The sequence below is a fragment of the Mucilaginibacter sp. P2_A5 genome, assembly GCF_056404995.1.
The window spans coordinates 1-57,671 of record NZ_JBFUCY010000016.1 but is presented as its reverse complement, the minus strand read 5'-3'; the positions used below and the strand labels follow the sequence as shown (position 1 = coordinate 57,671).

55 protein-coding genes and 1 other RNA gene (1 of these 56 running past the window's edge) are annotated in these 57,671 nt (G+C 41.9%); 22 read left to right on the top strand and 34 right to left on the bottom strand.

Annotated elements, in window-relative coordinates; translation table 11 throughout:
- Positions 1 to 447, bottom strand: partial view of a 7-carboxy-7-deazaguanine synthase QueE gene (locus AC1DXF_RS15460; protein ID WP_274213311.1) — the 5' portion only. 177 nt of this gene lie to the left of the window's left edge; 447 of the gene's 624 nt are visible here — the first part of the coding sequence; the start codon lies at positions 445 to 447; the stop codon falls past the left edge of the window.
- A 214-nt stretch (positions 448 to 661) separates the two neighbouring features.
- Between AC1DXF_RS15460 and AC1DXF_RS15455 the strand changes: the two genes are divergently transcribed.
- Genes AC1DXF_RS15455 through AC1DXF_RS15445 form a run of 3 tightly spaced genes read left to right on the top strand, consistent with a single transcriptional unit; the run spans position 662 to position 2,488 of the window.
- Positions 662 to 1,426 (top strand): hypothetical protein, encoded by a 765-nt coding sequence (locus AC1DXF_RS15455; protein ID WP_477449622.1) that lies wholly within the window; start codon positions 662 to 664, stop codon positions 1,424 to 1,426.
- 22 nt (positions 1,427 to 1,448) lie between these two features.
- Complete coding sequence (locus tag AC1DXF_RS15450; RefSeq protein WP_477449621.1) at positions 1,449 to 2,147, top strand: hypothetical protein; 699 nt, start codon at positions 1,449 to 1,451, stop codon at positions 2,145 to 2,147.
- 2 nt (positions 2,148 to 2,149) lie between these two features.
- The gene (locus tag AC1DXF_RS15445; RefSeq protein WP_477449620.1) at positions 2,150 to 2,488 is read left to right on the top strand and encodes a Rieske (2Fe-2S) protein; all 339 of its coding nucleotides are present in this window, start codon (positions 2,150 to 2,152) and stop codon (positions 2,486 to 2,488) included.
- Positions 2,489 to 2,609: 121 nt separating this feature from the next.
- On the opposite strand, the gene AC1DXF_RS15440 is transcribed toward AC1DXF_RS15445, so the two are convergent.
- The 5 genes from AC1DXF_RS15440 to AC1DXF_RS15420 all read right to left on the bottom strand — a co-directional run bounded on the left by AC1DXF_RS15440 (position 2,610) and on the right by AC1DXF_RS15420 (position 7,316).
- Positions 2,610 to 3,491: a bifunctional 5,10-methylenetetrahydrofolate dehydrogenase/5,10-methenyltetrahydrofolate cyclohydrolase gene (locus tag AC1DXF_RS15440; RefSeq protein ID WP_477449619.1), complete on the bottom strand. Its 882-nt coding sequence runs from the start codon at positions 3,489 to 3,491 to the stop codon at positions 2,610 to 2,612.
- Positions 3,492 to 3,496: 5 nt separating this feature from the next.
- A complete protein-coding gene (locus tag AC1DXF_RS15435) occupies positions 3,497 to 4,102 on the bottom strand; it encodes a hypothetical protein (RefSeq protein ID WP_477449618.1) in 606 nt (201 codons plus the stop codon).
- A 24-nt stretch (positions 4,103 to 4,126) separates the two neighbouring features.
- Positions 4,127 to 5,914, bottom strand: a complete 1,788-nt coding sequence (lepA, locus tag AC1DXF_RS15430) for a translation elongation factor 4 (protein ID WP_477449617.1) — start codon at positions 5,912 to 5,914, stop codon at positions 4,127 to 4,129.
- 99 nt (positions 5,915 to 6,013) lie between these two features.
- A complete protein-coding gene (locus AC1DXF_RS15425) occupies positions 6,014 to 6,769 on the bottom strand; it encodes a lysostaphin resistance A-like protein (protein ID WP_477449616.1) in 756 nt (251 codons plus the stop codon).
- Between the two features lie 4 nt (positions 6,770 to 6,773).
- Positions 6,774 to 7,316 carry a hypothetical protein gene (locus AC1DXF_RS15420; RefSeq protein WP_477449615.1) on the bottom strand — a complete coding sequence of 181 codons (543 nt, stop codon included), beginning with the start codon at positions 7,314 to 7,316 and terminating at the stop codon, positions 6,774 to 6,776.
- 82 nt (positions 7,317 to 7,398) lie between these two features.
- Here AC1DXF_RS15420 and AC1DXF_RS15415 point away from each other — a divergent pair, with 82 nt between their 5' ends.
- On the top strand, positions 7,399 to 8,265 hold the full coding sequence (locus tag AC1DXF_RS15415; RefSeq protein ID WP_477449614.1) for a fructosamine kinase family protein: 867 nt from the start codon (positions 7,399 to 7,401) through the stop codon (positions 8,263 to 8,265).
- Between the two features lies 1 nt (position 8,266).
- On the opposite strand, the gene AC1DXF_RS15410 is transcribed toward AC1DXF_RS15415, so the two are convergent.
- Together AC1DXF_RS15410 and AC1DXF_RS15405 are read right to left on the bottom strand one after the other, a co-directional pair.
- On the bottom strand, positions 8,267 to 9,916 hold the full coding sequence (locus AC1DXF_RS15410; protein WP_477449613.1) for a hypothetical protein: 1,650 nt from the start codon (positions 9,914 to 9,916) through the stop codon (positions 8,267 to 8,269).
- 212 nt (positions 9,917 to 10,128) lie between these two features.
- A complete protein-coding gene (locus AC1DXF_RS15405) occupies positions 10,129 to 10,590 on the bottom strand; it encodes a hypothetical protein (protein ID WP_477449612.1) in 462 nt (153 codons plus the stop codon).
- Positions 10,591 to 10,931: 341 nt separating this feature from the next.
- Between AC1DXF_RS15405 and AC1DXF_RS15400 the strand changes: the two genes are divergently transcribed.
- The 4 genes from AC1DXF_RS15400 to AC1DXF_RS15385 all read left to right on the top strand — a co-directional run bounded on the left by AC1DXF_RS15400 (position 10,932) and on the right by AC1DXF_RS15385 (position 13,502).
- A complete protein-coding gene (locus AC1DXF_RS15400) occupies positions 10,932 to 11,366 on the top strand; it encodes a Crp/Fnr family transcriptional regulator (RefSeq protein ID WP_477449717.1) in 435 nt (144 codons plus the stop codon).
- A 189-nt stretch (positions 11,367 to 11,555) separates the two neighbouring features.
- Positions 11,556 to 12,209: a hydrolase gene (locus AC1DXF_RS15395; RefSeq protein WP_477449611.1), complete on the top strand. Its 654-nt coding sequence runs from the start codon at positions 11,556 to 11,558 to the stop codon at positions 12,207 to 12,209.
- 103 nt (positions 12,210 to 12,312) lie between these two features.
- Positions 12,313 to 13,185, top strand: a complete 873-nt coding sequence (locus AC1DXF_RS15390) for a pirin family protein (RefSeq protein ID WP_477449610.1) — start codon at positions 12,313 to 12,315, stop codon at positions 13,183 to 13,185.
- A 23-nt stretch (positions 13,186 to 13,208) separates the two neighbouring features.
- Positions 13,209 to 13,502: a DoxX family protein gene (locus tag AC1DXF_RS15385; RefSeq protein ID WP_477449609.1), complete on the top strand. Its 294-nt coding sequence runs from the start codon at positions 13,209 to 13,211 to the stop codon at positions 13,500 to 13,502.
- Between the two features lie 17 nt (positions 13,503 to 13,519).
- Here AC1DXF_RS15385 and AC1DXF_RS15380 read toward each other — a convergent pair whose 3' ends face one another.
- The 6 genes from AC1DXF_RS15380 to AC1DXF_RS15355 form a co-directional block, all read right to left on the bottom strand.
- Positions 13,520 to 14,899, bottom strand: a complete 1,380-nt coding sequence (locus AC1DXF_RS15380) for a sigma-54-dependent transcriptional regulator (RefSeq protein ID WP_477449608.1) — start codon at positions 14,897 to 14,899, stop codon at positions 13,520 to 13,522.
- A 123-nt stretch (positions 14,900 to 15,022) separates the two neighbouring features.
- Positions 15,023 to 15,411: RNase P RNA component class A (rnpB, locus tag AC1DXF_RS15375), an RNA gene on the bottom strand.
- A gap of 388 nt (positions 15,412 to 15,799) precedes the next feature.
- Positions 15,800 to 16,216, bottom strand: a complete 417-nt coding sequence (locus AC1DXF_RS15370; protein ID WP_477449607.1) for a c-type cytochrome — start codon at positions 16,214 to 16,216, stop codon at positions 15,800 to 15,802.
- Entirely contained in the window at positions 16,213 to 16,857 is a 645-nt protein-coding gene (locus tag AC1DXF_RS15365; RefSeq protein ID WP_477449606.1) for an SCO family protein, read from the bottom strand. Before AC1DXF_RS15365 ends, AC1DXF_RS15370 begins: the two co-directional genes overlap by 4 nt.
- Positions 16,857 to 17,255 carry a hypothetical protein gene (locus AC1DXF_RS15360; protein ID WP_477449605.1) on the bottom strand — a complete coding sequence of 133 codons (399 nt, stop codon included), beginning with the start codon at positions 17,253 to 17,255 and terminating at the stop codon, positions 16,857 to 16,859. The genes AC1DXF_RS15365 and AC1DXF_RS15360 overlap by 1 nt, the downstream gene beginning before the upstream one ends.
- A gap of 47 nt (positions 17,256 to 17,302) precedes the next feature.
- Positions 17,303 to 17,779 (bottom strand): DinB family protein, encoded by a 477-nt coding sequence (locus AC1DXF_RS15355; RefSeq protein WP_477449604.1) that lies wholly within the window; start codon positions 17,777 to 17,779, stop codon positions 17,303 to 17,305.
- 365 nt (positions 17,780 to 18,144) lie between these two features.
- Here AC1DXF_RS15355 and AC1DXF_RS15350 point away from each other — a divergent pair, with 365 nt between their 5' ends.
- Complete coding sequence (locus tag AC1DXF_RS15350; RefSeq protein ID WP_477449603.1) at positions 18,145 to 19,548, top strand: GH1 family beta-glucosidase; 1,404 nt, start codon at positions 18,145 to 18,147, stop codon at positions 19,546 to 19,548.
- Here AC1DXF_RS15350 and AC1DXF_RS15345 read toward each other — a convergent pair.
- The 3 genes from AC1DXF_RS15345 to AC1DXF_RS15335 form a co-directional block, all read right to left on the bottom strand.
- Complete coding sequence (locus tag AC1DXF_RS15345; protein ID WP_477449602.1) at positions 19,520 to 21,598, bottom strand: tetratricopeptide repeat-containing sensor histidine kinase; 2,079 nt, start codon at positions 21,596 to 21,598, stop codon at positions 19,520 to 19,522. The genes AC1DXF_RS15350 and AC1DXF_RS15345 overlap by 29 nt on opposite strands.
- A 133-nt stretch (positions 21,599 to 21,731) precedes the next feature.
- Complete coding sequence (locus AC1DXF_RS15340) at positions 21,732 to 23,837, bottom strand: tetratricopeptide repeat-containing sensor histidine kinase (protein ID WP_477449601.1); 2,106 nt, start codon at positions 23,835 to 23,837, stop codon at positions 21,732 to 21,734.
- A gap of 77 nt (positions 23,838 to 23,914) precedes the next feature.
- The gene (locus tag AC1DXF_RS15335) at positions 23,915 to 25,096 is read right to left on the bottom strand and encodes an acyl-CoA dehydrogenase family protein (RefSeq protein ID WP_477449600.1); all 1,182 of its coding nucleotides are present in this window, start codon (positions 25,094 to 25,096) and stop codon (positions 23,915 to 23,917) included.
- Between the two features lie 351 nt (positions 25,097 to 25,447).
- On the opposite strand from AC1DXF_RS15335, the gene folB reads away from it, so the two are divergent.
- Together folB and AC1DXF_RS15325 are read left to right on the top strand one after the other, a co-directional pair.
- Positions 25,448 to 25,810, top strand: coding sequence for a dihydroneopterin aldolase (gene folB / locus AC1DXF_RS15330; protein ID WP_477449599.1), 363 nt, complete (start codon positions 25,448 to 25,450; stop codon positions 25,808 to 25,810).
- The gene (locus AC1DXF_RS15325) at positions 25,807 to 27,204 is read left to right on the top strand and encodes an FAD-binding oxidoreductase (protein WP_477449598.1); all 1,398 of its coding nucleotides are present in this window, start codon (positions 25,807 to 25,809) and stop codon (positions 27,202 to 27,204) included. Before folB ends, AC1DXF_RS15325 begins: the two co-directional genes overlap by 4 nt.
- A gap of 125 nt (positions 27,205 to 27,329) precedes the next feature.
- On the opposite strand, the gene AC1DXF_RS15320 is transcribed toward AC1DXF_RS15325, so the two are convergent.
- The 3 genes from AC1DXF_RS15320 to AC1DXF_RS15310 form a co-directional block, all read right to left on the bottom strand.
- A complete protein-coding gene (locus AC1DXF_RS15320; protein ID WP_477449597.1) occupies positions 27,330 to 28,133 on the bottom strand; it encodes a hypothetical protein in 804 nt (267 codons plus the stop codon).
- Positions 28,134 to 28,349: 216 nt separating this feature from the next.
- Complete coding sequence (locus AC1DXF_RS15315) at positions 28,350 to 29,816, bottom strand: rhomboid family intramembrane serine protease (protein WP_477449596.1); 1,467 nt, start codon at positions 29,814 to 29,816, stop codon at positions 28,350 to 28,352.
- A 77-nt stretch (positions 29,817 to 29,893) separates the two neighbouring features.
- Positions 29,894 to 30,340, bottom strand: a complete 447-nt coding sequence (locus tag AC1DXF_RS15310; protein WP_477449595.1) for an acyl-CoA thioesterase — start codon at positions 30,338 to 30,340, stop codon at positions 29,894 to 29,896.
- Positions 30,341 to 30,472: 132 nt separating this feature from the next.
- On the opposite strand from AC1DXF_RS15310, the gene AC1DXF_RS15305 reads away from it, so the two are divergent.
- On the top strand, positions 30,473 to 30,913 hold the full coding sequence (locus AC1DXF_RS15305) for an Hsp20/alpha crystallin family protein (RefSeq protein WP_477449594.1): 441 nt from the start codon (positions 30,473 to 30,475) through the stop codon (positions 30,911 to 30,913).
- 220 nt (positions 30,914 to 31,133) lie between these two features.
- Positions 31,134 to 32,030: an SAM hydrolase/SAM-dependent halogenase family protein gene (locus AC1DXF_RS15300; RefSeq protein WP_477449593.1), complete on the top strand. Its 897-nt coding sequence runs from the start codon at positions 31,134 to 31,136 to the stop codon at positions 32,028 to 32,030.
- Positions 32,031 to 32,185: 155 nt separating this feature from the next.
- Here AC1DXF_RS15300 and AC1DXF_RS15295 read toward each other — a convergent pair whose 3' ends face one another.
- On the bottom strand, positions 32,186 to 33,412 hold the full coding sequence (locus tag AC1DXF_RS15295; protein WP_477449592.1) for an IS256 family transposase: 1,227 nt from the start codon (positions 33,410 to 33,412) through the stop codon (positions 32,186 to 32,188).
- A gap of 138 nt (positions 33,413 to 33,550) precedes the next feature.
- Positions 33,551 to 34,561, bottom strand: coding sequence for a fatty acid desaturase (locus AC1DXF_RS15290; protein ID WP_477449591.1), 1,011 nt, complete (start codon positions 34,559 to 34,561; stop codon positions 33,551 to 33,553).
- Between the two features lie 320 nt (positions 34,562 to 34,881).
- On the opposite strand from AC1DXF_RS15290, the gene AC1DXF_RS15285 reads away from it, so the two are divergent.
- The 3 genes from AC1DXF_RS15285 (at position 34,882) to AC1DXF_RS15275 (ending at position 38,322) form a co-directional block, all read left to right on the top strand.
- Positions 34,882 to 35,415, top strand: coding sequence for an OmpA family protein (locus AC1DXF_RS15285; RefSeq protein WP_477449590.1), 534 nt, complete (start codon positions 34,882 to 34,884; stop codon positions 35,413 to 35,415).
- Between the two features lie 185 nt (positions 35,416 to 35,600).
- Complete coding sequence (locus AC1DXF_RS15280; RefSeq protein ID WP_477449589.1) at positions 35,601 to 37,280, top strand: ATP-binding cassette domain-containing protein; 1,680 nt, start codon at positions 35,601 to 35,603, stop codon at positions 37,278 to 37,280.
- Positions 37,267 to 38,322 (top strand): glycosyltransferase, encoded by a 1,056-nt coding sequence (locus AC1DXF_RS15275; RefSeq protein ID WP_477449588.1) that lies wholly within the window; start codon positions 37,267 to 37,269, stop codon positions 38,320 to 38,322. The genes AC1DXF_RS15280 and AC1DXF_RS15275 overlap by 14 nt, the downstream gene beginning before the upstream one ends.
- Here AC1DXF_RS15275 and AC1DXF_RS15270 read toward each other — a convergent pair.
- Genes AC1DXF_RS15270 through AC1DXF_RS15260 form a run of 3 tightly spaced genes read right to left on the bottom strand, consistent with a single transcriptional unit; the run spans position 38,308 to position 41,335 of the window.
- On the bottom strand, positions 38,308 to 39,420 hold the full coding sequence (locus AC1DXF_RS15270) for a glycosyltransferase family 4 protein (RefSeq protein WP_477449587.1): 1,113 nt from the start codon (positions 39,418 to 39,420) through the stop codon (positions 38,308 to 38,310). The genes AC1DXF_RS15275 and AC1DXF_RS15270 overlap by 15 nt on opposite strands.
- Before the next feature lie 2 nt (positions 39,421 to 39,422).
- Positions 39,423 to 40,592, bottom strand: a complete 1,170-nt coding sequence (locus tag AC1DXF_RS15265) for an amidohydrolase family protein (RefSeq protein WP_477449586.1) — start codon at positions 40,590 to 40,592, stop codon at positions 39,423 to 39,425.
- Entirely contained in the window at positions 40,589 to 41,335 is a 747-nt protein-coding gene (locus tag AC1DXF_RS15260) for a class I SAM-dependent methyltransferase (RefSeq protein ID WP_477449585.1), read from the bottom strand. The genes AC1DXF_RS15265 and AC1DXF_RS15260 overlap by 4 nt, the downstream gene beginning before the upstream one ends.
- 232 nt (positions 41,336 to 41,567) lie before the next feature.
- On the opposite strand from AC1DXF_RS15260, the gene AC1DXF_RS15255 reads away from it, so the two are divergent.
- From AC1DXF_RS15255 to AC1DXF_RS15240, 4 genes are read left to right on the top strand one after another with little or no spacing between them, the layout of a single operon-like run.
- On the top strand, positions 41,568 to 42,314 hold the full coding sequence (locus tag AC1DXF_RS15255) for a class I SAM-dependent methyltransferase (RefSeq protein WP_477449584.1): 747 nt from the start codon (positions 41,568 to 41,570) through the stop codon (positions 42,312 to 42,314).
- A gap of 3 nt (positions 42,315 to 42,317) precedes the next feature.
- Entirely contained in the window at positions 42,318 to 43,367 is a 1,050-nt protein-coding gene (locus AC1DXF_RS15250; RefSeq protein WP_477449583.1) for a radical SAM protein, read from the top strand.
- A 4-nt stretch (positions 43,368 to 43,371) separates the two neighbouring features.
- Positions 43,372 to 44,844 (top strand): B12-binding domain-containing radical SAM protein, encoded by a 1,473-nt coding sequence (locus AC1DXF_RS15245; protein ID WP_477449582.1) that lies wholly within the window; start codon positions 43,372 to 43,374, stop codon positions 44,842 to 44,844.
- A complete protein-coding gene (locus AC1DXF_RS15240) occupies positions 44,841 to 45,656 on the top strand; it encodes a class I SAM-dependent methyltransferase (protein ID WP_477449581.1) in 816 nt (271 codons plus the stop codon). Before AC1DXF_RS15245 ends, AC1DXF_RS15240 begins: the two co-directional genes overlap by 4 nt.
- 110 nt (positions 45,657 to 45,766) lie before the next feature.
- Here AC1DXF_RS15240 and AC1DXF_RS15235 read toward each other — a convergent pair whose 3' ends face one another.
- A complete protein-coding gene (locus AC1DXF_RS15235; protein ID WP_477449580.1) occupies positions 45,767 to 45,925 on the bottom strand; it encodes a hypothetical protein in 159 nt (52 codons plus the stop codon).
- A gap of 192 nt (positions 45,926 to 46,117) precedes the next feature.
- Between AC1DXF_RS15235 and AC1DXF_RS15230 the strand changes: the two genes are divergently transcribed.
- A complete protein-coding gene (locus AC1DXF_RS15230; protein ID WP_477449579.1) occupies positions 46,118 to 46,996 on the top strand; it encodes a DMT family transporter in 879 nt (292 codons plus the stop codon).
- A 71-nt stretch (positions 46,997 to 47,067) separates the two neighbouring features.
- On the opposite strand, the gene AC1DXF_RS15225 is transcribed toward AC1DXF_RS15230, so the two are convergent.
- The 8 genes from AC1DXF_RS15225 to AC1DXF_RS15190 form a co-directional block, all read right to left on the bottom strand.
- Entirely contained in the window at positions 47,068 to 48,030 is a 963-nt protein-coding gene (locus AC1DXF_RS15225; protein WP_477449578.1) for a nucleotidyltransferase domain-containing protein, read from the bottom strand.
- A 121-nt stretch (positions 48,031 to 48,151) separates the two neighbouring features.
- Complete coding sequence (locus AC1DXF_RS15220) at positions 48,152 to 49,468, bottom strand: O-antigen ligase family protein (RefSeq protein WP_477449577.1); 1,317 nt, start codon at positions 49,466 to 49,468, stop codon at positions 48,152 to 48,154.
- Positions 49,443 to 50,573, bottom strand: a complete 1,131-nt coding sequence (locus tag AC1DXF_RS15215) for a DUF1972 domain-containing protein (protein WP_477449576.1) — start codon at positions 50,571 to 50,573, stop codon at positions 49,443 to 49,445. The genes AC1DXF_RS15220 and AC1DXF_RS15215 overlap by 26 nt, the downstream gene beginning before the upstream one ends.
- A 1-nt stretch (position 50,574) precedes the next feature.
- Positions 50,575 to 51,645: a glycosyltransferase family 4 protein gene (locus AC1DXF_RS15210; protein ID WP_477449575.1), complete on the bottom strand. Its 1,071-nt coding sequence runs from the start codon at positions 51,643 to 51,645 to the stop codon at positions 50,575 to 50,577.
- Positions 51,642 to 52,610, bottom strand: coding sequence for a glycosyltransferase family 2 protein (locus tag AC1DXF_RS15205; RefSeq protein ID WP_477449574.1), 969 nt, complete (start codon positions 52,608 to 52,610; stop codon positions 51,642 to 51,644). Before AC1DXF_RS15205 ends, AC1DXF_RS15210 begins: the two co-directional genes overlap by 4 nt.
- Positions 52,600 to 54,264 (bottom strand): hypothetical protein, encoded by a 1,665-nt coding sequence (locus AC1DXF_RS15200; protein ID WP_477449573.1) that lies wholly within the window; start codon positions 54,262 to 54,264, stop codon positions 52,600 to 52,602. The genes AC1DXF_RS15205 and AC1DXF_RS15200 overlap by 11 nt, the downstream gene beginning before the upstream one ends.
- 76 nt (positions 54,265 to 54,340) lie before the next feature.
- Entirely contained in the window at positions 54,341 to 55,753 is a 1,413-nt protein-coding gene (locus AC1DXF_RS15195) for an oligosaccharide flippase family protein (protein ID WP_477449572.1), read from the bottom strand.
- 15 nt (positions 55,754 to 55,768) lie between these two features.
- Entirely contained in the window at positions 55,769 to 56,596 is an 828-nt protein-coding gene (locus tag AC1DXF_RS15190) for a glycosyltransferase family 2 protein (RefSeq protein ID WP_477449571.1), read from the bottom strand.
- 171 nt (positions 56,597 to 56,767) lie between these two features.
- On the opposite strand from AC1DXF_RS15190, the gene AC1DXF_RS15185 reads away from it, so the two are divergent.
- Positions 56,768 to 57,430: an NAD-dependent epimerase/dehydratase family protein gene (locus tag AC1DXF_RS15185; RefSeq protein ID WP_477449570.1), complete on the top strand. Its 663-nt coding sequence runs from the start codon at positions 56,768 to 56,770 to the stop codon at positions 57,428 to 57,430.
- Positions 57,431 to 57,671 lie beyond the last annotated feature (241 nt).

The window sequence follows — 57,671 nt, the reverse complement described above, 5'->3', positions numbered from 1 at the left end:
TTTGTTAAATACAATTACTTTTAGTTCGTGAGCGTGCTCGGCAACCTGTTGTGTTGGCGCTTTGAATTTTTTGGGCGACAGGCAAATCCAGTCCCAATCGCCGGATAGCGGGTAAGCCCCGGATGTTTCGATAAAGGTTTTTATCCCCCGGTCATGCAATTGGGTGGTTAAATAATCAAGGTTATAAATCAATGGTTCGCCACCCGTTACTACAACTGCTTTGGAGGGATGTATGGATGCGTTGGCAACAATCTGATCGGCAGCGGTGAGCGGATGTAGTTCGGCGTCCCAGCTTTCTTTTACATCGCACCAGTGGCAGCCAACATCGCAGCCACCAAGGCGGATGAAATAAGCCGCTTTGCCCGTGTTGTACCCTTCGCCCTGTATTGTATAAAACTCCTCCATTAAAGGAAGCAGTGTGCCATCGTCCGGAATTTGGTGTGCCATAATATTTTGCAAAAGTACCTAAATAAGCCGAAAGCATGAAGCTGAATGGTAAACGCAGAGTAAAACGTTTATACGTTTTGCACACCCGGCATATGAGTGTGAGTAGTTATTATCGAATAAAAAATATTTAAGTAGCTGTATCACTGCAATAATTGGTTTTGAATTGTAAATTAGCGTCATGAAATCATAATTAATCTATAAAACAATTGTTGCCATGAAAAAACTGTACGTTCCAATTATCTTTTTGGCTTTGTTATGTTTTAGCTCATGCGTTGATATTGAAGAGCATTATGACTTTAAAAGCGACGGCAGCTGTAACGTTGTGTATGGTTTTGACATGAGCAAAGCTGTTTCGGTGTTGGTAAACCTCGTATCCGATTCATTAAAACAAACACCACAGTTCAGTTTGGTTAAGGATACTACGCTCAATTTTTATAGCGCTATGCCCGATAGCACCCAGCAAAAAATGAATGCCGCCGAAATTGAACTGGCTAAAAGCAGCGACCTTACCGTTAACATGAACCTGAAGAAAAGCATTATGAAGGTTGCAATTAATCATAAAGCCAAAGATGCCGCCGACCTTAAATATTACCTTCAAAACGTATCTAAAATAGCGCTGAATAGCCAAATCAGCGCCTTGTCAACCGGGGAGAAGAATAGCAAAGCCCTTGATGCCAAACAAATGGTGGCGGGGCAAGACTATTATTCGTATGAAATTACGCCGCACCGCTTTTACCGCATAGTTGATAAAATAAAGTTTAACGCATTTTTAAAGAAAACAAAATCAACTTTTATGATGGCAAAAGCCATGCTGATAGATATGCCTTATAAAGTAGTGTTGAATTTTGCTAAACCGATAAAAAAACTCAATAATCCCAAGGCCGTACTCTCGGCCGACAGGCGAAGCATCACGCTGGTAACTAATATGGACGAGGTAATTAAAAACCCCTCGGTCATGAATTTGAAGATCGATTTTTAAGATCAAATACTCATCTCCGCTAATGAAATCTGAACTCGACTTACTTATTGAAATACTGGAAGCGGAGAAACTGTCACTCGAATCACTTATAAAGCAAGATATTAAGGAACATGAATATTTGAATGTACATCACTATGGCCAGGCATTAATTAAAGTTAATAGCCAGTTATTCATGCTTAATTGTTTTAAAGACCCTTTTTATGAAAGAGAGAACCGCCTTGAAAGAATGCAGAATTTTTACACGAGAGACGAAGATATTTATTTAAAGTCCTTTTGGGATGAAAGGCTTCTTGCAGAAAAAGAAGAAATTCTGCAATTAAGGCAACAATCAAATACTTATTTTAACGATACTCAAAATATTGATGACGCCCTTTTTAATTTACGAGATGGCAAGTTTGCTAAATTGAGGTTGAATTTTCCTCACAGGGGAGAACCGTTTTATCTTGATTTTGAGATGGGGCCGGGAAAAATATTAAATATCTCTACGAAAGCAAGTAATCTTGTAGACGGGGACGATCCGGACGATCTTGAATCAAATCAACTTCATTTGTTCATAAATTTGGGATTTGAAGCTGACACTGAAGCAGATTTGCTGATTTACAAATATGCTACGGACGGCGTGAAAGATGTGATAGCCATTAAAACAATGTTATCCAGAATTGTATATGATATTGGTTATTATGGCGATGAACGCCAAGCCACATTGGAATATTTTGGATAACTATGAACTGGTATAAAATCGCCGAAATAAAAAATACTCCTGAACCGTTCATCAAAAAAGTTAAAGCCGGAAATAGAAGCATCTGCCTGGTAGGCTTTGAGGGCGAGATTTATGCAATTGCGGTTAACTGTCCGCATGCCGGGTTCGATTTAAGTCAGGGTTTGTGTGTTAAGGGAAAGATTGTATGCCCTTATCATCGTTATACATATAACCTAACCACAGGCAAGGGCGGGGAGGGGCAGAATGACTTTTTGGAAACCTATGCGGTAGAAATCAGGGGCGACGATATTTACGTTGGTATTAATTCTTTTTGGGATAAGTTGAAGCAGGCGTTTAAGTGACAGGTTGATTAAGTTGGATTGGGTTGAATGGGTTGGATTCAACAGTTTAATTAAGTGAGATATTATTACGGCTAACTTAACTAACCTACTCAACTCAATCAACTTACTTAACCCAATCAACCTAACTATACACTTCCTTATTGGCCGAAGCTAAAGTGTTCTTTAATAATCCAATAATGGTCATTAAGCCAACGCCACCTGGTACGGGAGTAATCCATGATGCTTTGGGCGCCACATTTTCAAAATCAACATCGCCATAAAGTTTAAAGCCCGATTTTGTAAGGGCCGATGTTTCGCGGTTCATGCCTACATCAATAACTACAACGCCGTCTTTGACCATATCGGCGGTTATGAAATTCTTTTTGCCAATGGCTACAATCAAAATATCGGCATCTAAAGTGAATTTCTTGATATCCGGCGTACGGCTATGGCAAATGGTTACGGTACAATTGCCCGGGGTAGTATTGCGTGCCATTAAAATGCTCATGGGCGAACCAACTATATTACTGCGGCCAACAACCACACAATGCTTACCGGCAGTTTCAATACCATATTCCTTCAACATTAGCGTGATACCGTAAGGAGTAGCCGGGATAAATGATGGCAGGTTGCGCTGCATCCGGCCAAGATTTACCGGGTGAAACCCATCCACATCTTTCCTATGATCAATGCGTTCTGTTACTTTTTCAGGATCAATATGTTTGGGCAATGGGAGCTGTACAATGATGCCGTCTATGTCGGCGTCGGCATTTAATTCTTCTACTTTTTTCAGCAACTCGTCTTCGGTAACGTTATCCTCAAAGCGCACCAGGGTCGATTTAAAACCCACCTTTTCGCAATTTTTGATCTTACTGGCAACATAAGTTTCGCTGCCACCATCATGGCCAACCAAAACTGCAACCAAATGTGGCTGCCTGCCTGTTTCGTCCAATATTTTAGCCGCTGCTTCGGCTATTTCAACCTTAAGTTTTTCTGATACGTATTTTCCGTCTAAAAGCTGCATATAAATTAGTTTATAAAACTCCAAGTAACCTTTTTTGGTTTGGGTTTTGAATCAAGATATTCAGGATCAAAAATAGATTCTTCCACCCAAAAGATCTTATTTTGCTTGAACACCTCATTGTAAAAATTGGTTTTCGGCTTCAAATAATGATCTTCAGGAGTTCCGATAGAGTTTTTTTCCGCCTTGAAAGTTTTAATCAAAGGAATAGCATTATCGTCAAGTGTACCGATAACCGGGTGGTAGACTGCATGTATATTGGTAATAGGGCCAATGTTTGCCTCATACTTTATTAGTTTTCCAGTAGGGAAGTTAGGATGAAAATAATAGACGGAAGCCGAAAATGTCTTTGGATAAATATATGTATTATAAAAAGGCTGTTTACATATTTTGTAAAAACCCTGGCGCAATGATTTTAATCCTTTATTTAAAAACTCGCTATAAGGGCCATCTTCATCAAAGCCGTAAAACCGTTTGAGCAAATCGATTTTATCAATTTCTTCTATAGATAAATGGTCATAAATATCTATATCAACAGCATTAGCATGCTCCTTTGGATCGCTAAAGTCTTTTATTAGTCTATTAAAATAACTTCTAATTTCTTCAGGGCTCACTGTACTATATATGTAAAGTTGATCTTAATCAAGTTTCAAAACCGCCATAAATGCCGATTGTGGTATCTCTACGTTACCTACCTGGCGCATGCGTTTTTTACCTTTTTTCTGTTTTTCCAATAGTTTACGTTTACGCGAGATATCGCCACCGTAACATTTGGCGGTAACGTCTTTACGTAAGGCTTTCACCGTTTCGCGGGCGATGATCTTGGCGCCTATTGAGGCCTGCACAATAATCTCAAACTGCTGGCGGGGAATAAGTTCTTTCAGTTTCTCGCAAATCTTTTTACCAAAGTCGTACGAGTTACCCCTGAATATCAATGACGATAAGGCATCAACAGGCTCGGCATTTAAACGGATATCCAAACGCACCAAATCAGACCGGCGGTAACCTATCTGGTGGTAGTCAAAAGAAGCATAGCCTTTTGATATGGTTTTCAGTTTATCGTAAAAGTCAAATACAATTTCGCCCATTGGCAGTTCAAATATCAGCTCCACACGGTCTGAAGTCAAATACGATTGGTTAACGATGGAACCACGTTTTTGGATACAAAGCGACATTACCGGCCCAACGTAGTCGGATTTGGTGATGATGGTAGCTTTAATGTATGGCTCTTCTACATAATCAATTCTGCTTGGATCAGGCAGGTCTGATGGATTGTTAACAACAATCGGATCTCCTTTGGTGGTATAAGCGATATAGGATACGTTAGGTACCGTTGTGATCACCGTCATATCAAACTCGCGCTCCAACCGCTCCTGGATAATCTCCATGTGTAGCATGCCAAGGAAACCGCAACGGAACCCGAAGCCCAAAGCCGCCGACGATTCCGGTTCAAAAACCAGGGATGCATCGTTTAACTGCAGTTTGGCCATTGATTCGCGCAACTCTTCGTATTCATCGGTATCAACGGGATAAATACCGGCAAACACCATTGGCTTTACTTCTTCAAAACCCTGGATGCCGCTTTCGCATGGGCGGTCAACGCGTGTAATGGTATCGCCAACTTTAACCTCGCGCGCTTCTTTAATACCGGATATAATATAACCTACGTCGCCAGTTTTGATTACATCGCGGGGCGATTGTTTCAGCTTTAAGGTACCAACCTCATCAGCGATATATTGCTTTTCGGTAGCAAAGAATTTTACTTTATCATTTTTACGGATCTCGCCATTTACTACTTTAAAGTAAGCAACAATGCCGCGGAAAGAGTTATAAACCGAATCGAAGATCAAAGCTTGTAAAGGAGCTTCCGGATCACCGACAGGAGCAGGAACACGCTCAACGATGGCACGTAAAATATCATGTACGCCCATACCGGTTTTACCCGATGCTGCCAGGATTTCTTCGCGTTTACAGCCAATTAACTCAACAATCTGGTCTTTAACCTCCTCGGGCATAGCACCTGGAAGATCCATTTTATTAAGCACCGGGATTATTTCCAGGTCGTTTTCTAAAGCCAGGTATAAGTTGGATATGGTTTGCGCCTGGATACCTTGTGCCGCATCAACAATAAGCAAAGCGCCTTCGCAGGCTGCTATCGACCGTGATACCTCGTATGAAAAATCTACGTGGCCGGGAGTATCTATCAGGTTAAGGATGTATTTCTGCCCGTTAAGCTCATAGTCCATTTGTATGGCGTGGCTTTTTATAGTAATACCCCGCTCGCGTTCCAAATCCATATCGTCAAGCAATTGTGCCTGCGATTCGCGTTGGGTTATAGTGTTAGTGTATTCTAATAACCTATCGGCAAGTGTGCTTTTGCCGTGGTCGATGTGCGCGATGATACAAAAATTACGAATATGCTCCATTGAACCGCAAAAATAGCTTTTTAGGATGATAAATTAGCAGGCTGTTTTTTATTTACAATTGTGTTATTGCCGTATATCTTAAATATACTGTGCAATGTGCTATAGCAATTCAAATAAACAAGCCGTTAAATTAAAGCAGAAATGAAAAAATATGCCATACCAGATGGTGTTTTCGCGTATACGCATACGCCCGATAAATAATGCGAAAGGAATAAGCCAAAAAAGCGAAACAAAGCTCAAGTGTATTATTGCAAACAAGAAAGATGAAACGTAAATAGCCTGCTCGTTGTCGGCAACTTTTAGTAAAACCTGTAACAAATATCCTCTGAAACCCAATTCTTCAAATAAAGCCGGTAATACAGCAGTAAAAAATATGACCAGGAAGATAGCACCGTAACTGCCGGCAAAAAATGAGTAGTAATTTTCTTCTTTAGAAAAAATGGTAATGTTTAACCATCCGACCGAATAATGTACCACGAATGAACCTAACATGGCTAAACCGCAATAGGCCGACAATTTTTGTAATGAAAAATTAGGCCATCGTAAAACCTGTTTGTTTTCGGCCCAATTGTAAGCAAAAAAAATAACTGCAGTACCTGCAATAATTACCTCAATAACCAGGCTCCATCCAAGAGATTGAAAAACATCAACAAAATTACCTAACGAACATACGATAATGTAGATGCCATAGAAAATAGCCGCTTGCTGAAGTAATTGCCATTTATTTGCCGACGTAGCAATTTGAGCGGCCTGGGCAGAGCCACAATTGTTACAAAATCTCGTTTGCCGCAAAATCAAAGCCCCGCACTTGATGCAGGGCTTTTTGTCAGGTAATTCTTCAGTGTCTAAAAACAAAGGATCAGGCTAAATGGTTGTCTTTTTTTATTTTTTCGATGTCAATGGCCGATTTGATTCCCTTTATTAGGTATCCGATAATGGCTATTTTAAAAATGATGCCTTTGGCAATATTTACCGGATCGTCAATAGCAGACAAAATCTGAACAATTATGTAAAGGCTTAAGCCCGAAATTAAACAGGCCAACGGCTTTTTTGCACTGTAAGCCCCTAATATTAAAAAAAGTACAGCTAAAATAAAAATTGGAATCACTATAGCAAGTACTTCGGGATTATCCTTGCTGAGGAAAAAGTTAACGAAACCGCTGATTACAAAAATACCCGCTAAGTAGTATAACGACATACCTGCATTTTTAAGCTTTTTATTAAGATCGGCCAGATCAATATCGTTGAAGCTACGTTGGGTTACAAAGTTGTTTTGCTCAAGTTCTGTGCCTTTTAAAGGATACCCGCAATTGGTACAAAAAACATCTTCGGTTTCGGTTTTTGAATTACAGTAAGTACAAAGTTCTGTTTGCAGTACCGGAGTAGAAATAGAATTTTCCATTTAATATATATTGTGATTAAGGATTTTCTAATATAATTATAGAAATCTAATTTCACAAGATTATTGTAAATAAGCACACAAGATGCCTGACTTCAAAAATGTTATTCAAGTAATTGAAATTAAGCTGGGCAAATCCATTATCAATGTTACTCCCTTAAGCGGTGGAAGCATTAACCAGGTTTATCGCCTGCAAACTGCTCATGAAAGCTTCGTTCTTAAGGTTAATAACCGTTTTGATTTCCCCGGTATGTTCAAGCTGGAAGCAGATGGCCTGGAAACTATCCGGGATACCCAAACCATCGGCGTTCCGGTTATATTGTTACAGGGCGAAACAGATGAGGATAGTTATTTAGTACTGCAATGGGTAGACACCGGAGACCGCACCACAAAATCGTCGCAAACACTGGGCGAGCAGCTTGCCCAAATGCATATGCATACAGCCATTAACTTTGGTTTTAAAACGGATAACTACATGGGCTCGCTTACCCAAAGCAATAGGCAACATGACAGCTGGAGCAGCTTTTTTATTGAGGAGCGGCTAAAACCTATGGTGCAAATCGCTTTAAAAAAAGGCGGGTTAGCTAACCAGGACGCATTGTTATTTGAAAAGCTATATCAAATTATCCCCGGTACTTTTACCGAAGAGCCGCCTGCATTGGTACATGGCGACCTGTGGAATGGTAATTATTTAATCGGCGCAGGGGGAAAACCATACCTGATAGATCCGGCGGTTAGTTATAGCAACAGGGAGTTTGATATCGCCATGACCACCTTGTTTGGCGGTTTCAACAAAACTTTTTATGACGCTTATCAAGTAAACTATCCATTGCAAGCCGATTGGCAACGGCGGCTTAAACTATGGAACCTTTACCCTTTGCTGGTTCATGTTAACCTTTTTGGAGGTGGTTATACCCACCAGGTCCGCCAGTGCTTAACCTACTTTGTTTAATTTATTGGTTAACACCCTCAACAAATACAGGCGTTTCCGTCACGTTCACGGTTACTTTACCGGCCACAGTTGCAACCTGGGTTTTTACTGCTATAGATAGGCCTGTTTTTAAATTGTAAATATTTGCTTTTGAGGTTCCCAAATTAAGGATGTAAGTGCCTGTGCGCCCTTTCGAGTCGGGAATCGTCAATACGTACATTGCTTTTTTACCGTTTACATATTTGTCAACCAACGGGTCGCCATTAATCGTGGATTTATAGGTGTAGTTACCCATTAATGTATTGGTTTGCAATATAAAATCGGCGGCGGGCCTGCGTTTGCCGTTTTCTGACAGGCCGGCAGTAGCATATTGAACACTGCTATAGGGTTTATCATCCTGCAGTTGGTAATAAAACACCCTTTTGATACCGTGCCTCATGTACAATAATGATGTTCTCAGTATCCAATCGCCTTGCGTATCCAGGGCCGATTTATTGCCGATGTAAATAGCTTTCTGGTAACTGTATGGGTTTATATCATACCCCGACTCGGTAACCCAAACTTCCGGTGGTTTGCTTAACGAATTGGATAGTTTTACAAACGAATCCGCAATCTGCCCGGCCATTGAAAGCTCGGGTGCAACGCCTGTTGTAGCGCGTTCACGCTTAAGAATATTGCCATTATTGTTATAAAGGTGGTAATTGATCACATCAAAACATAAATTGACGCTGCCATCGGCACGGTAGCCGCGGTTTGTTTTGCACCAGTTTATCATTCGTTGTACAAAGTTAACATCACAGCTTGCAAGGCCGCCCATTACCACCTGCATTGCAGGATCGGCTGTTTTTACACCTGCATTGGGGCCGAGTTTTCCCTTATTACCATCATAAAAGGCCGACATGTTGGCTGCGTACTCTTCCGGGCTTTGCTGCGTGGCAGGGCCTTTCCACCATTTATCGCGTTCGTTATCACATTCAATATATTTGATAAGGCCCATCCCAATTTTAACAACATTCACTTCGTCATTATTCCAGCGTGGGCGGCTATCAACTTTTACCAAAGCTTTATCTATAGCAGTGTTATATCCATATCTTGCTGCAAACTGGAATGCGGTCCGTGCCTGGTCGGCGTATGATGCCGGATCGCTTTTGTCTAAACCGTATGGCGCGGGTACGTTTTCATTGCCGCGCATTCCGGTTGGGTAGGTGGCTTCCATCCAGTTGGGACAGTTTTTAAGATCGGCAAGCACCAAAATACCCTCTTGTTTACAACGCGTGTATATTAAGTCATAGTCCCAGCTACCGTTGTTTGTGGGATTATAGGTATAATTTCCTTTGGTGTTTTCCAGCTTATTCCAGTTCATATAATGCCGTACCGAACTGAACGATTTAATGACAGCCATGTTGGCTTCGTAAATAGTATGGCGCAGGTTAATGTTTGCCGGGTCCTGTAAAAAATTCCATTCGTAGGCATTAATGCCAAACATGTTTTTTAAGGTTACAGCATTAGGGCTTGAAGAGTTATCGCTAAGGGTAAGTTTACTTATTTTCACGCTGTCCCTTATAGCTAAAGACGGACCCCCTTTTTTATTTTTTTCGGCATGGCAGTTGCCAAAAAATGAAGTAATACCAACAAGGAGCATCAGATATTTGAAATGAAATAATATGTTCATCCTTTTTGTCGATTTATCGCCAATAAGCTACGCATTTAAGTTTAAATTAATCAAGGGATAGGGGATTGCAGTGTTTACGACTGATGTATCTTCAAAGTTGCATAGTTCAACATCGTGCCGGTTTTAAAAACACAAAGTATTAGCTACCAGTATCGAAATAAATAAGGCCGAAATATCTTCCAGCCTCATATTTCAATAATTAAAGTTAAGGGTTATTTAACCTTAACATAAGTTTCAATAATAATATGGTCTATTTTCAGGCTATCTATTTTTTCGATGCCGCTTTGTACAAGCGTATCGCCCTTAAATTGCACGGTAAATTTAAAATCCCCGTTTTCCCACTCACGGGCATCGCAATACGCCAGGTGTTCAGCGTAATCGCTCCCGGCAAGGGTATAAGTACCGCTACCCGAACTATAAACCGGTTTGGCTGTTTTGCCATGCATCAGATCATGAGTAAAGAAGGCGAAATTAGTTGCGTTAAAAATTTTAACCATTTCTTCGTCTTTTGATGGGGTAGTCGTAACAGTATCACCTTTGGTTATGCTTTTACTGTTGATCAAATGCCAGGTGCCGATAAGTGGCTGATCAGGTATGGGCTCAGATTTGTTTTCTTTTTGATTGCAGGATGATAAAATAGCTGCGCAAATGAATGCAAGGCAATAAAGCTTCATAATGGTAGTTGGTTTGCACAATATTACCATTTTGTGGCGAACAAAACCAATAAGTATCTAATCTGCTGAAATATTGGCGTAAACACATGTTTCTACGGAGATTAGTTAGCAGAACACAAGAACTATTAATTCCACAACTTAAATTTGTAAATTTGGATTTACATCGATTTAAATTAGACAAAGTTTATGCATACTGGTCTTTTAAAATATATCAATGAACATACATCTTCGGTACTTTCAAGCGAAGAGGTCATTTTGATTGAGTCTGTATTTAAACCAAAAAAAATTAAAAAAAACAATATTTTCTACAAAAAGGAGATGTATGCAAATATTATGCATTTATTGTTAAAGGGGCAATGCGACAATTCAGCGTTGATGATAAAGACACAGAGCATATCATACATTTGAGTGTTGAGAATTGGTGGGTCGGCGATCGTGAAAGTTATACGATGCTTGTGCCGTCTGTTTATAATATAGAGGCATGGGAGGAAACCGATCTGCTTACAATTACAAAAGACGACTTTTATTTTATTATTGAAAAAATACCTGCAATAGCATTGATGATTCGAATGATGGATCAAAGAAATTTTATCGCAAATCAAAGAAGATTAAATTCCAGCATCAGCGACACAGCTGATAAACGCTATGAAGAATTTGAAAGGTGCCATCCTGAATTTGTGAGGCGTTTTCCACAACACCTGATCGCGTCATTTTTAGGTATTACCAAAAGTAGCCTAAGTCGTATCCGCAGACTTTCTTTAAAAAAAACTGCTTAGTAGCAATACTGCGTCCAGCGCATAGTATCTCACCAAAATAGCGCTTTTAAAACCGCTTCCTTAATATACGGTTGTGTATTTATGAAGATGTTGTCATTTGACAACATCTTTTTTTGCCATTTGATATCGTTTGAAAGGTTATTCTACTTGCAATTTTGATTCATTAAATAACTTTAAAAATTTATAGAAATGGCAAAAAATGCAAAAGTAGGACTGGAAGCTTTACTTCGTCCTGAAGACAGTATCGTGGTGTTAATTGATCACCAGCCTTACCAGTTTACCAATTTAAACAGCCACGAGCCTACAATGATTATCAACAACGTTGTTGGCCTGGCAAAAGCGGCTAAAGTATTTAACGTTCCGACTATTCTTACAACGGTAGTGGAAGAACGTGGCGGTTTCATTATTAAAGGGCTTCAGGATGTATTTCCTGAGCAAAAACCGATTAACCGCACTACGCTTAATACCTGGGAAGATCCCAGAGTAACGGATCTTGTTAAAGCTAGCGGCCGTAAGCAGCTTATTATAGCCGGGCTTTTTACAGAAATCTGTGTAGCGTTTCCAACAATCCAGGCCTTGGGCGAAGGCTATGATGTATTTGTTGTTGCAGATGCGTGTGGCGCAGTATCGCTGGAAGCGCACGAACTGGCCATGCAGCGTATGATACAGGCAGGTGCGGTGCCAATTAATTGGTTTGCTGTACTGGCCGAATGGCAGCGTGATTGGGCCAGAGAAGAAACAGTTATGGGTATAGGTGAAGTTATTCTGGAACACGGTGGTGCCAGTGGTGTTGCCTTAGCTTGGGAATTACAACTCCTATCTACGCCTCCGCCAGTAAAATAAAACTCCATTTTGAATAGAGCACGTAATATCGTAAAACGGAAATGATGTGCTCTATTCAATTTCACAAAGGAAGTCTTAGATAAGCAGCGAATTCAATAATAAAATGATGCTAAAAAGAAAATTAATAAATAGCTATATACCTCAAAAGGAACAGGGTTTCTTAGGGCCTGGGCATATTGCCCGCCCCTTAGTAAGAGGTGATTTTAAGCACTCCGATCCATTCATTTTTTTGATGGATGACAATATCGATAAAACAGATCACAGCCCAGTTGGTGGTCCCCATCCACATGCTGGTTTTGAAACAGTATCACTGCTTGTAGATGGAAAAATAGTGGAACAGACAGAATCTATGGAAAAGGGCGATTTCCAGATTATGACCGCAGGAAGTGGTATCGTTCATACAGAAATTACAGATAAGCCTACCAAAGGAAGATTGTTCCAATTATGGTTAACATTGCCTAAAGAGAACCGCTGGACTACACCAAGATTACAGATTTTAAACGCTGGTCGGGTACCCATATCCGAAAAAGACGGAGTGGGCATCAGATTGTACAGCGGTTCCATGGCCGGCATTAGTTCCCCTGTTCTAAATTATGTTCCCTTGATCGTAGCGGAAATCATTCTTGCGTCGGGCAAATCAACTATGCTCGATCTATCGGCAAATCTCAACGCTTTTATAGTTGTTATAAGTGGAATTGTCGAAGTTGGCGAAGAAAAGGAACCGTTAATTGCCGAACAGGTAGGCTGGCTAGATTACGTTGATGAAGAGTTGCAAAGTGAATTGCACCTTAAAGCAGGTGTAGAAGATGTCCGCTTGATTTTGTACGCAGGAAAACCCCAGGGTGACCCTATTGTTTCACAAGGTCCCTTTATAGCTGACCACGCTGAAGAAATTCAGAGACTTTACCAGGATTTTAGGTCTGGGAAAATGAATCATATCGCAACGGCTCCCCAACAACAAATAATAACTTATTAACAAACTGAAGAAAAATAATAGAAATGAAAAAAGAGAAAATTATATACTGGTCAACAACAGGAATTATCACAGCAATGATGCTATTTAGTGCTTATGGATATTTTACAAACCAAGAAATGAAAGGTGCATTTGTACACTTAGGTTTTCCAGGCTATTTCAGAATTGAGCTAGGAGTGATGAAAATTTTGGGTGCACTGGCACTGATACTTCCTCTGAGTTACTTACCAAAGCAAAAAGCCCCATATCATCAGATACAGGGCTTTACATTATATATTTTTAGGTTAATAGCTATCAATTACTTTGCTATAGCCTACTAAAAAAGCGCCACTTATTTCTATTCGCCTCGTTTTAAGCCAAACTTTTCAATCTTACTATACAAATGACTGCGCTGAATATCGATATCATCGGCAGTTTTTGATACATTCCAATTGTTTTTTTCCAGCTTGAATTTGATGTATTCCCGCTCGGCAAAGTCTTTATACTCCTGGAAGTTACTAAACTGATCGAAATCGGTTTGTGGTGCAGCATGGTTATCTGCCACGGCTGCAGCAGGCGCCGTTGGGTTGGCAAATGCCCGTACATCGTTATCGGTAATAGTTTTATCGCTTAAAATGATTAAACGTTCAACCATATTTCTTAACTCCCGTATATTACCTGTCCACGGTAATGCTTTAAGCGCATCAATTGCAGCCTCAGAGATCTTTTTAACCGGCATGCCGTACTCGTTACAAATCTCGTCAAGGAAACTTTGGGTAAGCAACCCAATATCATCCTTCCGGTCAACCAAGGGCGGTACATGGATCAATATAACACTCAAACGGTGGTAAAGGTCCATCCGGAAATTGCCGGCTTCAATTTCTTTCAATAAATCTTTGTTGGTAGCTGCTACAACGCGCACATCAACGTCAATTTCTTTTTCGCCGCCTACACGCGTAATCTTGCTTTCCTGTAAGGCGCGCAATACTTTGGCCTGGGCCGATTGGCTCATATCGCCTATTTCATCAAGAAACAAAGTACCACCGTTTGCCGATTCAAATTTACCAATACGCTGTTTTATAGCCGATGTAAATGAGCCTTTCTCGTGCCCAAACAATTCGCTCTCAATTAATTCAGATGGGATTGCCGCGCAGTTAACTTCAATAATGGGGGCATTTGAGCGGTGCGATTTTTCATGCAACCAGCGGGCAACCAACTCCTTGCCACTGCCATTTGCGCCTGTAACCAATACGCGGGCATCTGTTGGCGCAACACGGTCAATAGTTTCTTTTATTTTAAGGATAGCCTGAGAGTTACCTAATATAGGGCGTACCTTGGATACTTTACGTTTTAAAACTTTGGCCTCAACAACCAAACTTCCACGATCGAGCGCGTTACGTACAGTAATAAGCAGGCGGTTTAAATCAGGTGGTTTTGATATAAAATCAAAGGCGCCTTTTTTACTGGCTTCAACGGCTGTTTCAACGGTACCGTGACCGCTTATCATGATGAAAGGCAAATCGGGTTTCAGCGCCAAACCTTCGGTAAGCACTTCCATGCCGTCCATCCGGTTCATTTTTATATCGCACAGTACCAGGTCAAAATCTTTCTTTTCAATCAGTTGCAGGCCGTCAACGCCGTTATCTACATCCTCAACCTCATAGTCTTCATACTCCAAAATTTCGCGTAAAGTGCTGCGTATCGCCCGTTCATCATCAATAATTAAAATTTTTGCCATGTTTTATATCTGTAATAGGTAGTAATTGTTCAATCGCTAATATATACTTTTGTATAGAAAAACAAACACTTTTGCTTCTAAACAAAAATAACCCCTTCCTGTTTGCAGGAAAGGGCTATATAATTCAGCAGCAAATCTGTAAGCCGGGTTCTGTATTGCCCCTAAAGGCAACTTCTATCATTAATCTGGCCCTGCCATTGCTGACAGGTTTAAACAACCTACCCATCTTAACGTCGCCAACAAGTTGGCGAGCGGGAGCGAGCAGCCCCACTTTCAAGACCTATTTGGTTTTTCAACTCCTGAGGTTTACCGTCATCTCCGGTCGCCCGGAAAAGCCGTGAGCTCTTACCTCACGTTTTCACCCTTACCCCGGTTTGCACCGTGGCGGTATTTTCTCTGTGGCACTTTGCTGTCGCCGGCTGCCGGCGCCTTCCCGTTAGGAAGCAGGATGCTCTGTGTTGCCCGGACTTTCCTCCGCTAAACAAGTTAGCAGCGATAGAACGTTTTGCAGGTGTAAAGGTAGGGAATTTTATCGTCATGGTTGTAAGTTTGGTTCGGGGTTCGGGGATTGAGGTTCGGGTATCTTTCTGAGTAGTAGAATCCGCGAAATTTTGAAGGGGAAATGACATGCAAAAATAAAAGACTGTCATCTTGAGTGATAAAATTTCGCGAAATTCTGAAGGGGGAATGACATCGGTTAATCCCCAATGTCATACTGAACTTGTTTCAGCACCCCACATGCTAAGTGTACTTCATGCGGGTCACCTCTCCTGTGGGATCCTGATCCGTTAGCTAACGGACAGGATGAATTCCGTTTTTCAACTTTTTCCGGGAAAAAGTGGGTATCGATTAATTATCCCACCTAAAACCCGACCCTGGCAACCGGAACCACGAACCTCATTAACGGCATTTTGTAAGATCGGCCTGTACCTGCTGCAAATTAATGGTACCCAATTTATTGCCAAAGGAGTTGGTAACATAGGTAAGCACTTTGGCAATTTCGATTGGAGCAAGGCTGTCGGCCGGCATTTCGCCTTCAAAAGTCTTGTTATGTACGCTTATTTTACCCTTAAGCCCGTTTTTCAGGAAACAGGCCAATGAGTTTTTGTTGTTTTTGAGGTATGCTGAGTCTGTAAGTGGCGGTATCAGTTCCTGCAGGCCTTCGCCTTTGGCACCGTGGCAGTTTTGGCAATGGGCCTGGTAAATAGCACTGCCACCGGAGTAGTAGCGATAAAATTCAATTTGCCCATCGTTTTGACAGGAAACAATCAGCACCGTCAATAAAAATAAGATACCGCTTATCAGCTTTAGTTTCATTTAGCGAGGGCTTGCTCTGGTTCGGCCTTTAATATTTTTATATCGGCAATTAGTTTATCTACTTCCTTAGGGTCGGTGCCCTCATAGGTGCCGCGGATGCGTTTTTGTTTGTCTATCAGGATAAAAAACCCATCATGTATATACTGCCCGGCCGGATTTTTTTCCTGTACCGTTTGCAGGTAGCTTTTGGCAATAGCGTAAGTACTGCCTTTATCGCCATGCAAAAGCCACCAGCTATTACCGCTTAATCCCATTTTATCGGCATACCGCTTAAGTACCTTAACGGTATCATATTTAGGGTCGATAGTATGGGATATAATCCGGAAATTATCGTCGGTCTTAAACTCCTTATACACATTGAGCATGTTCCGGTGCATTACCGGGCAAATAGACGGGCAGGTAGTAAAAAAGAAATCGGCCACGTATATTTTACCGTCAAGGTTTTTTTGTGTGATGGTGTCGCCATACTGGTTCACAAATTTAAAATCGGGAATAGTGGCGTAGGCTGTATCCACCACTGTTTTGCCATCCACCGTTTTGGTAACAGGTTGGCGGTTACCTAAAACAGGAAGCTTTTGTTGTTTATTGTTACAGGCATTTAAAACCGATAATACGATAATGCCCAAAATTAACTTGCGCATTATTTTTTATTTTGATTAAGATATTTTTCTGATTCGTTTATGGCCTTACTAATCTGAACATCTATAGCCGAAATCTTCTTTTTTTGATCGTTTAAGTAATCAATAATTTCCTGGTGCGATTTACCCCTGTTTTCTACATCAAATTTATGCATCCAATCGCTCATGGCGTTATCGGCATCATCAACCAATTTAAGGTACACTTTTGCCGAATCTTTGGCTGGCACATTTTTAATTATACTATCCAGCAGCATCTTGTTTTTCATTAGGTGTTCGTCGTTGGTCATAACCTTGTCGTGCACCGCAATAACGCTATCTAAAAGCAATTTTTCCTGCTTTTTATTATCGGCACATCCCAGTAAAATGGCAAGGCTTAATGCAATCCCGATATATTTTTTCATGTTGTGTTTTTGTATTGTTAATACAAAGGCAAATATTGTAAATAAACCTATGAATCTTTACTATTTAATAGCCTTAAATAATAAACATAGTCGGTAATGGGTAATGTTTCTGTGCCGGAAAGTTTCAATTGCTGGCCAGCCTGCGCCCGGGTATGTGTGCCATGATTTATTACATGCGTAAGAATGTCGCTTACAGAGGTTTGATTATTACCCAGTGCGTTTTGGTAAGTGATAACTTTATTCAAATCTTCTTCGGTAACTCGTTCCAAGAAGCCAAGCCACTCTTCGTGATATTCATTAATCAGGCGGGCACAATGTTCAATGGAGTAATCTTTTGGCCACAATTCGGCATTGGGATAAGGTTCCACATCATTTACCCTGTCCAGCCAACGGCGTTCGGCTGCAAGTAAATGCGATATTAATTTTATAGGTCCCCTGGGATTGCCGGCCTCGGTAATGGCCTTTAATAAAGCGCAGTTAGCGAAGTGGCCATAATTGAACATTTTAATAAAATAGTTTTTCATAAACACTAATTTCACTAATTGAATCGAATTCCACGAATTGAATGAACACGAATTATAAATTATAAAAGCATGATATTACCTCTGCGCTAACAGCCTTGATTAGTGAAATTCGATTCAATTCGTGAAATTAGTGTTTAACAATTTGATAATACAGCTGTTACAATTATATTATATCCTCATGGTACCTTTAGATAATTAAATAACAAGGCTATGAAATTTATCAATGTGTTTTCAAGGCTCATTAATGGTATAAGGGAATGGATGATGTTAAAAAGCATGAAATCATCGTTCATTCATTAATATTAAAACTTTATACCCCGGTTTCGTAAATATTATTGCAATTTTGGACCCTCGTAGTCCATTTAATGAAATTCACTCCACAGCATACAGCTCTGAACAGAGACCTTTTTGGCGCCGATTTTAATTGGGGCGTATCTACCGCTGCTTTTCAGATTGAAGGCGCCCATGATGCCGATGGCAAGGGCGAATCTGTTTGGGATAACTTTACTACAAAAAAAGGTAAGATATTAAATGGCGATCATGCCCGCACTGCCTGCGATTTTTACAACAGGTACCAGGAGGATATCGATCTCATTAAGAAATTAAATATTCCTAATTTCCGGTTTTCTATTTCATGGACACGTTTATTGCCCGATGGCACCGGTAAAGTAAACCAGGCAGGTATTGATTATTATAACCGGGTTATTGATTACTGCCATGAGCAGGGAATTGAGCCATGGGTAACTATTTACCACTGGGATTTACCCCTAATACTTGAGCAGAAAGGGGGATGGGCCAATCGGGATGCCGTTACCTGGTTTAGTGAATTTGCCACCTTATGTGCGCAAAGTTTTGGCGATAGGGTAAAACATTGGATGGTAATGAACGAGCCCGTGGTTTTTACAGGGGCCGGCTACTTTTTTGGCATTCATGCTCCCGGTCGTAGTGGTATCAGGAACTTTACATCGGTAATACATCATGTTGTTTTAAGTATTGTTGCCGGGGCAAGAATATTGCGCAAACTGGTACCAAATGCACAAATTGGCAACACGTTTTCTTGTTCGCAGGTTGAGCCTTTAACTAATAAACCGCGCGATGTGGAAGCCGCGGTTAGGGTTGATGCACTGATAAACCGTCTTTTTATCGAACCGCTTTTAGGAATGGGTTACCCGATTAAGGATTTACCTGCTTTAAAAGGGATACAAAAATATATTTTACCGGGCGATGAGAACAACATGAAATTTGATTTCGATTTTATCGGGGTTCAAAATTATACCCGCGAGATTGTTCAATATTCCTTTTTTACGCCCTATGTAAACGCACGCATTGTTAAAGCCGAAAACCGCAAGGTTGAATTAACGGCGATGCGCTGGGAAATCCATCCGCCGGCTATTTATCATATGATAAAAAAGTTTGCGGCTTATCCACAAATAAAAAACATCATTATTACCGAAAATGGTTCGGCTTTCCCGGATGAGGTTACAGACGGCGAAGTTAACGACCCTAAGCGCCTGCAATACTTACAGGATTATTTAGGCCAGGTTTTAAAAGCAAAAAATGAAGGCTGTAGTGTTAACGGCTATTTTGTTTGGACACTTACCGATAATTTTGAATGGGCCGAAGGATATCACCCGCGCTTTGGTTTAGTCCATGTAGACCATACTACGCAAAAACGGATTATAAAGACATCGGGCAAATGGTTTGCCGGTTTTTTGAAAAAGCCCGTCAAACAGGAAGAGCTTACTTTGGAAGCGAGAAGTAGAATGTAGTGCCGTGTTCGGTATCGCTTTGAAACCAAATACGCCCATTATGCTTTTCGATGATTTGTCTGCATATTGAAAGCCCCAGTCCAAATGATTTTTCACCATCGGTACCGGGACGCTTAGCATCTGTAAACATATTAAAAACCTGGTTTTTTAGTTTGTCGGGGATACCAATACCATTATCTTTTACCGAAATATGCACTTCGCGCTCAAATTCTTCGGCCTTAACCAATATCGGCGCGCCGGCCGGGCTGAATTTTATCGCATTACTAATCAAATTACTTACTACCCGCCATATCTTTTCGCGGCTTATCATGAGTTCAAGAGGGGTGGGCAATAAATCAAGGTTGATCACCTGGTTTTTCTCTGCAGCTTTAAAGCGTAGCAGCTCTATACTGTTGGTAAGCAAACCGTTAATTTCAACATGCTCAAGATTTAATCCGGTATTGGCCGAATTTGTAGCTTCCAATATCTCGTTTATCAGCTCTAATGAGTTAAAGGAAGTTTCTTTGATTAGGTTAAGCATTTCCTTTTGCTCATCAGTATAATCATCTTCGCCCATTACCGAAGTTAACGATGCTATACCACCAATAGGATTACGCAAATCGTGGGCTACAGTACGTAAAATTCTATCCTTTTCCTGGCTGTTTAATTTAAGTTCGTTCAAAGCATGTTCAAGGTGGGTATTTTGCTCGTTTATCTGTTGGTTTAGCTGCCCGAGCGTTCGAATATTCTTTTTTGATTTCTGCCAATTCAGGAACACCAGCGAAATGATCATAATCGACATCACCACAAAAACTATAGTTACATTAAGGTAAATATTTTGCTGCTGATTATTTTTTTTAAGCTTGTCAAACTCATTATCCTTTTCAAGCCGCTTTATTTGTTCGGCTATGTCCGCTTCCTTAAGTGCCTTATTTTTTTGATTGATGGAGTCTTTTAAGGCATCATACTGTATAAAATATTTAATCGCCTCGTCTGGTTTATTTTTTTTGGTCAAATACTCCGACATTAAATAATTCCAATCTGCCTTGGCATCCTGCCGGTTTAAATATTCAAACTGTTTTTTTATTACATTTAATATATCTATAAGTGAATCTGCCTGGTTCTGATTGTTGTAAACGGCCGCCAGTTTTAATTCTGCATATTGCGCATCCTGGTTATCATTGCCTTCCCTCAAATTAATGCGGATACTTTTTTTCAGTAAGGTTTTAGCCAGGCTATACTTTTTAAGGCCAATATAAACATTGGCAATGTTGCCGTAAATAACGCCGCGGGCTACGTCAAGCATTTCTTTCCTGTCGCGGTATTGTATTTGGTGTTGGTCAATATAGTTAAGTGCTTTATTATAAAAAAAAAGCGCGCTGTCGGTTAAGTTTATTGCACTATAACTTAAGCCTACGTTATCCGTTAATTCCTGCGTGCGATAAAAAGCGCCGAAATTAGCTGTACACGCGGTGCTTTCTTTTGCGCTGTTTTTAAAATATGCCGCGGCCTGCCGGTAGTGCTCCTGCTTATACATGATCATGCCCATGCGGTAGCTGTAGTCGCTCAAAACGCATTCATCTAAACCATTACTGCCAACTATTTTGCCGCGATAAAAATTTTCATAAGCCTCGTTATACCTGTTTTGATCAAATAAAACATCGCCTTTATAAAAAAAAACCTGCCCATATTCTGTTGTATATTTTAACCTTTTATCAGGCGTGTTAAACAGGTTAAGCATACTATCTGCATATAACAGGGCGGTGTTTTTATCTCCCTTGGCAGAATAAAAGTAGTTGTAATTAAACCGGTAATAGCTATAAGTTTGAAGCAGGCTAAGATTTCTTGAATGGCGATAAGCCGAATCAAGGTAATGTAATGCCTGTTCCTTTTTGCCACCGTCGTTCATATTATTCACTGTATCAAGCACCTTATTGAATGCTGACGATGATAAAAATGAATTTGCAGGCCGGTTGCAGGAACAAATAAAAATAACGAAACAAAACAAAAACAGCTTCATCATAATAGCGATGTGAAGTCCGTTTTGGAGTATGTTTTTATATTTTAACATTAATTTTGATAACCAGGGAATTGGGTAAGGCGCTTTAAAAACTCCTTAAACTTAAATAAAATATTTCGGCAGCAAATTTTTAACAATAATTTTATCATCGCTAAGGCTGATGCCCCCACATTGCATTATAAAACTAAGCCGCCTGTGCCTCAAAAGGCAGAAAAACGTAAAAAGTTGTACCATCGGTTGGACTACTTTGCAACCAAATTTTTCCATTATGTTTTTCGATAATTTGCTGGCATATGGAAAGGCCCAGGCCAAATGATTTCTCGCCGGCTGTGCCAACCCGTTTGGCGTCGGTAAACATATTGAAAACCTGTTGTTTTAGTTTGTCGGGGATGCCTATTCCATTGTCTTTTACTGTTATTTCGACACCGTTTGGTTGATTTTTTACGCCCACAGTAATACTGCCGCCATCGTAGCTAAATTTTATGGCATTGGTGACGAGATTGCTGATAACGCGCCATATTTTTTCGCGGCTTATAAATACCTGCGCCGGGTTTTCGGGCAGGTGGAGTTTTATAGATTGGTGTTTATCGGCAGCTTTAAAACGCAATAATTCTACACTACTGGTCGTTAGCGCGTTAATATCAACCCATTCTTTCTTAATAGGCATGGTAGCCGAATTGGCCGCTTCCAATATTTCATTAATAAGTTCAAGCGAATTGTATGAGGTGTCTTTTATCAGACTAAGCATTTCCAGCTGATCCGGCGTATAATCTTCGGTTATCATGACGGCCGAAAGTGACGCAATTCCACCAAGCGGGTTCCTGAGGTCATGTGCCACGGTTCTTAGTATGCGGTCTTTTTCCCGGCTTCCGCGGTGCAGCTCATTAAGGGTATGCACCAGGTTTTCCTTTTGAAAGTTTATCTGATCATTTAACGCCTTTATAGCCTGTACATCTCTTTTTGATCGTTTTAAATTTCTAAAAATAAGGAAGATAATTATCACCGCCATTACAGATAACAATACGGCAAAATAGATGAATATCAGCTGTCGTTTATTGTTATCCTTCAAATTATCTATTTCACTTTGTTTGTCGTAATTAGCCTGTTGCATTGTTACATCCGTACGCTTAAGCGAATTGGCCAGCTTTACTAAGGAATCTTTTTTTGCCGAATACTTTTTTAAATGCATTAGCGCCAGTCTGTTATCATTCTTTTGCTGGTAGTATTTACTCATTAAATAATTCCAACCGGCTTCGGCATCGCTATTAGGGATGCTATCTAACTGGTTGCGTAGGTTTTTAAGTAGCAGGTAAAGGTCCTTTTGCCGGTTTAGCTTAAGATACAGGCGGGCAAGCTTTATTTCGGTTAATTGCGCGTCTTTATTATCGTTCCCTTTTTTAAAGTTGATAGCAATGCTGCTTTTGAGCAATTGCTCGGCCAGCTGATTGTCGCCGGTTAGCAAAGCCATATCGCCCTGGTTGCCATAAACCACGCCGCGGGCAGTCTCCAGCATGCCGGCCATGTTACTAAACCGGGCATCGTTGGCATTTATATATTTTAACGTTTTGCTGAAGTAGGCCGATGCGCTATCGGTTTTGCCAGCATTTTTATAACTTTCGCCTATATTATCCAATACCTCCTGCCGCTGATAAAATGTCCTGAAATCATCTTTATAACCCTGGCTTTGGTTATAACTAAGCTTAAAATAATCGGCGGCTTCCAGGTAGTGAGCTTGCCTAAACATCACCATACCCATCCGGTAAGTATATTCGGACAGAATATGGTTATTAACCAGCCGTTTGCCCATATAATGGCCCTGGTAATAACACTTGTAAGCATTACTAAACTGTGAAAGGTCAAAATAGGCATCGCCAAGGGCAAAGTTAGCCTCGGCATAATTAAGCTGGAATTGATGGCGGGTAACACTTTGTTTGGCCATGGCCAGCATGCTATCCGCATAGGCAAGGGCTTTCTTTGAGTTATGGGCAGCTTTTCTTTCATAAACAAAATGGAAGCTGTAAAAGCGGAACCTATCATTTACAAATGGCTTTTTAAGCCGTTTAAAAGAAGAATCAAGATATTGTGTGCCTACAAGTTGACGTTTCTTTAGCTGATGGTAGTTGCTAATAGTGTCGAAAATAGCCTTAAACTCCTTTGAATAATTGCCATCATCTTTCTTATTATAGTTACAAGCCGACAAAATAAGGGCGCAAAAACACGTTATGCATAACATTCCCATGTTACGCGAATAACTTTTGCCGTAGAAAACAATAGGTTTAATCGAAGACATTAACTGTATAGCAGTAACAAATATAGCATTTGGAAACACCAATACTATATTTTGGCTGTTAATAATTGCTGCCTACGCTATTTAAAGGCATCGTGGCCAGTAATATCCATTCCTGTTATCAACAAATGAATGTCATGTGTTCCCTCATAAGTAATTACCGATTCAAGGTTCATCATATGCCTCATAATAGGGTACTCGCCGGTAATGCCCATACCGCCCAGTATTTGCCTCGCTTCGCGGGCTATATTAATGGCGGTTTCTACACTATTTCGTTTGGCCATCGAAATTTGTGCGGCGGTAGCCCTGTTTTCGTTTTTAAGTACGCCTAACCGCCAAACCAACAACTGGGCTTTGGTTATTTCGGTTATCATTTCGGCCAGTTTTTTTTGCTGCAGCTGAAATGCCGCTATTGGCTTGCCAAACTGAACACGCTCTTTAGCGTATCTAAGGGCTGTATCATAGCAGTCCATTGCGGCACCCAATGCACCCCATGCAATGCCATAGCGTGCCTGGCTAAGGCAGCCAAGCGGACCTTTTAAGCCTACAACATTGGGCAGTAGGTTTTCTTTGGGTACTTTAACGTTATCAAAAACCAATTCGCCGGTGGCCGATGCCCTTAACGACCATTTGTTGTGCGTAGTAGGGGTGCTGAATCCTTCCATGCCGCGCTCAACTATCAGCCCGCGCACCTTCTTTTCTTCGTCACGGGCCCAAACAACGGCTATATCTGCAAACGGGGCATTGGAGATCCACATTTTGGCGCCGTTGAGGATGTAGTGATCGCCGGCATCTTTAATATTGGTGGTCATCCCGCCAGGGTTCGAGCCATGATCCGGCTCGGTAAGGCCAAAACAGCCCATAATCTCGCCGGATGCCAGGCGCGGCAGGTATTTTTTGCGTTGTTCTTCAGATCCGTAAGCATAAATAGGGTACATTACCAATGAGCCCTGTACAGACGATGCCGACCGGATGCCCGAATCGCCCCGCTCAATTTCCTGCATAATGATGCCATAAGCCATATAATCCAGGCCTGCGCCACCATATTCAACCGGAATGGTCGGGCCAAAAGCGCCAATCTCGGCCAGGCCTTTTATTAGCTGCATCGGGAATTCTGCCTTTTGGGCATAGTCCTCAATTATCGGGCTTAACTCCTTTTTTACCCAATCGCGTACAGACGACCGGATGAGTTTATGCTCTTCGGTAAGCAATTCATCTAACTGATAATAATCGGGCGATTCGTACAGATCTGTTTTAGCCATAATGTTATACTTGGTGGGCAAATATATAGCATTTAGGGTGGACTTATTTAATCCAAAAATGCTGTTTTTAGATACTACAAGCCACTTTATACCAAAAACTATGTTTAGATAGTTTAAACATGGTTTTTGGTTGAATTATTTTTTTGAAAAAAAATCCGGCATAAAAAAATATGTGTTTTATGTACCGGTTTTGCCACAAAACGCTTTTGAAATCAATTGGTAAATAATGCACAAAAAGGAGCTAAAAAACCGCACTTTTTATTCAGTAATTTTCAATTTATATCAAGTTTTGTGTAGGTTTTTGATAAATAAATCAATTTTTAAACCAACAAAATCTGCTACTTTTGAAACATGATAACTATTGCCCTGCAGGGTGCAGAATTTTTTGCATACCATGGATTTTATCCTGAAGAACAAAAATTAGGCTGTCGCTTTTTGGTAGATATTGCCGTTGGCTTTGCACCTGAAACCAACCTTAAGGACGACGAACTGAATGACACCGTTGACTACGAAAAGCTATACTACATAGCCTGCAACGAAATGAAACAAACCCGGATGCTGATAGAAACCGTTGGGCAGGCAATTGTTGACAGGATAGTAGAAAGATACTCATTTGTCAACACAGTGCAGGTGGTAATAAAAAAATTGAACCCGCCTTTGCAGGGTAAGGTTGCTTTTTCAAGTGTTAGTATCAATTATCCGCCGGTAAAATGAATTACAACAAAATAACATCGGATATACTGGAGTCTATCGTGGCTATTGTTGGCAAAGAGGCGGTTATTGCCGATCATCCCGGGCTCGAAAAATATAGTCGCGACGAAACCGAAGACCTGGTTTATTATCCCGAGGTAGTTGCAAAACCACAAACGCCCGAAGAGGTTTCGGCATTGATGAAACTTTGCAGCGATAACCTCGTTCCAGTTACTCCCCGCGGCGCCGGTACAGGTTTAAGTGGGGGCGCGTTGCCGGTAAAAGGCGGTTTACTCATCGCAATGGAACGCTTTAATAAAGTGCTGGAGATTGATGAGGCTAATTTGCAGGCTACAGTTGAGCCGGGCGTTATCACCGAAGAGTTTATGAACCAGGCTGCCGCCAAGGGCCTGCTTTACCCTGTTGACCCGGCAAGCAAAGGAAGTTGCTTTATAGGTGGCAACGTATCCCATGGATCGGGCGGGCCAAGGGTTGTAAAATATGGCACCATTCGCGAGTATATATTGAACCTGCAGGTGGTTTTGCCCTCCGGGGAAATTATCTGGACAGGTGCCAATACGCTTAAGTATGCATCTGGCTATAACCTGACGCAGTTATTTATCGGGTCGGAGGGGACTTTGGGGGTTATTACCAAAATTGTGGTGAAGCTGATCCCAATGCCAACTTTAGACGCCTTGATGCTGGCCTCATTTGCAACTAATGAAGCTGCCTGTGCGGCTGTTTCCGCCATATTCCGTGCGGGTATTGTGCCATCGGCATTGGAATTTATGGAGCGGAGAGGGGTGGAGTGGGTAAAAGAGCATGACGATATCGCTTTTAACTTACAGGATGGTATCCAGGCCTTTTTACTGATTGAAGTTGACGGCAACAACCAGGATGTGATTTTTGCCGACTGTGAAAAGATAAATGCTGTTTTGGAGGCGTATGATTGTAAAGACGTTCTCTTTGCCGATTCGTTTGCCCAAAAGGAAGAACTATGGCGGCTGCGCCGTACCATGGCCGTATCGGTAAAATCAAACTCGGTTTATAAGGAAGAAGACACCGTGGTGCCCCGCGCTGAACTGCCGCGGTTGATTAAAGGTATAAAAGAGATAGGAGTTAAATATGGCTTTGAATCAGTATGTTATGGCCATGCCGGTGATGGAAACCTGCATGTAAATATCATCAAAGGCAACATGAGCGACGAGGATTGGAACAGCAAACTCAAATTCGGCATCAAAGAAATTTTTGAACTTACAGTTGGGCTGGGCGGCACCTTATCCGGCGAACATGGTATCGGTTTGGTACAAAAGGATTTTATGCCGATAAAATATTCGGAGGTGCATTTTGCCCTTTGGAGAGGAATAAAAAGTGTGTTTGATCCGAAGGGGATTTTAAATCCGGGGAAGATATTTTAATTTGAAAATTTGAGAATTTGAAGATTTGAAAATGACAGAATATTTTAATTGAAAATGACAGAAGCGAATATTAACTAATTTTCAAATTCTCAAATTAGTTAATATTCAATCAGGTATTATTTATCTTAAATTGTAATCCCTGTGTTCAAATCAACTGTGTACGCCGTGCCGTTATAGGTTATTTTAACTTTCCAGTTTCCTAAAAACTCAACGGTACCTGTGTATTTGTCGACATTGTAAGACGGCGAACCACCATCATAAACATGCTTGCCGCTAAATTCTGCAATGCCCTCGTATATATTGGGGTTTACTACTTTAGGATCGGTACCCGTGTTGAATTTCACCCCTTTCATTACGTAATCGGTTGAAAATAAATTGTATTTAACTATTTTACTGCCATTTAGCGGGTAATCAGATGTTGTAAAGCCCGACGACCCATTTAAAGAAAATTGGGTATAAGCTGAATCGATACCATAAACAGCAAAATGTTGCGTAGCCAGCCTGGTAAAGCCAAAAGTTGGAGTTTTACCAATAATTTTAATGCTATCGTCAAAGGTGTAGCCTCGTAATAAGGTTGCTGTTTTACATAATGAAACAAATTTCATCCGGTTACTGAGCGTAGTTATACTGTCGCCCCTGCTCACATCGAAAGAGAAGGTAGTATCCATCATCAAACCGCATTCGCCAACATAAAAGGAGTTAACAGCAAGCTTGTTATTCTTTTTATTGACACTGTAGACGTTTAGTCCGTTTTGTATGTTCGCGCCGCCGTCACTGCCACTTAACGATTTGTATAAGTTCATGGCAATCTGTCCCGCTATTTTGGCGTCAGATTTTTTGTCAGCAGGAGTGGTTTCTTTTTTACAGGCCGAGTAAGCAATACTTGCGAATAAGGATAAGATGAATAGGTTTTTAACGGTATATTTCATTTTTTATGTACTGATAAGGTTATAAAGCGCCTTAAAGGTAGGTGTTTTATCAAAAAATAAATTAAATAAAAGTAAATTTCTTTTCATAGGTGTGTATTGTCCGAATTCTGGAACAATCGTTCCGGAATTGCACCAAGCATCGTATAAAAACATGATTGATGTTATTTGATTTGGAACGATCGTTCTGAAATATAGCAGATAGCTGGGAAACCTAAATTAGTCTGTTACCTTCATGCTATCAATAATAACCTGAATCTCGCGATTGTAATAATTCATGTCCGCTGCATACTTGTCTGTGTTTTCGTCAACAGCCTTGTACATTATCGCAAAGCTTTTAATCCGCAGATCAAGGTATTGCTTTAGCTTTTTATCCCGTGTTTTTAGTTGTTCGGGAACATCGAGCTTATCTAACCTTTCCAGTATTTTAATATCTTCATTCCAATAGCCGATGCCATTTTTTATTGCTGTAAGTAACTTCTGGCGCGGTGCGTCTTTCATATTATAAACCTCTAAGGCTTTTGCCTCATTGCTGGTAAACATCTCTATCCCTTTATCATAATCTCCAATATCATTAGGCATAGTCTTATACATCCAGCCACTTGCTATAAGCGTAATTACAGTTAATATAGCTATTAACGAATGTTTTAACCGGATATCGGCAGGCTTTTTAAGGCTCAGGGTAAAGCAGTAGCCTATTATTAAACCGCTTGCAAGGCCACCTATGTGGGCGGCGGCGTCAACTCCGCTTTTTAGGCCATTAAGTAAATTATAGCCAACAAACACAGCTATACTGGTAAGCAACGCACGCCGGGTAGATTTTTCGATCAAATCCGTAGTAAGCATAGCTAAAAACACGCCATACATGCCAAAAATAGCACCCGAAGCACCGGCGCTCACCGTGTTTTCGTGCCACCAAAGGCTGGTAACGCTGGCAAGCAACCCGGTTAGCAGGTAGGCGGTAATAAACCTTAGTTTACCCAGGTGCGGTTCTAAAAGTAAACCGATGTAAACAAGCGCGTACATGTTAAGCAGTAAATGCAAAATACCTATGTGTAAAAATACGTTGGCAAGCAACCGCCACCATTGGCCATCTAATGTTAAAGGCTTGAAATTGGCACCCCAGTTCAACAAATCTGCACTGGTAGGCGATAGTATATCTACACCCTTTATAGCCATTAGTATAAACACCAGGATATTTAAATTAACCAGTACAGGCGTTACAAAATAGCCCGGTTGCGGTTTAAATATAGTAAGGAAACCATTTATTTGTTCGGCAGTACCCGGTGGCGGCAGTTTTAAATAATCGTCGTCGGCCGGCGGAAAGTTTGCAGATAACTGCAGGTATTTCCCGTCAATATCTTCGACGGAAAGTTTGCTTTTAAATTCATCTATCGCTTCAAACAGGCTCCTTACCGCTTTTTTATTACGGCCAAAGTCAAACAGCTCTCTCCCGGCCGAAGAACTTTTCACAGTTGCCGTGTCGTTTTCAATAGTAATTCGGATGACGGCGTTCCAGCCAAAAACACCATTAGCAGTGTAAGCTATAATGCCGGTTGGACTTATATAGCTGGTTTCCCAGCCCAGATCGTTAACCGATTCGTGCGCAATTACCAGGAATTGCGTTGCCGACAAATTGTCAAGAGGATATTCCTCTATAAACTTTGGTGTAAATCCTACAGCCATATGATAAATAAGGTTTGGTTTAATTATTAATGATTTATACTATAGCCTTATTAATTAAACAAGGCCATTCTGCACATCTAATTCGTATTCAATATCAATCTTGGCTCATCGTACGCAATCATACTCCGGCGCTCATCCGGCGGGATGGATACCGATTTGTTGGCGGTATAATCGTAGCTGATGCAAACGGTTTTGCCGGTTGTAACAATCTCTTCGCCCTGCGGGGTTACTTTTACCAAAACGTGCATTACATCAAAGCTGCTGTTGCCTATGCGGATGGTGCGCACGTAACAGGCTATTTTATCCTGAACAGTTATCTGCTTCAGGTAATTGATCTCCGAGCGGCCTATAATAATGCCGGCATTATTCCAATCCCAGCCTATGGCATCCTTCCAGTAGTTGGTGCGGGCTATTTCAAAATAGGTTAAATATACCGCGTTGTTAACGTGTCCTAATGAATCAATATCCGAAAATCGGATGGGTATGTCAGTTTTAAACTTGTAATCGCTTAGTTTTTCGGCCATTTGTGTCAATTTGTCTGTATAAAATCTTTAATAGCGACAAATTGTCGTGCAAATCATTGATTTTACTGCTTGGTATAACAGTTGATTAATACTTCACGAAGTTAACAAAAACAAAATTAGGAGATAAATAAAATGACATTAGTAAAATTTAACAACGGATTAAAAAATAACGCAAGGGGCCCATTCTTTAATGATGTGTTCGATTCAATCCTGAACGATTCGTTCCTTGGCGATAAACTGGTGGCCCGCATACCTGCTGTAAACATCAGCGAAACTGAAAATGAATTCCAGGTTGAATTGGCTGTACCAGGCTTAAAGAAAGAAGATTTTAAAATCAGTTTAGATAAAAACGTATTAACCGTTTCGTCTGAAAAGAAAACTGAAAACGTTGAAGAAGGTAAAAAATTCAGCAAACGAGAATACAGCTATAACTCATTCAGCAGGTCGTTCACCCTGCCCGAAAGTGCCGATCATTCGAAAATCGAAGCAGATTACGCCGACGGCATCCTGACTTTGACCATCACCAAAAAAGAAGAAGCTAAATTTCAATCAAGAGAAATAGCTGTTAAATAATTAAAGACTGTTTTCATAAAGTAGTTAGTTTGGTTTGAAGGCCGTTCCCAATTGGGGGCGGTCTTTTTTTTGCTTTACAAGGCACCCGTATTGGTTTTGTTTTTGATATTTTTATTGTATTTTACGCTGTGTGATGGTTATTAATTTAACAGCGTTTGCCTGTAAACGTGTATATTAAAAAAATTACGTCACCGCATTTAGCACTACAATTTATCTTAATATGATTAAAAAACTACTTACTATCCTTTTAATTTCCACCGCTTATTTATCTCATGCCCAAAACAAAATTGTTGTTTTTCAATCCGATTTTGGTGTGAAAGACGGTGCTGTATCGGCCATGAAAGGCGTTGCGACAGGCGTATCTGCCGATCTGAAACTGTACGATCTTACGCATGAAATTCCTGCCTATAACATCTGGGAAGCGTCCTATCGCCTTTATCAAACCGTAAACTACTGGCCCGCGGGTACCGTATTTGTTTCGGTAGTTGATCCGGGTGTGGGCACTGCCCGTAAATCGGTTGTGCTGAAAACCAAAACCGGCCAGTATATTGTAACGCCGGATAACGGTACACTGACGCTCATTGCCGAATCCCTGGGAATAGCGGAGATCAGGCAAATTGACGAGGCCCGCAACCGCCGCAAAGGATCCGAAAAATCATATACCTTTCATGGCCGTGATGTATACGCCTATACCGCTGCCCGGTTGGCTGCCGGCGTTATCACGTATGCGCAGGTCGGCCCCGAACTACCTAAACAAGTGGTAAAAATTCCGTATCAAAAAGCAATATTGGAAAGCGGAACGCTGAAAGGTACCATAGATATCCTTGATATTCAATATGGCAACCTGTGGACAAACATCGGCGACGACCTGGTAAAGCAAATGGGCGTTAAAGTAGGGGATACCCTTCACCTGGTGGTTTATAAAAACGGCGAAAAGAAATTTGAGGGTGATGCCCCATACAGCGATACCTTTGGCGAAGTGGCCAAAGGCAAACCTTTGGCGTACATGAATAGTTTAATGCAATTATCCTTTGCCTTAAACCAGGGCAGTTTTGCCGATGTTTATAAAATAGGCAGCGGAAGCGACTGGAGCGTAGTGGTGAGTAGGAAGTGGTGAGTTGTCAGTAGTGAGTGATGAATAGTGAGTGGAGCTCTTGAATAGCGGAATTTTTAATAAACACAAATGGCGCATCGAAAGATGCGCCATTTGTGGGGTCTGTAAAATAAACTGTGTCAGCCCCTGCCGGCCCATGGGCCGGCAGGGGCTGATTGCTACATCAAATCTAATATCATTCTTCCAGGAAACCAAATGGCCAGCTTCTGGGCGGTTGTCGCCCAATTAGAAAGCGGCATCGTCCATTTTTGTTTGATGTTGTTATGTGCCAGATAGATCAGTTTTAATAGCGCCATATCGGAAGTAAAACCACCCTTAGTTTTGGTTACTTTTCTGACCTGCCGGTGAAACCCTTCGATGGTATTGGTGGTATAGATCAGTTTCCGTATGGTGGTGTCATACTGAAAATACGTGGTCAGCTTCGACCAGTTATTGCGCCAGGATTCCAATACCTTTTCATATTTCTTACCCCACTTTTCTTCCAACTGATTTAAACGAAGTTCTGCCAGTTCGAGTGTTTCTGCCTGGTACACCGGCTTAAGATCTTTCATAAATACTTTCTGATCTTTAGATGCTACATACTTCAGGCTGTTACGGATCTGATGGACGATGCAGGTCTGGATTTCTGTTTGAGGAAATACCGTATTTATAGCCTGTGGGAATCCATTGAGGTTGTCAATGCAAGCAATCAGGATGTCTTTTACACCTCGGTTCTGAAGATCGGTCAACACACTTAACCAAAAATTAGCGCCTTCGCTTTGAGATACATACATTCCTAACAATTCTTTGTGCCCATGACGGTCAATGCCAAGAATATTGTAAACAGCATGCGATACCATGCGGTGTTCCTCTTTAACCTTGTAATGCATCGCATCCAGCCAAACAATGGTGTAAAGTTCATCCAGTGGCCTTGATTGCCATTCTTTTACTTCAGGAATGATCTTATCTGTTATCGCTGATAAGGTACTGTGACTGATATCTGTATCATACATATCCTTGATATGTTTTGATATATCGCGGAAGCTCATGCCCAGCCCATACATGCCTATAATCTTGGATTCAAGACTTTCTGCCAATATCGTTTCCCGTTTACGGATCAGTTCTGGCTCAAAACTGGAATTGCGGTCACGAGGGGTACTGACAGATATGGTGCCATCAGAGGTGCGGATATCCTTACTGGTCTTGCCGTTCCTACGATTGCCTGAACTGCGTTCAGCTTCGTCTAAATGGCTTTCCAATTCTGCTTCAAGAGCCGCATCAAGGAAACTTTTCAGTAAGGGCGCAAACGCGCCATCCTTACCATAAAGCGATTTGCCCGAGCGGAGTTGCTCAAGGGCTTTCTTTTTCATTTGCTCATATTCGAGCGATTCTTCTTCTTTCTTCATCTTAAACTGTGTTTTAAGTTAACGTTTAACTCTTGACACAGTTTATTTTACACTCTCCATTTGTGTTTATTTCCACTTTCCACTTTCCACTTTCCACTTTCCACTTTCCACTTTCCACTGACCACTGACCACTGCCCACTACGCCATCTCCCGGCTTCGCTTCATTTCCTCGGCCATTTTAATTCCCTGCTTCCTGATTTGTTCTGTGCGTACATAGCGTTTATCGGCGCCCAAATTGGGTTTGGTAATAAAATCATAAAACATGCGCGTCCAGGAGTGGGTAGAATCCAGGTGCTGGTAAAACTCCCTGGTTATCTTATAATATTTAGGTAAAAACCTGCCGGGTATGTTCATAATGTCGTGATGCTCGTTATGGTAGCCTACATTAAAGCAAACCCAGTTGAGCCAGCCGTAATAGGAGTTGGTTTCCTGGCCTTCTTCAAATATAAAATGCTCATGAATAAAATGCCCGGCTGCAGGATGCAGGCTGAATCCCCATAATGTAGATAGAAACAGGTAGATGATGGCAATCTTCCCTAAAAATACAAAGATCAATACATCGGTGATAATCAGCGTGATGATGTTGGCCCATTCCCATTTGGTTGGTTTGGTGGCAAATCCTCTCACCAAAAAAAGGAAGAATATGTAAAAAAACAACCAGATGAATTTCCGGATGCCCGATTTGCCTACCATTTTAACTTCCCAGTGGCTCGGAAAATCATTATCAACATCTTCGATGCCCAGATGGGAGTGATGCTTCATATGGTGCGTACGAAAGGCGATTGCGCCCGGCACCAAAACCGGAATATTGGCAAATATCGCTAGCGCCTTATTTTGCGCGGGCGTTTTCAGCATCAGGTTATGTGCCATTTCGTGCACGGCCATGGCCGACCAATGGTTCATAGTACCGCCTACAACGTATGATAACAGGATAATTTGCCACCAGTAAGCACCAAAGGATGGAAACCAGACACCAACACCCCATGCAAAAGTAATTTGACCGGCCACGATGAAAAATGTAAGCACTGCGGCCCATGGATCATAGCCCATTAGTTGTTTTACTTCGGGATGTTTTTTTAGTACTTCTATCCGCCGCAAAAAATGAATATCCGGCGTTTCGATGGGTTCAAAAGGAGTATTGGTTTTCATGCTGATGTGTTTTAGGATGTTGCTAAGTAACATAATCAACTTTAAATTATTCCCGGTAGTTGTACGTGTTTAGCTACGTAGAATTACTTAAATATTAATAAAAACACCACGGCTAATCCGCAATACACATTGAGGTAATATTCAAGGAGGCTTAAGTTAACAATACTTATCCCGGCAATTTCCCGTTCTAACTGGCAGCGAAGGATAATGTGCAACACTAAACAAATTGTCATTTAATTCCTTTTTTTAATAATGCCGTATGGGCATTAAAGCCATACGGCGAATATTTTTTTATGTTTACCAAAAAATCAAACTCAACTATGAAATTTTTAAAAATTCCCTTGTTTTTGTCACTTGTTGCATTAATAGCCATTACTTTCCCGGCTTGTAAAGCCAAGAAATTAGCAGAAAAACCGGCGCCTGTTGAAACTGAAAAAATGTATGCGCCAACACCTAAGGCAACCCCGCCGCCAGCTGCCGCGCCTGCGCCAACCCCGCCGCCCGCACCTGCAAAACCAAATTATAATTTTACCAATATTCAATTTGAATTTAATTCGGCTGTATTGAAAACAGCATCATACCAGGCGCTTGACCAGGCTGTTATTGAATTGAAGAAAGATCCATCGGCTAAATTCGTTTTAAATGGCAACTCATCTGCCGAGGGTACCGACGAACGTAATATGGAATTATCTGTTCAGCGCGCCAACTCGGTTAAAACTTACCTGGTTAACAGCGGCATCAGTGCAGATAATTTAACTGTTAAGGGCTATGGCGAAAGCCAACCTATAGCTAATAACACAACCGAAGAAGGACGTGTTTTAAACCGCAGGGTTGAAATTAAGCTTGTGCAATAGTGGTGAGTTGTGAGTAGTCTCAAGTCCAAAGTCTGAAGCCCTAAGTCTAAATTGGAACTTCGGGCTGAAGGTTTTGAACTCAAAACTCACTACTCACTACTTAAAACTCACTACTTAAAACACCGGGCAACCATTACCCATTCTATGCCGTAATGATGAAGTAATAACATACTTTACCAGGCATTTTGAAGCACATTTTTAGGGGTATACTTACGTTGCTTAACCGCACTGAAAAAAACAGGTTGTACAGGCTTATCCTGCTCGACCTGCTTATCAGTGTGCTTGATATTGCCTTTTTGGGGGCTTTGCTTATCGTTATCGGGCTTTATGCTTCCGGCACGCCCGTTCAAAACCATTGGTTACCGCTTGCATGGCTTAAACCGGGATCTTTATTGCCAATTGGCTTGTTTATGCTGTTGTACTGCGGCAAAAACTGGCTGGGCTATCTGATCACGCGTTTTCAGCATCATTTTTTTTATGGCATAGCCTCGCGGTTATCAAAAAGGAACATCCTTCATTACCTGAAAAACGACTATATCAAATTTGTTAATGTCGATTCATCTGTACATATCCGCCAGGTAAGCCAGCAACCTGTCGAGTTTAGCCATTACATGCTTAATAATGTGCAGCAAATTATATCGCAAAGCCTGCTCATTTTATTTACCATCAGCGCCATACTGATTTATCAGCCATTGTTGTTTTTATTATTGCTGCTGGTGCTGGTACCTCCGGTAACTATCCTGGCGTGGTTTATCAAACGGAAATCAAAACAGGTACGGGAACACACCAAAATAGCGGGGGAAAAAAGCATCCAGTATTTACAGGAATCGTTAGCCGGGTTTGTAGAGGGTAATATTTACGATAAGCATTGTTTCCTGGCCGATAGGTATGCCGGCTACCAGCAGCAGCTCAATAACAATTTAGCTGCGCAGCAAACACTGCAGGGGCTGCCATCAAGGCTGGTGGAGATTTTTGCCATATTCGGTTTTTTTATCCTGGTGCTGGTTAATAAATGGTCGGCCCATGGCACGGTGGTTAACGTACTTACTATTGGTGTTTTTATTACGGCGGCCTATAAAATTATCCCCGGTATTATTAAAATACTCAACAGTATGGGGCAAATAAAAACCTATGAATTTACGCTGAATGATTTACTCGCGGTAAATGAACCGGAGGCATCGCCAAAAGCGGGTATGCTTAATATTGTTGAACCTATCAGCACCATCCGTTTTCAGAACGTTTATTTTAGCTATGCCGACCAACAAATATTAGCCGGAGTTTGCTTTGATGTTTGCGCGGGCGATTTTGTTGGCATCTCGGCTGCTTCGGGGAGCGGTAAAACAACCGTCATCAATTTGCTGCTTGGTTTTTTAACGCCTCAATCGGGTTGTATTTATATAGATGGTAAACAGGCGGATACCCATAAAAGACAGCAATACTGGAAAAAAATGGCTTATGTAAAACAACAGAACTATTTTATTCACGATACCATCCTTAAAAACATTACCCTTACCGACCAGGAATATGACCAGGCGAAGCTGGATGAGGCCATATCTTTTTGCGGACTTGTACCCTTACTATCCGGCTATCCCGAAGGCATCAATAAAATAGTGTGCGAAAATGGCAAAAACCTAAGCGGCGGGCAAAGGCAGCGCATAGCCCTGGCAAGGGCCTTGTACCACGATTTTGATGTGCTGATAATGGATGAACCTTTTGGCGAAATGGATCAGCAGGCCGAAGAGGCCATACTTGCCCAACTAACACAGTTAACAAACCAGGGCAAAATCATATTTTTTATAACACATAATGTTGCCAGCCTGAGCCATTGCAACAAAATAATCCCTTTAATAAATGAGCAAGCCTGAAGCATTGGTCATATTAACCCCTGGTTTCCCAGCCAATGTTAACGATACCACCTGGGTACCGCCGATGCAGGGTTTTGTCAGGACTTTAAAACGACATAATCCAAACCTGCATATCATAGTTATCAGTTTTCAGTATCCTTATAACGCTTCAACATATAACTGGCACGGGGTGGAGGTTATAGCCATTGCGGGCAAGGGCAGGGGGCAGCTATTTAGGTTAATAACCTGGCAACGGGCCTGGCGGGCCTTAAAAAAGGTTAATGGCAAATACAAGCTTTTGGGCCTGTTAAGCTTTTGGATGGGCGAATGCTCCTTTATGGGCAACCGCTTTGCAAAAAAACACGGCTTACGACATTATTCGTGGCTGCTTGGGCAGGATGCAAAAGCCGGTAACAACTATGTGAACAGGATAAAGCCCGATGGCGGTTCGGTAATAGCCATATCGGATTTTTTGGCAAAAGAGTTCAGGTTAAATTATGGTATTCAACCGGCGCACGTTATCCCTACCGGTATTGATGTTACGCTTTTTGGCGCCGGGGTAGCCAACCGCGACATCGATATTATGGGAGCAGGTTCGCTTATCCCGCTTAAGCAGTATGACCTTTTTGTAAAAGTGATCAAAAGCCTGGTTACCGAATTTCCGGGATTAAAAACGGTGATATGCGGCAATGGTCCCGAAATGGATAATTTAAAAAAACAAATAAGCAGGCTTGGGCTGGAGAATAACATCGAACTAAAAGGAGAGTCGCCACACCCGGAGGTGTTGGCCATGATGCAGCGTTCAAAAATATTTTTGCATACATCATGCTATGAAGGTTACAGCACCGTTTTAAGCGAGGCTTTATACGCGGGTTGCCAGGTATTGAGCCTGGTTAATGGAATGAATACAAGGCCCCCTCAGCACCATGTACCTGACAATGCCGAAGACTTACCGCTTATTATTAAAACCTTATTGAACGATAAAGAATTAAAGCACGAACCGGTGCTTATTTACACAACCCAGGAAATAGCAGCCCGCGTTACCGGCTTATTTATCCATTAATTGATGGCAGATATCGACCAGGTCATCGGCTATGGTTTTAAAACTTAGTTTTTTGTTAAAATGGCTCAAAACAGCTGCCGAAAGCTTTTGCCAGTCTGTTCCTTCAAGCCCCTTAAGGGTTTGGCCTAAGGCGCCGGCATCGCCAGGGGGGTATAAAAACCCATATTCGCCATTTAAGGTGATTTTTTTATACGGCGGGATGGTAGTAACAACAGGGATACAGCCGCAAGCCATAGCTTCTAATAAAGCATAGCCACTGCCTTCTTTATGGCTGCCCGATATATAAAAATCTACCGCGCTAAACCAGTAAGGCAAGTCGGTATTCGCTACTTCGCCTACTAAAACAACCGAATTTGATAGCAGGGCAGAAGATGTGATCAGCTGCTTTATATCATTTAACAAAGCACCGGTTTGGTAAATCATGTACAACTTTGCAGCCGGGTTTATATGCAGGTAATCATGAAAACCGTTTAAAACGGTTAAAGGATCTTTATTTTTATTCAGGTGGCCCACCCAAATGAAGTTTGCTTTGCCGGTAACCCCTGTATGTTGTTTGGCCAGGGCTTTATCAATGGGCTTAAAAACAGTAGAAGCTTCTAATAACTCAAATATCCGGGCATCGGGCCCGATAATGTTCTTTTTCTTCCAGGCGTCCGCATTACCGGCCGAAGTAAAAAGAAAGGCATCGGTCATGTTGCAGGCTATCTTTTGCAGCCGGCCTTTCAGGCCATCCGAGGGCAATTCGCCATGATGCTGTATAACCAGTTTGAATTTGTTGCCGCAAAACAATTTTAAAAACATCACCTGTAAGGGGAATACCAGGCCTTGTACCAGCACAATATCCGGCTTTAATTTCCGGATTAGCACATGAGTTTTTATAGTGATAGACCAGAACCTGTTGCGGCCTTTAAAAAAAAAATAGGGTACGCCGTTCATTACAGCATGCTGTTCAAAAGTTGTATGTTTTACAAACGCAAAATCAAGCCTATCATTAAGGTAAGTAGCAAAGGTTAGCGCTGGGGCATGGTTTTCTGTTACCTGCTGCGGGCGGGTATAGTTCAGGTGCGAATGATAAACAAGATCGATCAGCTTTATCAATTTCAGATAATTTGATGTTGTATAAAGGTAACCGGGAAAACAACACCCGGCAAGTACGATTGAATGGAGGCCATTAATTCCCCGATATTTCCTTCTACATATTTATAAGCTTCGCCCACCTTTATTAAACTTAACGATTTCCCTTTTAATGTACCGGCTAGTACGGGCAACAGTTCCTGGTCAAACAACCGGATATTTCCTTTTTGGATCACTATTTGGATGCTTGCCGGGCGGGTAGCAAAAAAAGCATCATAATAAGCACCGCCATTATTTGCTTTCGCGATAACCAGGTCGGCCTGCATGTCGACAGCAATTTCGCCGGTATTAATTGCCCATGTTTTTGCGGCAGTTTTATTGAGCGATTGGTATAGTTCTTCGTCGGTAAGCATGCCGGTGCCACGTGCCGTACTAACATGATCCCAGGTATTCCAGCTACCGGTGAGGGTAGAATCCGTTCCAAAAAGAATATCAGTGAACGGTTTTAGCTGGTGTATATCGGCTGTTTTGTTCAACAGGTAAAAGTTTGATTCGGGGCACCACACTATGGCCTTAAAATAAGGCGCCTGTTGCTTGCTCATGGCTACAGCGTGAATACCAACCAGGGAGCGGCCCAGTTTATTCCAGCGGAGCAGCTCGTCTATTTCGCGGGAGGCCAGTTTATCTGACCCTTCACCTGTATGAATAACTACGGGGAGTTTGCGTTTTAGCGGGTTATTAAGCTTTAATCTCCAATACTTTTCAAAGACTGCGGAATGGAGGTCTTGTGTTTCCTCGAATACATTAATCGGCGCATTGTCAAGGTGCAGCCGCTCACCGTGGTTCACCACGGTAGTAACACCGCACAATAAATTTTTATATATCCCCCAAAGTATGCGCAAATGTTGGGGCACGTTCAGTACTGCCGCAATTTCTGCCTTAAACTCCTGGTGAATATTTTTTCCCCATTCGGTGTAGTTATTATAAATGCGATTGCCCAGCTGCGGGAAAAGGTTGAAATCAAGATGATCATGCGAATTGATGAGGCCGGGGAAAATGATGGAATTATCAAAATGCAGCAATAACTGAGCATCAGCTTCTATTGTCGGTGAACTTACCATACCGATCTTTTCACCTTCAATTTTGATGTTGACCGCTTCGGCACCATCAGCCGGTATTACATTCCCCAGTATCATTTACCTCTTTTTAAATGAATGCCATAAATAACCGGGAAGCCAAAGTATTTTTCATAAACATGCGGGGCATTGGCATCTGCGTAAAATTGCTTCATGGTTTCCTCAATTTTTATTTCATGCTGTGTTACCAGGTTAAAACCATGGCGCAAAAGCGCCTCCTTTATGGTATAAATAGGGTGTACATAGTTGCGCACGGCCATCAGGGTCTTTCCGTGTTTAAAGGTACGCCTGCCGCCCAATGCCAGCGTATGCGGGTGGAAGTCGGTGATAATGATCTCGCCAGCTGGCTTAAGCAAACGGCACCAGGCATCCATCGCTTCGTCTATATCTTCAATATGGGCAACAGTGAGCGTTGAAACTATCATATCAAAAGAAGCATCAGGTATATCCGAAAATAAGTTATCGGTAATTTTGCCAGTATGCGCCTCCGGATATTTTTCCTTTAATTTTTTTAACATTCCGGCCGATACATCAAAGCCGGTTAGCGATGCCGGTAGTTTATTAAATATGGCGGGCCATTGCCTGCCGCTACCACAACCTATATCGGCTATATGTTTGCCTGTAAGTACCAATCCATCCAGCAGGTCGGTAAAAAGGTTTTCGTCAAGGTGCAGCATTAAATTGCCCGGCTGCATATCATGATCAGGTGCCCACAGGTCGTAAGCCTCTGCTACACCTTTTTCGGTTACCGGGTTAGTTATTTTGCTTTTTATATAGTTTTTAACCGTGGCCAGCATTAGCATGCGTTTTTATAACAATAACGATGAGGAGAGCTGTAGGGTTGCCCGTGCTTTTTATTTTACCGCAGGCAACCCGCGCCGTTTGGCTGCCGTAGTATATAATGAGTAGTTTGATTGTTGAGGTGGGTTAGTGAGCGGCAGGGGGGAGCCTGTCGCTTGCTATTATTTAACAATACTGCATGAATAAGATATTACTGTATAACCATACCACTTTTTAAATTAACTAAAATAACAGTTGAGCGCCCAAACAAACAATATTACCATAAACCATACCCCGACTGCCGAAGATGCTTTTGAGGCCATGTACGTTGCTGTTCGCGATAAAGAAGGCCGGCTGTATACCGATAAACAGGTGGCGCACCTGCCCGATGTAGAATCCGGTCACCAGTATTACAAAGAGTGGAAAATGAGAAAGCATTCGTCTGAGCAGCTGATTACTTTTCTGAAAAAACAACGCCGGTCATTAAATATCCTGGAGGTTGGTTGCGGTAATGGCTGGCTTTCGGCGAGGCTTGCCGGTATCCCTAAAGCAAAAGTAACCGGGATAGATCCTAACGGGATAGAGATTGAACAGGCCTGCAGGGTGTTTAAAAAAGGGAACCTTAAATTTATCCACGCGCCGTTTAACAGTACCTCATTTAACGAGGGGACAAAATTTGATGTGATCATTTTTGCCGCATCCATCCAATACTTTCCATCCCTTAAGGAGGTTATAAGCGATGCGTTTGATTTACTTACCCCCGCCGGCCGTGTACATGTGCTTGATACCCATTTTTATCATACTAACGAGATAGAAACAGCGGCCGAAAGGAGCAAGGATTATTTTACATCAATGGGTTTCCCGCAAATGGCGCAGTATTATTTTCATCATCCGCTGAAACAGGTGATGGGGCTTAAGCACAAGGTGATGTTTAATCCCACCGCTTTTTTAAATAAGATCATCAAAAAAAGCATCTTTTACTGGATAAAAATTAAACCCTGACCAATGACCGGGCAAAGCGTATTACATACTTTTAAGCGTTACCGCACCCTGCAAACTCACCGGGTAACTGCCTTGCCTATTGTGATATTAATGCCCCACAGCGCCTGTAATTGCCGTTGTGTGATGTGTGATATCTGGAAGGATAATAAAAACCTGAAGCAACTAACCGAAGCCGATATTACCGGGTTACTGACTTCATTAAAATCATTGGGCACAGCCCAGGTGCTCATGTCAGGCGGCGAGGCTTTGCTGAATGCCAACTTTTTTACGCTGTGCCGGATCTTGAAAGATGCGGGCATCAGCGTTGTATTATTGACTACCGGCTTATCTATAAAAAATAATGCCGGCGACATCCTGAAATATGTTAATGAAGTAATTGTTTCTATAGATGGCGATGAGCCCCTGCACGATGCTATCCGCAACATTCCCAATGCATTTAAAAAGCTGAAGGAAGGAGTGGAGTACATCAAACAAATTAACCCAGCCTACCGGATAACCGGGCGTACAGTGATACACCGGCTAAATTACCGCAACTGGCCAAATATCATTACCGAAGCCAAAAAGATGGGCCTTAACCAGGTAAGCTTTTTACCTGCCGATGTAAGCAGCCATGCCTTTAACCGCCAGCAAGCCTGGGCCGAACCTAAGCAAAACGAGATACTGGTACAGGAAAAGGAATTACCCGAACTGAGCGAGGTGATCAGTTACCTGTGTACCGAATTTGACAATGAATTCCAGGCCGGTTTTATTGCCGAAAGTAAAGAGAAGATACAGGATGTCTATCATTATTATGCGGCGTTTTATGGTTTGAATGAATTTCCGTTTAAAAAATGTAATGCGCCTTGGGTATCAACCGTTGTTGAAGCCGATGGAACGGTTAGGCCCTGTTTCTTTTTGGAGCCGATAGGAAACATAAGGGATTCATCGCTTGATGTTATTTTAAACAGCCCTGATGCAATCGCCTTCCGCAAGTCATTAAATACGTCAACGCATCCAACCTGTGTTAAATGTGTTTGTTCGCTTAACCTGTCGCCATTAACCCATCTATCTTAATTTTATGGAGCAGCTAAATAATATATTGTTCACACATTCCTACTTTTTACGGTTCGATCCTAAGCAATGGGCAATAGGGCAGCCTTACGCGCCGCTGGGCACTTTATATGCCGCATCCAATATGCGGATGAATGGTTATAACGTGTCATTTTTTGACAACATGTTTTCATACACAGCGCATGATGTTGTACCCGCCATAGCGCAAAATAAACCGGACTTTTTTGTAATTTACGATGATGGCTTCAACTATCTCACTAAAATGTGCCTTACCAATATGCGCGAGGCGGCATTTAAAATGTGTAAGCTGGCCAAAAAATATGGCTGCACTGTAATTGTATCCAGTTCCGACTCGACCGACCGGTACAAGGAATATTTAAGCGAGGGCGCCGATTTTGTAATTATTGGCGAAGCAGAGCAAACGCTATTGGAACTTACCAACGCCATCAAAAGCGATATTAAAGATGTTTCGACGATACAGGGGTTGGCTTATATCAAAAATGACATCCCTTTTAAAACCATTGCAAGGCCGGTACTCAAAGACCTGGATACATTGCCACTACCAGCCTGGGATTTGGTTGATATTACCCCTTACCGCGAAAGCTGGCTGAAACACGCGGGATATTTTTCGATGAATGTTGGCACAACCCGTGGTTGCCCTTTTAAATGCAACTGGTGTGCTAAGCCCATTTACGGCAACCGCTACAATTCGCGCAGCGCCGAAAATGTGATTGCCGAGCTTAAGCTTTTGAAAACCATGTTCAACATGGACCATATTTGGTTTTGCGACGATATTTTTGGATTAAAACCGGGCTGGGTAAAACAGTTTGCCCAATTGGTTAAAAAAGAGGGGCTGCAGTTTAGCTACAAGCTCCAGTCGCGTGCGGATTTGTTGCTGGATGACGAAGATGTGGCCGCGCTGGCCGCGTCGGGCTGCGAAAATGTATGGATAGGCGCCGAGAGCGGCTCGCAAAAGATACTGGACGCGATGGACAAAGGTACTACCGTTGAACAGATAGCGACAGCAACGCAGCTGATGAAAAAGCATGGCATCAAACCCTCTTTCTTCATCCAGTTTGGCTACCCCGGCGAAACAAAAGAAGATATCGCGCTTACCATCAACATGATTAACAAATTGTTGCCGCACGAAATCGGAATATCGGTATCATATCCCTTACCGGGCACCCTGTTTTACGAAAAAGTAAAAGCCGACCTGCGTCAAAAAACAAACTGGACCGACTCCGACGAGATGGCGCTGATGTTTAGCAACACGTTCAGCCCGGCTTACTATAAACAATTACATCGCTATGTGCATCAAAATTACCATGCGCATCTGGCTAAAAACAGCCTGGTTAAACTTTTGAAAAACCCCTTTAAACCAAGTTTAAAACGTATCAGAAAGGCGGCCTCGTTCATCTATCATGCCCCTGCAACATTGATTGAAGGTTTTAAGCTACAAAAATTGGAGAAAGCAATATGAGCGAGATAAGCCTTATAAATAACGAAACGGACGCATCAGCTGCTTTTAGCAGGCAGTCTGCCGTATTTGACCAAATTTATTCGGGCAATACCATTATCAATTACAAAAGGGCAAGGGTAAGGGAGCATGTACTTCAATATTTAAAACCAGCGGGTAGCATGCTCGAACTGAATAGCGGAACAGGGGAAGACGCCCTTTTTTTTGCAGGCCAAGGGCATCATGTTCATGCTACAGATATATCGGCGGGTATGCAGCAACAGCTCCGGCAAAAAGCAATGCCATATAAAGATCGTATAAGCACCGAAATTTGCTCATTTACCCAACTGGATCAATTAAAACAGAAAGGTCCTTACGATCATATATTTTCCAACTTTGGCGGGCTCAACTGCACCGGCGAGCTGGAAAAAGTTTTATTGTCGTTTGACAGCCTTTTAAAACCCGGCGGTAAGGTGACTTTAGTTATTATATCCCCATTTTGCCTGTGGGAAACACTGCTTGTTGTTAAAGGAAAATTCAAAACGGCATTCAGGCGCTTTTTTAGCAGTAAAGGACGAGCTGCCCGTGTAGAAGGATCTTACTTTAGATGCTTTTACTACAAACAGTCGTTCGTTATCAATACGTTACAAAAGTCATTTAAAGTATTGGGCGTTGAAGGCCTGTGTAGTATAGTGCCGCCGTCGTACATAGAAGGCTTTGCAGAAAATCACCCTAAAGCTTATAACTTCCTAAGGAACAAAGAAGACCGGCTGAAAAGCACCTGGCCCTGGAAGTACATAGGCGATTATTTTATTATTTCTCTGGAGAAGAAGTAATGATTTTAATTGGCTCAATTACGCGTTGTATGGGTTGATCGATTTCAATTAGTTCTACATAACTTTCTTCCCAAGGGCCATCGGCCCGACACATATTGTAGCCACGGGTTTCAACCCGTGGATGATTGGCCAAAACGCGACAAGAGTGCCATCGGCACGGCCCATATTTTGATGTAAATCCAGGTATTTTTAATTTCTTCAACCGATATATACGCGTTACCCATATGGATCGAACCTACGCTCTTCATCGTTTTCTTCGTTTTTTCCACGGGTTAAAACCCGTGGCTACAAGATTGGCCGAGGCTACGCCTCTAATTCGTGTTGAACAAGCCCCCGATGTGTCAACAAAATATATCTTTAGAAGCTAATCAGTACCTCGTCTGCGTTACCCACACAAAACGTCATAGAACCCTTTAATTTTAATCATTAAAAAATATCTTTGCAGGCATATCATTGTGCCCATGGTAAAAAAAATCCTTCCTGGTTTATTGTTTAGTATTCTTTGGGCAACCGGTTCAGTGGCTGTAAAATTCGGAATTCGTTCTGCAGACTCCTTGATCCTGGCCAGTATCCGCTTTATCGCCACTGGTTTTATATTCGGACCCTTCTTTGGTTTGGTAAGAAAAGAACGTTTCTGGCCATTAAAAAGCGAATGGAAAAGTATCGTGATCTATGGCTTTTTATGTACTACTTTAACATTAGGCTCATTTTTTGCCGCACAGCGATATGCATCGGCAGGTATCAGCATGTTGTTTATAGCAGTCGCCCCTTTATTAATAGCCTTATTTTCGTCGATAATTATAAAAAGGAAACTCACTAAGTTCGAAATTATTGGGATGCTGATTGCGTTTACCGGTTTGGTGCTTGCATCAGCAGCGGCACTGCCCAATGCCAGTATAAAGCCCCTGGGCATCATATTGTTGCTTATTTACATTTTTGCCTATGCAGCAAGTAGTGTTTATTTCTCAACACTAAATATTACTTTACCTAATGTGTCATTCAATATCTGGCAGGTATTTGTTGGTGGTATAATCCTGTTGCCGTTTTGCCCGCTATTTAGGCAGCAGCACGTTCATCACGTTGATACTAACTTGTTTTTATGCCTCTTTTGGCTCATCGTGGTGCTCTCATTTATAGCCAACCAATTATGGCTATACCTGGTTGGACAAGATGCCGTAACCGCCGGGACCTGGCTTTACCTTACACCTGTGTTTGGCTATGGTTTTGGTTACCTTTTACTTGGCGAGCAAATTTCCATTTATGCCATTGCCGGGACCGTTTTGGTGGTAACCGGGCTTGTGGTATCTAAAAAGAAAATAAAAAACATCGAGCCGTTATAAAGACCTTTATTAAATTGAATACCAATGTTCCGGGCTTTTAGCTTTGTGCATTCCGCTTTAAGCTTTTACTATTAATTGGCTACGCTATGATGATTTTCGGCGAGCAATTGTATTACTTTATTTTGAAACCGCTTAATCAGGTTCGACTGAAAATTCCCCGGCTCTGGTTTGGCGCAGTGCTTATCAGCGGCTATGGCCAATAAAATGCCATGGTCGTTAAGTTTTTGCTGCCTGGTTTTTTCGTTCCACCGGCGCGATGTTATTTTCATAAAGCTATCGTCGAGCAAGTCACCCGTTTTGTTATTAAGTAAAAATTCGACTAGTTTTTTTAACCAGCTCTTTTTTAACGGCTTAGCGGTAGATACCCGCATAATATGATTAGGCAGATATTTGCGCGTCCAGGCGTTGGCCGCAAAAAAATCGGCAAACGTGGCATCGCCCTGGATAGGTATCAGTGTAACTACTTCGGTAGCGGTATAAATATTTTTCTCGGCAATTTCAAGCGCCTGTTCATCTACATAATAGTTCATGCAAAAGCAATGTTGCTTATTTACCAGGAAAGTAAGCTTCTTAAAAAAATGCATCAGCGTACGCGCTATCCAAAGGCGGTTTGGCGCAGTGATTATAAAAAGATCAATATCAGATTGCTCGTCGGCATAATTTTTAGACAAAGAGCCCGAAATTGCTATCCCCCTGACATATGGAAACCTGATAAGCAGGTTACCAACCTTGCGGGCAATTTTTACCATTTCAATGGCCTTTTGATTGCCCTTATTACGGCGCTGCGCCAGGTACTGATCGTTTTTTAAACAGTAAAACTTATCAAAACGGTACACCATCCGGGTTTCTATCAGGCAGGCCATGGCATCTTCAAATGTCTTGCGCTCAAATTTTACCGGCAAAAACAAACATATCTCTTCGCGGGTGAGCGGATAGTTAAATACATCAAAGTAGGCCAGTGTAGTTAATATGTTCTTTTTAATTTCTGACACGGTATTGATGCTTGGTTGATTAAAAACGGACCTGATCTGCATATCTATAGTATTAAGTAGTAAGTTCTGAGTCTTGAGTTCTGAGTCTGATCCCGACGGTGCCGGGCTTGTAACTTAAAACTTTCGGCTAAAAACTATCCGCCATTTCATAGGCGGCTCAACATTAGTATGACGTAAGCGTTAAACTGTTGGTTGCCACATCATCTGAATATTGGGGGCTTTTATTTTTGACCATGGCTGCCGGCTTATCTTCGTCGTTGAAAAACAGCAGGAAAGCAAAAAATAAGCTGTAAAACATAACTCCCTTATCGGCATCCAACACGTTTTCTGACAACGAAACAATGGCAATCAGCAGCATAAAGCTGATAAATACCACGTCTTTTTTTTGGATAGCGGTTTTAAAGCCGTAGGCCAGCGTTAGCAGGTAAACAAGCAACCCCCAGGCGCCCGATTTTACTAGGAAGCTGAAATACTGGTTGTGGGAATTTAAATTGGCTAAAAAAGAGCTGTACATTTTAGCCTTGAAAAATTCATCGTGCAGCAACGCTTGTTCGGCCCCCGAACCATGCCCAATTAAAGGTTTCTGGTTGATAAGTTTGGCCACAACATGCCAGCGGGCAAGGCGCGGATCGATATTTTCGCCTGGTTTGAATGCCGAAAGATCGTCCGTTAAAGTTGTCAGATAGCGTTCTTTGAATGAAGGCACGTTTACAACCAACGCAAAGGCCAATCCTGATAGGACAATCCCGACTGATATAAACTTCAGCCTGTTTTTACCCTTAAGCAGACAATAAGGCAGTACAAGGTTAATGATGATAAACAATACCGCCAATATTGATTTTGAGCTTAACTGGATCATTCCGCATAGTAATATGCCGCAACAAATACTATAAATTAATTTTAAGGGCCATGATAGCTGTGTAAACAATAAGGTTAACAGGTATGCCAGCGCGACTACCAGTTGAAGAGAAAAAAAGGTGGCATGTATATTAAGCGGCTCCGAAAAATTATGATTGGTAAATGCCGGCGACAAAATGGTTTTAAGCGGCAAATGATAATATTTAATGGTAACAACAGCATCAATATACAGGTAAATGACGGTTGCCGTACACACAAGGGCAAAGGCCAATAAAAAATTAGCCCGGTATTTTTTCAGGTCGAGGCCGTTTAATAAAAATATTGCCGGGAAAACCAGGACCGGTAAACGCAATCCCCATTCGTTAAAGGCCTCGGCATGGTAAAAAGAGTAAACGGTTGCCATCATCGTCACAAAAAATACAGATTGCAGTATTATGGTCTTTAATGTAAAAACAGCCCTCAGTTTTGCTTTTTGCAAATGAATAAGTGTATGCGCTATAAAACTGATGAGTATAATATGGCTGTAAAACCTATCAAATGGCAGGCTTGCCATCAGCAGCATGACATGATAATAACTTACCTTATTGGCGTTGTTATCATTTATCAGCAATAATTGCTTCATAGTTTTTATGTTTATAGCTTTCGATGATAAACCTCTCGTACTGGTCAATTACCCGCTCCCAATTAAACTGGTACTGGATTTTATGAAGGTTATTCATTACCATATTTTTTTCGGGAGCTTTACGCTGCACGTTCTCTACCAGGTGGGTTACTTCAGTCGCGTTTGAAAAGTAAAAAGCATCCGTATTTAATACCGACTTATTAAACGGGTTATTATGCGCCGCTATCAGGGCCTCGCTGGCCATGGCCTCTAACAGGGATGGATTAGTACCGCCAACACTATGCCCGTGAAAATACAAGTAAGAGTTATTTTGGAGTGAGCGTACCTTAGGCGTATCAAAAATGGCGCCTTTGAATTGAATGCGCTCATCGTTGGCAAATTTATTGGTGATGAATTTGCCAAAACGATTGCTGGTATCGCCCAAAACTTTAAACTTTTTGCCCGAATTGCTCCTGTTAAAACCTTCCAGGATGGCTTCGATGTTATTTTCGGGTTCCATGCGCGCCATCAGCAAAAAATAATCTTCTTTAAGCGCTTCGTTCCCATCATATTGCTCGCGTTCAAACTCGGTAAAAACATCTGCCCCGTAGGGGATATATTCACTGTTGATGTGATACTTATCCTTCAGATATCCTTTTATAACTTTTGAATCGGCAACATAGTAGTCACTGTATTTAACCGCCAGTTTTTCGGCATATTTTAAAAATTTTTGTACGGGTTTCGAGTATTTGGTCCGCTTCCACTCCATGCCGTCCATATTGGTAATAATGGTGCTGTTTTTAGGGTAAAGCTGCCCCCAAACCGAACTGCTGGTATAGCCCATAAGCATTACCACATCAAAATTTCGTTTACGGGCATCTAACAGGCAGTTCATATCATAAACAAACTGCCCGGCGGTGCCAACCAGGTATTCAGGATCATAACAATGCCTTATTTCGACACCGTTCCAGCTATCCTGCTGGTAAGGGTGGTTATGTGAGTTATAAACCGTTACCGAGTGGCCGCGCTTTACCAGGCCGGCCGATACATATTCTGAAATATGCTCAAAGCCGCCGTAGTAATTCGGTACGCCCCTAATCCCTAATATGGCTATGCGTAGTTTCATGTTATAATATAGATTGGTATGCTTTTAAAGTTTGAGTAGCAGCCTGTTTCCAGGTGTATTTTTGTAATATCTTATTGCGTAAATGCTCGTTAACCGGCGCGTTCGCCGCTTTTTCAATGGCTGTTAATATGCTTTGCGGTGATGCCGGGTCGCAATAAAATGCATCGTCGGCAAAATATTCCCTTACATCGCCTTTGTCGCTTATTACTATGCTGCAGCCCATGAGGGCAGCTTCTATCGAGCTAAGGCCGGTGGTTTCAAACCAACTGGGCAAAACATGTACTTTGGCGCCTGCATAATATTTTACCAGTTCATATTGCGGCATTTGCTCAATAAAAGTGATGTTATCAGCCGCTGTTTTACGGCATTCGTGGTAGTAAGCAGCCTGGTTGGGGGCATGGGTGCCAATAAGTAACAACCGGTAAGGCGTGTTATTTAATGCCTTTATCAGGTTCAGCTGATTTTTAATACCTTCAATTCTCGCCGCACAAATCACCAGCTTGTCATCCTTTATTACCGAGGCATCGTATTTAAACAAATGCTGATCTGTGCCGTTGGGCACCACCATGTGCTTTACCTCGCCGGGATAATTGTGTACTACCCGGTGATATTCTGACCTGGAATTGGGCAATATCATAGCTGCCCTGCTCAAAATATCCGTTATGCTTTTGCGTTGCCCTTTCCAGGTATAAGCCAGGCTGGCCAGCTTATCGCGGCCAAGCAGATAGCGGGCAATGGTTTTAACATATTCCACGCCATCTGCCGGCAAATATTTAAATAGCCTGCCCAAACCTTTGCGGTATTGCTGATCGTACTCGGTGTAGTTGCACAGTATGGTCGATATTACAAAAGGCTTTTCGGCTCTATAGCTATGGTACAAAATATCGGCAGGGCGGCAGAGGTTAAAAAAATGCAGCAAATCGTAATTGTTGTAGTTGATCGGCTCGTTGGCCAGTTTTATTTCGGCGGTAATACCCATAAAAGTAAGATGACGTGCAGTTTGCACGGCTTGCACGGTATCGCCGCCGGGTACGGTATACAAAGTTGACCGGGTAATAAATGCCACTTTCATATTGCAACCCCTCCTGATATAAATTTATGCAGCCAGTTAATTACGCGCTCCGGAAGGTAACTGACTGTGTACAACAGGTAATTATCCAGCCGTAAAGGCGATATGCTGATAGCCCTGGCCATATGAGCGCGGGCTCTTTGCGGTTGAAAATTATTAACCAGCAGTTTTTTACCGCAAAGCGCGTAATAGGAGCCTTGCTTTATCCTGGCCGAATATTGTTTACCACCCATTGCTGCCAGTAAACTGCCTTCATCTTTTGTTATAGCGCGGTTTTTAAGCGTGGCATACTTAATGTCCCTGAATTTACGGGGCCTCCATTTTTCGTCGATAGTTATTGATTCGGGGTTCAGCCTTACTTTAATCAGGGGCAGGGCAAGGTTGCAGGCTTTTTGATCCTTAAGGATGTTAACCCATAAAAAATGGTCTTCAAAGGTGTAAGCATGCTCGTTATAACCGCCCTTGCTAATCACCAGGTCTTTCTTATAAAAAACACTGGAGTGGATAAAGGGGCAAACTGAATAATTAAGCTGCCGGATCTGTGCGTAATCAAAAGCAGGGGGCTTATGGGTAAACAAAAAATTTCCCTCCATATCAATATAATCAGCAGCAGATCCAATTACGCTGTATTCGGGGTTGGCTGTCATGAAATCATATTGCAGCTGCAGCCGCTCGGGGTAGCAAATATCATCGGCATCAAAGCGTGCTACGTATGGGGCGCGGGCATATTTTAACCCGGTATTAAGGGCGATGGCAACACCTTTGTTATCCTGGTAAATTGCTACAATGCGCGGGTCATCAAAAGAACTGATAACATCAACAGTATTATCTGTAGAGCCATCATTTACTATAAGTAACTCAAAATCGGTAAAAGTTTGCTCCAATACCGATGCTATGGCATCAGCAATATATTTACCTGCATTGTAGGCAGGCATCAGCACCGTTATTTTAGGGATATTAAAATTCATTTGCCAACGGTTTAGGGGTTTGTGTTTCTTTAATGTTGAGCAGCAGCAATAGTTCAAAAAACACGATAACCGAAAGCTGCTCAAACCAGTACTCGATAAAAAATGCCGCCAGCATTAACAGCAAAAGGGGCAGGCCGTAGGTTAAAACTTTATAGTGCCTGGCAAAAAAGCCAAGGTAGTAAACGGCAAATAGGAGTAAACCAATAAGCCCGTACTCGGCCAGCAACTGGTCGTAAACAGAAAACGGGCTATTGGTTAACGAATGGAAGCCAGCCCTTTTGCTGAAATAATTGAGGTACAGATCAAGGTGATTGACCATAAAATCATGGCTGATATAGATGAATTTATGCGGATAACCGCCGGCAAAACCCAACCCGGTAGCCCTGAATGCCAACTTAGACGAAAAATTGCCCATACCGGCACCAGTAATTGCCCTGTTAATATGGTGGTGAAAAAAGCTGGCCGTTTGCAAAAAACCGATCAATTTCCCCGGCCTATCCATGCTGGGAACAACAATTTCCTGCCCGGCAACAGGTAATACGGCTTTATGACTGTCAATAAACTGCACCAGCTGTTGTTGTTCAGGAGGGGTTTGAATACTGCTTTGATAGGGCGCCGAGTGAATATCGGGCCCTTTGATGGCTATCCTGCCGCCTTCGGTTTCGTAAGGCTCATCCTGCGCTTTTATAACCACCGGCTTTTGCGGATGGCTTGCCTCATAAACACTATCTCTGAAAATAATGGCCAGCTTTTGTCGCCGCTCATCAAAGCTTAATACACTATCCGGCTTTGCGGTTACAGGTAAATTTGCCCACACAGATGGTTTGGGGGCGCTTGGATCTTTATGAAGCAGGATTGCAATGGCGTTGGTTGTATATTGGTTATTTTGAGGCGAGATTTTGGCCATAAAAATGCCTAAAAAAACCAGGCAAATTACAATGAGGCTTTTTTGATAACGATCTGTTTTGAAAGCAAACAACAGTATAAAGATGAGCAGGGTAATGATATTGATGAAATTGCTGCCGGTAAGCAATAACGTGGCCATGCAGACAAATAGCATGAGGGCGTTTTTACGGGTCAGAAAGTAAATTACCCCAAAGGCACTTAGTACAGCGTTGGTTGTCGATGTATCAAAAGTTACGCCTTTGATATAGTCGCCCGTATTTAAGAAATACTTTTGCAGCTGGCCCTGGTAGGTATAAGGGTTAATGACATGTGTTTCTAAAAATATAGCGGCCAGGTTACCTGCCGAGAATAATGCATTGATAATAAAAAACACCAGGATGGTTTGATGTATCACAGCTGGTTGGTTTTGCTCAACAGCCAGCTTTACCTGGTGAATGGCCAGGATGCATAAAATCCAAAAGCCTATTCCGGTAAGTAACATTACCGTATAATTAAGGTCGGTATAATTTTTGCCGATAAACCAGTTAATAACCGCTATGGCAATTACCAGCGGATAAAATAGGGGCAGCCGTGAGTTTTTGAAGCTAAAGCCAAATTTGAAATTAAACTGGATCAGCGTGAACAGGAGGATAACCGGGATTTTGATACCGATTTTTACATTTAAAAACAAAAGCAAAAAGGCAAGTAGCTTCCAATCCACCTTTTTCTTTAATTTATCGATGTAAAAAACTGTTTTGTTAACCAACATTATCCTGGGGCATTTAAAGTCATTACGACCCAAAAACCGGATTGGTTGCCTGTGTAAAACAGGAATATGTTTTATTTTACCAGTTTAACAGCCGGGTTAGGCCCTCTTTGTCGGTCCGCTTTAATTGCATCGTGATTAGTAACGATAAGCCATAAAATATTACCGAAATCCCCCCGGCCAGCCATGGATTTTGAAACAGCATTTTGGCAGCAAAGCCGCTAAAAAGGGCGCTGGCCGTACAAATGATTAGTGTATAAAAAGAGCCTTTAAGCCCCGCGTTGTCATTGGCAAGATAGAAAATAGCCTGCACCAGGCAGGCCAATAAAAACGCCAGGGCAGCGCCTTCATTTTTGTAAAAAGGGATTAATACCAGGTCGGCAGCTACGTTTACGCCAAAAGTGACCAGGAATGATTGAAAGATCATTTTTAGCCTGTTTTGCGCAAAAAAAATAGTCCACAAAAAGTTATTTAAATACATGAAGGGTAAACAGAGCGATAGGATAAATATGGTGGTTGTATTAACCGCGCCATACCTGCCATGGGTTATGTTGTCAATTACCGGGTTCCAACACATGTTTAAAACCAAAGCAGTAAATCCGGCTATAATAAGTTCTATCCTGATGAGTAATTTAAAATCGGCATGCTGATGGTCACCCGTTTTAAATAATTTGGTAAAACGGGGAAGAATTAAGGGGGCGATAGCTAACAGGGGGAGGGTAGAAATCTCAAATATTTTGTAAGCGAAACTGTATTCGGCCAAACTAACTGCCGATACCATAAACCCGATAAACAACCAATCAAACCGGGCCAGGGCCGAAGTAATTAATACAACGCCAACCTGCGGAAGCGATTCGCGCAGCAACGAAAAGTAGGCTGCCTTTTTCCAAACCGGGAGCACCGGCAGCCCCACGTAACGCCTGAAAAGATAAAAGGATACCATTAATTCAAGCACATCGCCGCCGATAAATACCCAAATGATGGCGCCGATATTTACCTGGTGTAAAAAAGCCAAAATAAGCAGGCTGATGCCCCTTGCCATATTGGATATCACCAGCATATATGCCAGTAATTTAAAGCGCTCCAGGCCGCTTGAAACCTGTTTTAACGGCACAGAAAGGAAGATCATGAGCTTGCCCAGGCCTATCAATAATATCAGCCGGTATAGCTCATTATCGTGGATAAAAAACGCCCGGCCAAATAACAGGATACCATAAAACAGCCCCCCGGTAAATAATACATGGAAAGCATAAAGCGACATAACGGTTTGGGCATCATCGCCATGCGCTACTTTTTTGATAATTACCTGGTCGATACCAAAAGAAAGAATGTTGAATGCAGATAGCAATACCGCTAAGGCAAGGTTAACCTGGCCGAAGCTGTTTTTATCAAGATTTACGGATAATACGTAAAAGATAAGCACCCCAAACAGCTGGTTGATGACAAGTTGCAGTGTATTTGCCGAGAGATCAATTACCAGCTTTTTTTTCATGAACAATGCTGCGGTTTATTCAACACGTGCATGGGCATTAAGCTTATATGCTATAGCGGGTACATCATGCCGGTATACTGGTTTATGCCTTATGCTTTGTGTGGCCTTGCTAAGGTAATAATATTTTAACCATGTGTTTTTAAAAGCCATCCGCGAGATGATGAAGCCTTCTTTGCCATCTAACAAGCCCAATAAAAACAGGTAGGTCTTCACAAAATGAAATACTGGTGCCAAATACTGTTTCACCAGGCCTGATTTTTTCCCAGCTTTCAGGTACTTTATTGCGCTTAATTGTGAGTAGTGTATTGTCTTCTTTTCGTATTCGGCCCGGTCTTTTACAGAATAATGGTGCAAGTTGCCTTCAATTTTTTTTACGGTAACATTTTGCGGCAACAGTAATATTTCGTGTACCGGGGTTTCGGTCCACTTAACATATCGCTTGTTGAACAGGCGGATATGATGATCGCGCCCCCAGTTACCAAAGCGGATAAGCTTGCTGCCGAAATAGGTTTTAAAGGCTATATCGTAAACTGTTTTATCATCACCGGGAGCCGTCGCCTTTATCGAGTTGATCAGGGCCTGGTCGGGTATTTCATCGCCATCTACGCTTAGTATCCAGTTATATCGCGCCAGCTGAATGCCTTTATTTTTGTTGGCGCCGTAGCCAATCCATGCCTTTTGATATACCTTGCAGCCATATGCTGTAGCTATAGTTACGGTTTGGTCGGTACTGTTATTGTCTATCACAATGATATCGTTGCTGATCTGTTTCAGCAGCGGGATACTTTTAACAAGTGTACCGGCCTCGTTTTTGGTAATGATAACAACAGAGATTGGGTTCATGCTATAGTAATGTTAGTAGGTGTTCGCGGCTTTAATAAAACAAGAAGCAACGAGCATCTATTAATTATATCGTTGCGTTAGGCCAAAGGGTTGCCCGCGTACAGAAAACTTATTTTGCAAAGCGTGTGTTAGCACATTTAAGCATAAATTTGATACAAATACATTTACCACATGAAAACAGCAATAAGAGCGATTGTTACGGGTGCGACCGGGATGGTAGGCGAAGGGCTTATGCACCAATGTTTACAGGATCCTGATGTTGAGCAGGTTTTGGTGATCAATCGTAAAGCTTCAGGGGTATCGCATCCTAAATTAAAGGAGATTATTCATGCCGATTTTTTTGATCTTTCGCCCATCAGGGATCAGCTTACTGGTTATAACGCGTGCTTTTTTTGCCTTGGCGTTACATCGGTTGGTAAAAAAGCCGATGAATACTACAGGCTTACCTATACACTCACCATCCATATGGCCCAAATATTGGTAAAACAGAATTCCGAAATGACCTTTTGCTATGTATCCGGCGCAGGCACCGATAGTAATGAAAAAGGCAACGGCTGGGCCGCGGTAAAAGGCAAAACAGAAAACGACCTGATGAAACTGCCCTTTAAACAAGTGTACGCCTTTAGGCCCGGTTTTATAAAACCGATAAAGGGTTTAAAAAATGCCCACAGTTTTTACAAGTATATCAATTGGCTGTTCCCGGTTGGCCGTACGCTTTACCTGGCCGGCTTTTGCACTTTGCTGGAATTGGCCACCGCTATGATCAGGGTAGTTAAGCATCCATATCCCAAAAAAGTGGTGGAAGGAAAGGATATTATAGCATTGGCGAAATAACCAACCCGGTTATATTATTGAGCAAGGGCAGGGCAAACGCATTAAAATGATTCACTAATTGGCGATTAAATAAACACCTGATAGTCAGATATTTATGTTGTTTTTGTGATTGTATTTATGTATATTTATCTGACAATCAGATGGATACAAAAAATAAGACAAGTACTATTTTCGCTTATTTTAGCGAAATGCAAGACTTCCGCATTGACAGAAAAAAGCAACATCTACTAACAGATATCAT

Coding starts and splice junctions, on each gene's coding strand:
- AC1DXF_RS15340 (WP_477449601.1), bottom strand. CDS start 23,837: ATGTCTTCGATTAAACCTATTGTTTTCTACGGCAAAAGTTATTCGCGT.
- folB (WP_477449599.1), top strand. CDS start 25,448: ATGATAACTATTGCCCTGCAGGGTGCAGAATTTTTTGCATACCATGGA.
- AC1DXF_RS15440 (WP_477449619.1), bottom strand. CDS start 3,491: ATGCAGCTTTTAGACGGAAAATACGTATCAGAAAAACTTAAGGTTGAA.
- AC1DXF_RS15240 (WP_477449581.1), top strand. CDS start 44,841: ATGAGCGAGATAAGCCTTATAAATAACGAAACGGACGCATCAGCTGCT.
- AC1DXF_RS15405 (WP_477449612.1), bottom strand. CDS start 10,590: ATGAAGCTTTATTGCCTTGCATTCATTTGCGCAGCTATTTTATCATCC.
- AC1DXF_RS15275 (WP_477449588.1), top strand. CDS start 37,267: ATGAGCAAGCCTGAAGCATTGGTCATATTAACCCCTGGTTTCCCAGCC.
- AC1DXF_RS15450 (WP_477449621.1), top strand. CDS start 1,449: ATGAAATCTGAACTCGACTTACTTATTGAAATACTGGAAGCGGAGAAA.
- AC1DXF_RS15325 (WP_477449598.1), top strand. CDS start 25,807: ATGAATTACAACAAAATAACATCGGATATACTGGAGTCTATCGTGGCT.
- AC1DXF_RS15310 (WP_477449595.1), bottom strand. CDS start 30,340: ATGGCCGAAAAACTAAGCGATTACAAGTTTAAAACTGACATACCCATC.
- AC1DXF_RS15295 (WP_477449592.1), bottom strand. CDS start 33,412: ATGAAGAAAGAAGAAGAATCGCTCGAATATGAGCAAATGAAAAAGAAA.
- AC1DXF_RS15185 (WP_477449570.1), top strand. CDS start 56,768: ATGAAAACAGCAATAAGAGCGATTGTTACGGGTGCGACCGGGATGGTA.
- AC1DXF_RS15445 (WP_477449620.1), top strand. CDS start 2,150: ATGAACTGGTATAAAATCGCCGAAATAAAAAATACTCCTGAACCGTTC.
- AC1DXF_RS15455 (WP_477449622.1), top strand. CDS start 662: ATGAAAAAACTGTACGTTCCAATTATCTTTTTGGCTTTGTTATGTTTT.
- AC1DXF_RS15385 (WP_477449609.1), top strand. CDS start 13,209: ATGAAAAAAGAGAAAATTATATACTGGTCAACAACAGGAATTATCACA.
- AC1DXF_RS15250 (WP_477449583.1), top strand. CDS start 42,318: ATGACCGGGCAAAGCGTATTACATACTTTTAAGCGTTACCGCACCCTG.
- AC1DXF_RS15380 (WP_477449608.1), bottom strand. CDS start 14,899: ATGGCAAAAATTTTAATTATTGATGATGAACGGGCGATACGCAGCACT.
- AC1DXF_RS15205 (WP_477449574.1), bottom strand. CDS start 52,610: ATGAATTTTAATATCCCTAAAATAACGGTGCTGATGCCTGCCTACAAT.
- AC1DXF_RS15315 (WP_477449596.1), bottom strand. CDS start 29,816: ATGGCTGTAGGATTTACACCAAAGTTTATAGAGGAATATCCTCTTGAC.
- AC1DXF_RS15245 (WP_477449582.1), top strand. CDS start 43,372: ATGGAGCAGCTAAATAATATATTGTTCACACATTCCTACTTTTTACGG.
- AC1DXF_RS15260 (WP_477449585.1), bottom strand. CDS start 41,335: ATGCTAATGCTGGCCACGGTTAAAAACTATATAAAAAGCAAAATAACT.
- AC1DXF_RS15285 (WP_477449590.1), top strand. CDS start 34,882: ATGAAATTTTTAAAAATTCCCTTGTTTTTGTCACTTGTTGCATTAATA.
- AC1DXF_RS15300 (WP_477449593.1), top strand. CDS start 31,134: ATGATTAAAAAACTACTTACTATCCTTTTAATTTCCACCGCTTATTTA.
- AC1DXF_RS15320 (WP_477449597.1), bottom strand. CDS start 28,133: ATGAAATATACCGTTAAAAACCTATTCATCTTATCCTTATTCGCAAGT.
- AC1DXF_RS15200 (WP_477449573.1), bottom strand. CDS start 54,264: ATGTTGGTTAACAAAACAGTTTTTTACATCGATAAATTAAAGAAAAAG.
- AC1DXF_RS15190 (WP_477449571.1), bottom strand. CDS start 56,596: ATGAACCCAATCTCTGTTGTTATCATTACCAAAAACGAGGCCGGTACA.
- AC1DXF_RS15210 (WP_477449575.1), bottom strand. CDS start 51,645: ATGAAAGTGGCATTTATTACCCGGTCAACTTTGTATACCGTACCCGGC.
- AC1DXF_RS15305 (WP_477449594.1), top strand. CDS start 30,473: ATGACATTAGTAAAATTTAACAACGGATTAAAAAATAACGCAAGGGGC.
- AC1DXF_RS15195 (WP_477449572.1), bottom strand. CDS start 55,753: ATGAAAAAAAAGCTGGTAATTGATCTCTCGGCAAATACACTGCAACTT.
- AC1DXF_RS15220 (WP_477449577.1), bottom strand. CDS start 49,468: ATGAAGCAATTATTGCTGATAAATGATAACAACGCCAATAAGGTAAGT.
- AC1DXF_RS15230 (WP_477449579.1), top strand. CDS start 46,118: ATGGTAAAAAAAATCCTTCCTGGTTTATTGTTTAGTATTCTTTGGGCA.
- AC1DXF_RS15335 (WP_477449600.1), bottom strand. CDS start 25,096: ATGGCTAAAACAGATCTGTACGAATCGCCCGATTATTATCAGTTAGAT.
- AC1DXF_RS15370 (WP_477449607.1), bottom strand. CDS start 16,216: ATGAAACTAAAGCTGATAAGCGGTATCTTATTTTTATTGACGGTGCTG.
- AC1DXF_RS15345 (WP_477449602.1), bottom strand. CDS start 21,598: ATGTTAAAATATAAAAACATACTCCAAAACGGACTTCACATCGCTATT.
- AC1DXF_RS15265 (WP_477449586.1), bottom strand. CDS start 40,592: ATGATACTGGGGAATGTAATACCGGCTGATGGTGCCGAAGCGGTCAAC.
- AC1DXF_RS15355 (WP_477449604.1), bottom strand. CDS start 17,779: ATGAAAAACTATTTTATTAAAATGTTCAATTATGGCCACTTCGCTAAC.
- AC1DXF_RS15420 (WP_477449615.1), bottom strand. CDS start 7,316: ATGGAAAATTCTATTTCTACTCCGGTACTGCAAACAGAACTTTGTACT.
- AC1DXF_RS15290 (WP_477449591.1), bottom strand. CDS start 34,561: ATGAAAACCAATACTCCTTTTGAACCCATCGAAACGCCGGATATTCAT.
- AC1DXF_RS15415 (WP_477449614.1), top strand. CDS start 7,399: ATGCCTGACTTCAAAAATGTTATTCAAGTAATTGAAATTAAGCTGGGC.
- AC1DXF_RS15360 (WP_477449605.1), bottom strand. CDS start 17,255: ATGAAAAAATATATCGGGATTGCATTAAGCCTTGCCATTTTACTGGGA.
- AC1DXF_RS15225 (WP_477449578.1), bottom strand. CDS start 48,030: ATGCAGATCAGGTCCGTTTTTAATCAACCAAGCATCAATACCGTGTCA.
- AC1DXF_RS15365 (WP_477449606.1), bottom strand. CDS start 16,857: ATGCGCAAGTTAATTTTGGGCATTATCGTATTATCGGTTTTAAATGCC.
- AC1DXF_RS15395 (WP_477449611.1), top strand. CDS start 11,556: ATGGCAAAAAATGCAAAAGTAGGACTGGAAGCTTTACTTCGTCCTGAA.
- AC1DXF_RS15410 (WP_477449613.1), bottom strand. CDS start 9,916: ATGAACATATTATTTCATTTCAAATATCTGATGCTCCTTGTTGGTATT.
- lepA (WP_477449617.1), bottom strand. CDS start 5,914: ATGGAGCATATTCGTAATTTTTGTATCATCGCGCACATCGACCACGGC.
- AC1DXF_RS15350 (WP_477449603.1), top strand. CDS start 18,145: ATGAAATTCACTCCACAGCATACAGCTCTGAACAGAGACCTTTTTGGC.
- AC1DXF_RS15390 (WP_477449610.1), top strand. CDS start 12,313: ATGATGCTAAAAAGAAAATTAATAAATAGCTATATACCTCAAAAGGAA.
- AC1DXF_RS15215 (WP_477449576.1), bottom strand. CDS start 50,573: ATGAAACTACGCATAGCCATATTAGGGATTAGGGGCGTACCGAATTAC.